At 72.4% G+C, this 54,834-nt stretch carries 60 protein-coding genes (2 of these 60 running past the window's edge); 39 read left to right on the top strand and 21 right to left on the bottom strand.

The window, feature by feature from the left end; genetic code table 11:
- Nucleotides 1-171, top strand: partial view of a phytoene desaturase family protein gene (locus CLT74_RS11970; protein ID WP_099846593.1) — the end only. 1,443 nt of this gene lie to the left of the window's left edge; only the last 171 of its 1,614 coding nucleotides appear in the window; its start codon lies off the left edge, out of view; it ends in the stop codon at nucleotides 169-171.
- A gap of 18 nt (nucleotides 172-189) precedes the next feature.
- On the opposite strand, the gene CLT74_RS11965 is transcribed toward CLT74_RS11970, so the two are convergent.
- Nucleotides 190-957, bottom strand: coding sequence for a polyprenol monophosphomannose synthase (locus CLT74_RS11965; protein ID WP_099846592.1), 768 nt, complete (start codon nucleotides 955-957; stop codon nucleotides 190-192).
- 94 nt (nucleotides 958-1,051) lie between these two features.
- Nucleotides 1,052-1,498 (bottom strand): SRPBCC family protein, encoded by a 447-nt coding sequence (locus tag CLT74_RS11960; protein WP_099846591.1) that lies wholly within the window; start codon nucleotides 1,496-1,498, stop codon nucleotides 1,052-1,054.
- A gap of 171 nt (nucleotides 1,499-1,669) precedes the next feature.
- Between CLT74_RS11960 and CLT74_RS11955 the strand changes: the two genes are divergently transcribed.
- Genes CLT74_RS11955 through CLT74_RS11920 form a run of 8 tightly spaced genes read left to right on the top strand, consistent with a single transcriptional unit; the run spans nucleotide 1,670 to nucleotide 10,318 of the window.
- Nucleotides 1,670-3,442 carry an HAD-IIIA family hydrolase gene (locus CLT74_RS11955; RefSeq protein WP_099846590.1) on the top strand — a complete coding sequence of 591 codons (1,773 nt, stop codon included), beginning with the start codon at nucleotides 1,670-1,672 and terminating at the stop codon, nucleotides 3,440-3,442.
- Nucleotides 3,439-4,410: a glycosyltransferase gene (locus tag CLT74_RS11950; RefSeq protein ID WP_099846589.1), complete on the top strand. Its 972-nt coding sequence runs from the start codon at nucleotides 3,439-3,441 to the stop codon at nucleotides 4,408-4,410. The genes CLT74_RS11955 and CLT74_RS11950 overlap by 4 nt, the downstream gene beginning before the upstream one ends.
- A complete protein-coding gene (locus CLT74_RS11945; protein WP_099846588.1) occupies nucleotides 4,401-5,618 on the top strand; it encodes a glycosyltransferase in 1,218 nt (405 codons plus the stop codon). Before CLT74_RS11950 ends, CLT74_RS11945 begins: the two co-directional genes overlap by 10 nt.
- Nucleotides 5,618-6,271 carry an SIS domain-containing protein gene (locus tag CLT74_RS11940; protein ID WP_099846587.1) on the top strand — a complete coding sequence of 218 codons (654 nt, stop codon included), beginning with the start codon at nucleotides 5,618-5,620 and terminating at the stop codon, nucleotides 6,269-6,271. Before CLT74_RS11945 ends, CLT74_RS11940 begins: the two co-directional genes overlap by 1 nt.
- A gap of 10 nt (nucleotides 6,272-6,281) precedes the next feature.
- Entirely contained in the window at nucleotides 6,282-7,709 is a 1,428-nt protein-coding gene (locus tag CLT74_RS11935) for a PfkB family carbohydrate kinase (RefSeq protein ID WP_099846586.1), read from the top strand.
- The gene (locus tag CLT74_RS11930; protein WP_099846585.1) at nucleotides 7,706-8,401 is read left to right on the top strand and encodes an SDR family oxidoreductase; all 696 of its coding nucleotides are present in this window, start codon (nucleotides 7,706-7,708) and stop codon (nucleotides 8,399-8,401) included. Before CLT74_RS11935 ends, CLT74_RS11930 begins: the two co-directional genes overlap by 4 nt.
- Complete coding sequence (locus tag CLT74_RS11925) at nucleotides 8,398-9,351, top strand: glycosyltransferase family 9 protein (protein WP_099846584.1); 954 nt, start codon at nucleotides 8,398-8,400, stop codon at nucleotides 9,349-9,351. Before CLT74_RS11930 ends, CLT74_RS11925 begins: the two co-directional genes overlap by 4 nt.
- Nucleotides 9,335-10,318 carry a DNA topoisomerase IB gene (locus CLT74_RS11920; RefSeq protein ID WP_099846583.1) on the top strand — a complete coding sequence of 328 codons (984 nt, stop codon included), beginning with the start codon at nucleotides 9,335-9,337 and terminating at the stop codon, nucleotides 10,316-10,318. The genes CLT74_RS11925 and CLT74_RS11920 overlap by 17 nt, the downstream gene beginning before the upstream one ends.
- Nucleotides 10,319-10,325: 7 nt before the next feature.
- On the opposite strand, the gene CLT74_RS11915 is transcribed toward CLT74_RS11920, so the two are convergent.
- The gene (locus tag CLT74_RS11915; RefSeq protein ID WP_486582264.1) at nucleotides 10,326-11,096 is read right to left on the bottom strand and encodes a TetR/AcrR family transcriptional regulator; all 771 of its coding nucleotides are present in this window, start codon (nucleotides 11,094-11,096) and stop codon (nucleotides 10,326-10,328) included.
- Nucleotides 11,097-11,186: 90 nt separating this feature from the next.
- On the opposite strand from CLT74_RS11915, the gene CLT74_RS11910 reads away from it, so the two are divergent.
- Both CLT74_RS11910 and CLT74_RS11905 read left to right on the top strand, forming a co-directional pair.
- A complete protein-coding gene (locus CLT74_RS11910) occupies nucleotides 11,187-12,152 on the top strand; it encodes an ATP-binding cassette domain-containing protein (protein ID WP_199172170.1) in 966 nt (321 codons plus the stop codon).
- Nucleotides 12,145-12,909, top strand: a complete 765-nt coding sequence (locus CLT74_RS11905; protein ID WP_486582263.1) for an ABC transporter permease — start codon at nucleotides 12,145-12,147, stop codon at nucleotides 12,907-12,909. Before CLT74_RS11910 ends, CLT74_RS11905 begins: the two co-directional genes overlap by 8 nt.
- Before the next feature lie 98 nt (nucleotides 12,910-13,007).
- Here the strand turns inward: CLT74_RS11905 and CLT74_RS11900 are convergent, their stop codons facing one another.
- From CLT74_RS11900 to CLT74_RS31300, 4 genes are all read right to left on the bottom strand, one after another.
- Entirely contained in the window at nucleotides 13,008-13,511 is a 504-nt protein-coding gene (locus CLT74_RS11900; protein WP_099851824.1) for a hypothetical protein, read from the bottom strand.
- 145 nt (nucleotides 13,512-13,656) lie between these two features.
- Entirely contained in the window at nucleotides 13,657-15,288 is a 1,632-nt protein-coding gene (locus CLT74_RS11895; protein WP_099851822.1) for a RecQ family ATP-dependent DNA helicase, read from the bottom strand.
- Between the two features lie 47 nt (nucleotides 15,289-15,335).
- Complete coding sequence (locus CLT74_RS11890) at nucleotides 15,336-16,286, bottom strand: TIGR03557 family F420-dependent LLM class oxidoreductase (protein WP_099846582.1); 951 nt, start codon at nucleotides 16,284-16,286, stop codon at nucleotides 15,336-15,338.
- A 74-nt stretch (nucleotides 16,287-16,360) separates the two neighbouring features.
- Nucleotides 16,361-16,483, bottom strand: coding sequence for a hypothetical protein (locus CLT74_RS31300; protein WP_269738869.1), 123 nt, complete (start codon nucleotides 16,481-16,483; stop codon nucleotides 16,361-16,363).
- 215 nt (nucleotides 16,484-16,698) lie between these two features.
- Here CLT74_RS31300 and CLT74_RS11885 point away from each other — a divergent pair, with 215 nt between their 5' ends.
- Complete coding sequence (locus tag CLT74_RS11885) at nucleotides 16,699-18,213, top strand: glycoside hydrolase family 3 N-terminal domain-containing protein (protein ID WP_099846581.1); 1,515 nt, start codon at nucleotides 16,699-16,701, stop codon at nucleotides 18,211-18,213.
- Here CLT74_RS11885 and CLT74_RS11880 read toward each other — a convergent pair.
- A complete protein-coding gene (locus tag CLT74_RS11880) occupies nucleotides 18,197-18,478 on the bottom strand; it encodes a GNAT family N-acetyltransferase (protein ID WP_239093432.1) in 282 nt (93 codons plus the stop codon). The genes CLT74_RS11885 and CLT74_RS11880 overlap by 17 nt on opposite strands.
- A gap of 96 nt (nucleotides 18,479-18,574) precedes the next feature.
- Between CLT74_RS11880 and CLT74_RS11875 the strand changes: the two genes are divergently transcribed.
- The 7 genes from CLT74_RS11875 to CLT74_RS11845 all read left to right on the top strand — a co-directional run bounded on the left by CLT74_RS11875 (nucleotide 18,575) and on the right by CLT74_RS11845 (nucleotide 22,919).
- Complete coding sequence (locus CLT74_RS11875; RefSeq protein ID WP_099846579.1) at nucleotides 18,575-18,931, top strand: hypothetical protein; 357 nt, start codon at nucleotides 18,575-18,577, stop codon at nucleotides 18,929-18,931.
- A gap of 59 nt (nucleotides 18,932-18,990) precedes the next feature.
- On the top strand, nucleotides 18,991-19,812 hold the full coding sequence (locus tag CLT74_RS11870) for a DUF1206 domain-containing protein (RefSeq protein ID WP_099846578.1): 822 nt from the start codon (nucleotides 18,991-18,993) through the stop codon (nucleotides 19,810-19,812).
- 137 nt (nucleotides 19,813-19,949) lie between these two features.
- Nucleotides 19,950-21,164: a mechanosensitive ion channel domain-containing protein gene (locus CLT74_RS11865; protein ID WP_099846577.1), complete on the top strand. Its 1,215-nt coding sequence runs from the start codon at nucleotides 19,950-19,952 to the stop codon at nucleotides 21,162-21,164.
- A 232-nt stretch (nucleotides 21,165-21,396) separates the two neighbouring features.
- Nucleotides 21,397-21,849: a phage holin family protein gene (locus CLT74_RS11860; RefSeq protein ID WP_099846576.1), complete on the top strand. Its 453-nt coding sequence runs from the start codon at nucleotides 21,397-21,399 to the stop codon at nucleotides 21,847-21,849.
- Nucleotides 21,846-22,160, top strand: a complete 315-nt coding sequence (locus CLT74_RS11855; RefSeq protein WP_099846575.1) for a DUF3618 domain-containing protein — start codon at nucleotides 21,846-21,848, stop codon at nucleotides 22,158-22,160. Before CLT74_RS11860 ends, CLT74_RS11855 begins: the two co-directional genes overlap by 4 nt.
- The gene (locus tag CLT74_RS11850) at nucleotides 22,157-22,429 is read left to right on the top strand and encodes a DUF4235 domain-containing protein (protein ID WP_099846574.1); all 273 of its coding nucleotides are present in this window, start codon (nucleotides 22,157-22,159) and stop codon (nucleotides 22,427-22,429) included. Before CLT74_RS11855 ends, CLT74_RS11850 begins: the two co-directional genes overlap by 4 nt.
- Before the next feature lie 286 nt (nucleotides 22,430-22,715).
- Nucleotides 22,716-22,919 (top strand): cold-shock protein, encoded by a 204-nt coding sequence (locus tag CLT74_RS11845; RefSeq protein ID WP_011905669.1) that lies wholly within the window; start codon nucleotides 22,716-22,718, stop codon nucleotides 22,917-22,919.
- Nucleotides 22,920-23,025: 106 nt separating this feature from the next.
- Here the strand turns inward: CLT74_RS11845 and CLT74_RS11840 are convergent, their stop codons facing one another.
- Together CLT74_RS11840 and CLT74_RS11835 are read right to left on the bottom strand one after the other, a co-directional pair.
- Entirely contained in the window at nucleotides 23,026-23,220 is a 195-nt protein-coding gene (locus CLT74_RS11840; RefSeq protein WP_099846573.1) for a hypothetical protein, read from the bottom strand.
- A gap of 74 nt (nucleotides 23,221-23,294) precedes the next feature.
- Entirely contained in the window at nucleotides 23,295-24,278 is a 984-nt protein-coding gene (locus CLT74_RS11835) for an aldo/keto reductase (RefSeq protein ID WP_099846572.1), read from the bottom strand.
- 92 nt (nucleotides 24,279-24,370) lie between these two features.
- On the opposite strand from CLT74_RS11835, the gene CLT74_RS11830 reads away from it, so the two are divergent.
- Nucleotides 24,371-25,162 (top strand): trans-aconitate 2-methyltransferase, encoded by a 792-nt coding sequence (locus CLT74_RS11830; protein WP_099846571.1) that lies wholly within the window; start codon nucleotides 24,371-24,373, stop codon nucleotides 25,160-25,162.
- On the top strand, nucleotides 25,159-26,184 hold the full coding sequence (locus CLT74_RS11825; RefSeq protein ID WP_099846570.1) for an adenosine deaminase: 1,026 nt from the start codon (nucleotides 25,159-25,161) through the stop codon (nucleotides 26,182-26,184). The genes CLT74_RS11830 and CLT74_RS11825 overlap by 4 nt, the downstream gene beginning before the upstream one ends.
- A 252-nt stretch (nucleotides 26,185-26,436) precedes the next feature.
- Here the strand turns inward: CLT74_RS11825 and CLT74_RS11820 are convergent, their stop codons facing one another.
- Together CLT74_RS11820 and CLT74_RS11815 are read right to left on the bottom strand one after the other, a co-directional pair.
- Complete coding sequence (locus CLT74_RS11820; protein ID WP_486582262.1) at nucleotides 26,437-27,855, bottom strand: HAMP domain-containing sensor histidine kinase; 1,419 nt, start codon at nucleotides 27,853-27,855, stop codon at nucleotides 26,437-26,439.
- A gap of 17 nt (nucleotides 27,856-27,872) precedes the next feature.
- Nucleotides 27,873-28,562 (bottom strand): response regulator transcription factor, encoded by a 690-nt coding sequence (locus tag CLT74_RS11815; protein WP_099846569.1) that lies wholly within the window; start codon nucleotides 28,560-28,562, stop codon nucleotides 27,873-27,875.
- A gap of 74 nt (nucleotides 28,563-28,636) precedes the next feature.
- On the opposite strand from CLT74_RS11815, the gene CLT74_RS11810 reads away from it, so the two are divergent.
- Nucleotides 28,637-29,551: an ADP-ribosylglycohydrolase family protein gene (locus CLT74_RS11810; RefSeq protein WP_099846568.1), complete on the top strand. Its 915-nt coding sequence runs from the start codon at nucleotides 28,637-28,639 to the stop codon at nucleotides 29,549-29,551.
- A gap of 13 nt (nucleotides 29,552-29,564) precedes the next feature.
- Here CLT74_RS11810 and CLT74_RS11805 read toward each other — a convergent pair whose 3' ends face one another.
- Entirely contained in the window at nucleotides 29,565-30,431 is an 867-nt protein-coding gene (locus tag CLT74_RS11805) for a DUF1775 domain-containing protein (protein ID WP_486582261.1), read from the bottom strand.
- A gap of 197 nt (nucleotides 30,432-30,628) precedes the next feature.
- On the opposite strand from CLT74_RS11805, the gene thrS reads away from it, so the two are divergent.
- From thrS to CLT74_RS11790, 3 genes are all read left to right on the top strand, one after another.
- A complete protein-coding gene (gene thrS, locus CLT74_RS11800; RefSeq protein WP_099846567.1) occupies nucleotides 30,629-32,635 on the top strand; it encodes a threonine--tRNA ligase in 2,007 nt (668 codons plus the stop codon).
- A gap of 65 nt (nucleotides 32,636-32,700) precedes the next feature.
- Nucleotides 32,701-33,213, top strand: coding sequence for an HIT family protein (locus CLT74_RS11795; RefSeq protein WP_199172365.1), 513 nt, complete (start codon nucleotides 32,701-32,703; stop codon nucleotides 33,211-33,213).
- 241 nt (nucleotides 33,214-33,454) lie between these two features.
- Nucleotides 33,455-34,510, top strand: a complete 1,056-nt coding sequence (locus CLT74_RS11790) for an aldo/keto reductase (protein ID WP_199172364.1) — start codon at nucleotides 33,455-33,457, stop codon at nucleotides 34,508-34,510.
- A 4-nt stretch (nucleotides 34,511-34,514) separates the two neighbouring features.
- On the opposite strand, the gene CLT74_RS11785 is transcribed toward CLT74_RS11790, so the two are convergent.
- Nucleotides 34,515-36,668, bottom strand: a complete 2,154-nt coding sequence (locus tag CLT74_RS11785; protein ID WP_099846565.1) for an elongation factor G-like protein EF-G2 — start codon at nucleotides 36,666-36,668, stop codon at nucleotides 34,515-34,517.
- 401 nt (nucleotides 36,669-37,069) lie between these two features.
- Here CLT74_RS11785 and pgsA point away from each other — a divergent pair, with 401 nt between their 5' ends.
- From pgsA to pdxT, 6 genes are all read left to right on the top strand, one after another.
- Nucleotides 37,070-37,702, top strand: coding sequence for a phosphatidylinositol phosphate synthase (pgsA, locus tag CLT74_RS11780; protein WP_099846564.1), 633 nt, complete (start codon nucleotides 37,070-37,072; stop codon nucleotides 37,700-37,702).
- Nucleotides 37,703-37,727: 25 nt separating this feature from the next.
- On the top strand, nucleotides 37,728-38,606 hold the full coding sequence (locus tag CLT74_RS11775) for a phosphatidylinositol mannoside acyltransferase (protein WP_099851812.1): 879 nt from the start codon (nucleotides 37,728-37,730) through the stop codon (nucleotides 38,604-38,606).
- A gap of 13 nt (nucleotides 38,607-38,619) precedes the next feature.
- Complete coding sequence (locus tag CLT74_RS11770) at nucleotides 38,620-39,780, top strand: glycosyltransferase family 4 protein (protein WP_099846563.1); 1,161 nt, start codon at nucleotides 38,620-38,622, stop codon at nucleotides 39,778-39,780.
- A gap of 26 nt (nucleotides 39,781-39,806) precedes the next feature.
- Nucleotides 39,807-40,313 carry a hypothetical protein gene (locus tag CLT74_RS11765; RefSeq protein ID WP_099846562.1) on the top strand — a complete coding sequence of 169 codons (507 nt, stop codon included), beginning with the start codon at nucleotides 39,807-39,809 and terminating at the stop codon, nucleotides 40,311-40,313.
- A 144-nt stretch (nucleotides 40,314-40,457) separates the two neighbouring features.
- Nucleotides 40,458-41,375, top strand: coding sequence for a pyridoxal 5'-phosphate synthase lyase subunit PdxS (pdxS, locus tag CLT74_RS11760; protein WP_099846561.1), 918 nt, complete (start codon nucleotides 40,458-40,460; stop codon nucleotides 41,373-41,375).
- A gap of 7 nt (nucleotides 41,376-41,382) precedes the next feature.
- Nucleotides 41,383-41,988 carry a pyridoxal 5'-phosphate synthase glutaminase subunit PdxT gene (pdxT, locus tag CLT74_RS11755; RefSeq protein WP_099846560.1) on the top strand — a complete coding sequence of 202 codons (606 nt, stop codon included), beginning with the start codon at nucleotides 41,383-41,385 and terminating at the stop codon, nucleotides 41,986-41,988.
- A gap of 161 nt (nucleotides 41,989-42,149) precedes the next feature.
- On the opposite strand, the gene CLT74_RS11750 is transcribed toward pdxT, so the two are convergent.
- Nucleotides 42,150-42,998 carry a helix-turn-helix transcriptional regulator gene (locus tag CLT74_RS11750; RefSeq protein WP_486582721.1) on the bottom strand — a complete coding sequence of 283 codons (849 nt, stop codon included), beginning with the start codon at nucleotides 42,996-42,998 and terminating at the stop codon, nucleotides 42,150-42,152.
- Nucleotides 42,999-43,101: 103 nt separating this feature from the next.
- On the opposite strand from CLT74_RS11750, the gene CLT74_RS11745 reads away from it, so the two are divergent.
- The 6 genes from CLT74_RS11745 to CLT74_RS11720 all read left to right on the top strand — a co-directional run bounded on the left by CLT74_RS11745 (nucleotide 43,102) and on the right by CLT74_RS11720 (nucleotide 47,587).
- Nucleotides 43,102-43,731, top strand: coding sequence for an NAD(P)H-dependent oxidoreductase (locus tag CLT74_RS11745; RefSeq protein ID WP_099846558.1), 630 nt, complete (start codon nucleotides 43,102-43,104; stop codon nucleotides 43,729-43,731).
- Nucleotides 43,728-44,030, top strand: a complete 303-nt coding sequence (locus CLT74_RS11740; RefSeq protein ID WP_143697141.1) for a hypothetical protein — start codon at nucleotides 43,728-43,730, stop codon at nucleotides 44,028-44,030. The genes CLT74_RS11745 and CLT74_RS11740 overlap by 4 nt, the downstream gene beginning before the upstream one ends.
- A 219-nt stretch (nucleotides 44,031-44,249) precedes the next feature.
- On the top strand, nucleotides 44,250-44,999 hold the full coding sequence (locus CLT74_RS11735) for a YebC/PmpR family DNA-binding transcriptional regulator (RefSeq protein ID WP_099846556.1): 750 nt from the start codon (nucleotides 44,250-44,252) through the stop codon (nucleotides 44,997-44,999).
- 389 nt (nucleotides 45,000-45,388) lie between these two features.
- On the top strand, nucleotides 45,389-45,595 hold the full coding sequence (locus CLT74_RS11730; RefSeq protein ID WP_099846555.1) for a hypothetical protein: 207 nt from the start codon (nucleotides 45,389-45,391) through the stop codon (nucleotides 45,593-45,595).
- Between the two features lie 109 nt (nucleotides 45,596-45,704).
- Entirely contained in the window at nucleotides 45,705-46,319 is a 615-nt protein-coding gene (locus tag CLT74_RS11725; RefSeq protein WP_099846554.1) for a helix-turn-helix domain-containing protein, read from the top strand.
- Complete coding sequence (locus tag CLT74_RS11720) at nucleotides 46,316-47,587, top strand: MFS transporter (RefSeq protein ID WP_099846553.1); 1,272 nt, start codon at nucleotides 46,316-46,318, stop codon at nucleotides 47,585-47,587. Before CLT74_RS11725 ends, CLT74_RS11720 begins: the two co-directional genes overlap by 4 nt.
- Before the next feature lie 39 nt (nucleotides 47,588-47,626).
- Here the strand turns inward: CLT74_RS11720 and CLT74_RS11715 are convergent, their stop codons facing one another.
- A complete protein-coding gene (locus tag CLT74_RS11715; protein WP_486582260.1) occupies nucleotides 47,627-48,265 on the bottom strand; it encodes a nuclear transport factor 2 family protein in 639 nt (212 codons plus the stop codon).
- A 332-nt stretch (nucleotides 48,266-48,597) separates the two neighbouring features.
- On the opposite strand from CLT74_RS11715, the gene CLT74_RS11710 reads away from it, so the two are divergent.
- Both CLT74_RS11710 and CLT74_RS11705 read left to right on the top strand, forming a co-directional pair.
- On the top strand, nucleotides 48,598-49,167 hold the full coding sequence (locus CLT74_RS11710) for a hypothetical protein (RefSeq protein WP_099846551.1): 570 nt from the start codon (nucleotides 48,598-48,600) through the stop codon (nucleotides 49,165-49,167).
- A 52-nt stretch (nucleotides 49,168-49,219) separates the two neighbouring features.
- Nucleotides 49,220-49,792, top strand: a complete 573-nt coding sequence (locus CLT74_RS11705; RefSeq protein WP_486582259.1) for a ribonuclease FAU-1 family protein — start codon at nucleotides 49,220-49,222, stop codon at nucleotides 49,790-49,792.
- Here CLT74_RS11705 and CLT74_RS11700 read toward each other — a convergent pair.
- The 5 genes from CLT74_RS11700 to CLT74_RS11680 form a co-directional block, all read right to left on the bottom strand.
- On the bottom strand, nucleotides 49,789-50,850 hold the full coding sequence (locus CLT74_RS11700) for an ABC transporter permease (protein WP_099846550.1): 1,062 nt from the start codon (nucleotides 50,848-50,850) through the stop codon (nucleotides 49,789-49,791). The genes CLT74_RS11705 and CLT74_RS11700 overlap by 4 nt on opposite strands.
- Nucleotides 50,847-51,740, bottom strand: coding sequence for an ATP-binding cassette domain-containing protein (locus CLT74_RS11695; protein WP_099846549.1), 894 nt, complete (start codon nucleotides 51,738-51,740; stop codon nucleotides 50,847-50,849). The genes CLT74_RS11700 and CLT74_RS11695 overlap by 4 nt, the downstream gene beginning before the upstream one ends.
- 81 nt (nucleotides 51,741-51,821) lie before the next feature.
- The gene (locus CLT74_RS11690) at nucleotides 51,822-52,502 is read right to left on the bottom strand and encodes a response regulator transcription factor (protein ID WP_099846548.1); all 681 of its coding nucleotides are present in this window, start codon (nucleotides 52,500-52,502) and stop codon (nucleotides 51,822-51,824) included.
- Nucleotides 52,499-53,830 (bottom strand): sensor histidine kinase, encoded by a 1,332-nt coding sequence (locus CLT74_RS11685; protein ID WP_486582257.1) that lies wholly within the window; start codon nucleotides 53,828-53,830, stop codon nucleotides 52,499-52,501. The genes CLT74_RS11690 and CLT74_RS11685 overlap by 4 nt, the downstream gene beginning before the upstream one ends.
- Before the next feature lie 416 nt (nucleotides 53,831-54,246).
- Nucleotides 54,247-54,834, bottom strand: partial view of a M48 family metallopeptidase gene (locus CLT74_RS11680; RefSeq protein WP_099846546.1) — the final stretch only. 1,401 nt of this gene lie beyond the right edge of the window; 588 of the gene's 1,989 nt are visible here — the last part of the coding sequence; its start codon lies beyond the right edge, outside the window; the stop codon is at nucleotides 54,247-54,249.

The raw sequence follows: 54,834 nt of genomic DNA, 5'->3' as shown, positions 1-54,834 counted from the left end.
ACCCCGGTGGACCGGCTCTTCCTGGCCAGCTCGTCGGCACACCCCGGCGGCGGGGTGCACGGGGCACCGGGCGCGAACGCGGCCCGCGCCGCCCTCGCCCGCGACCGGGCCCTCACCGGTGGGTTGTATCAACGGGCGATCGCCACCGCACACCGGGCCGTCTATCCGTGACCCGGCCGGATCGACGGGTCAGGGCGCGATGTTGCGGTGCCGGGTACGGAGCTTGAACGGCATCAGGGCACTTTCGATTTTGGTGGCGGTGGTCATCTTCGAGGCGCCGTCGCGCCGCTCCTCGAAGCGGATCGGCACCTCCAGGATGGTGTGCCCCAGCTTGGTGGCCAGGTAGTGCATCTCGACCTGGAAGCTGTAGCCGTTGGACTGCACCCGCTCCAGCCCGATGTCGCGCAGCGCGTCGGCCCGCCAGATCTTGAAACCGGCGGTGAGGTCCCGGATCCGTACCCGCAGCAGCGTGTGCACGTACAGGTTCGCCCAGCCGCTGAGCGCCCGCCGGTACAACGGCCAGTTCTCGTCCAGCTCGCCGCCCGGCACGTAGCGTGATCCGATGACCACGCCGGCCTGAGTGGAGAGCAGCGCGCCGAGCATGCCCGGCAACGCCTCCGGCGGGTGGGACAGGTCGGCGTCCATCTGCGCCACGTACTCGGCGCCGCCGTCGAGGGCCCGGCTGATCCCGTCCACGTACGCCCGGCCGAGACCCTCCTTGCCCGGCCGGTGCACGACCTCCACCCGTTCCGGATGCTCTATGGCGAGCTTGTCCGCGACCTCGCCGGTGCCGTCGGGCGAGTTGTCGTCGGCGACCAGCACCTTCAGGCCTGGTAGTGGCAGCGCGAGGAGGCGTTCGACCAGGACCGGCAGGTTGCCCGCCTCGTTGTAGGTCGGGACCACGACGGTCAGGCGCACGTCCCGCCACGGCGAGGGCAACTGGACGGGTTCGATCATGGGGGACATCCTCGGTCTGCGGACAGGGTTCCCCGAGAGCGTAGCTACTTGTCCCTTCCGGGGTGAAATGGCTCCCCCGGCGCGGTGCCCGCGATCAGTCCGGTGCCTTCTGCCGGCGGGCGATGTCGGAGAGCCGGTCCAGGGTCTCCTCGTTGCGCAGGTGCAGCACCAGATCGTTGATTTTGGTGCGGATCCAGCGCAGTGGACCGGCGGCGAAGTCCTCGGCGAGCAGCACCCGGGTCGTGTCCGGGTCGACCGGCTCCAGGGTGAAGACCACGACCGCCTCCCCGGCCGGCCAGAGTTGCACCCGGAGCACCAGCCTGCGTTCCGGTTCGCAGGCCAGCACTGTCGAGCAGTCCTCCAGGGAGAATGGCCAGGGGCCGGCGCGGTGGTACAGCCGGGTGCCCACCCCGGGCCAGTCGTCGTCCACGTTGCGCATGTGGGCGGTACCCACCACCCAGTCGCTGTAGGTCCATCCGTCCGCCAGCACCGCCCACACCTGCCGGGCCGGAGCCTCGATCACCTTCTCCACAACCGCCACCGCCCCTCGGTACCCGGCCCACGGCCTCGGCTAACGAGGTGGCCGGGTTAGCTTCTCGGCGACCGCGGGTAAGGCCACCGCGGGCGGCCGTGCGGGTACCGCCGGTGCGCGGTGTCGTCGGCCGCGTCGCCGGTGACGTTTACTCACCGGGGCGCAGGGAACCCGCCGCCCGTGCGACAGGACCATGGGGAGCCGGATCAGCGCAGGTCAGCCGGGGTGCTGGCCGATCCCGGCCGGGCCGTGTCCGGCCCGATCCTGTTCGACGCGGTGCTGCTGGACCGCGACGGCACCCTTGTCGAGGACGTGCCGTACAACGCGGATCCGGACAAGGTGCGTCCGATGCCGGGGGCCCGTGCGGCGCTGGATCGGCTGCGCGCGGCCGGGCTGAAGCTCGCCGTGGTGACAAACCAGTCCGGGTTGGCCCGGGGACTGTTCACCGAGCGGCAACTGCACCGGGTGAACCGCCGGATCGAGGCCCTGCTCGGGCCCTTCGACTCCTGGCAGGTGTGCCTGCACGACGACGGGGACGGCTGCGCGTGCCGCAAGCCGCGACCGGGACTCGTGCACGCCGCCGCCCGGGCGCTGGGCACCGTACCCGCCCGTTGCGCCCTGATCGGAGACATCGGCCGCGACGTCACGGCGGCGCTGGCCGCCGGTGCGGCAGGAATCCTGGTCCCGACGCCGGTGACCCGCGCCGAGGAGGTCGCGGCCGCCCCCTGGGTGGCCGCCGACCTGCCCGCCGCGGTCGCGGAGATCCTTCGACGGCAGGCGGCACTGAGCCCGGCGAAGCCGATGTCGGGGACGGGGAGCCGGGCCGCCACCACGGGTGTCCGGCGGCCGGCACCGGGGCGCCCGGGTACCGGCCGCACCGTCCTTGTGGTGCGGTCGGACTCGGCCGGCGACGTGCTGGTGACCGGACCGGGCATCCGGGCGGTCGCCGCCGGGGCCGAGCGGGTGGTGCTGCTCTGCGGGCCCCGTGGGCGGGCCGCCGCCGGCCTGCTGCCCGGCGTCGACGAGATCATCGAGCACCGGTTGCCCTGGATCGACCCGGACCCCGCGCCTGTGCATCCGTCGGACATGGCCGCCCTGGTCACCCGGCTGTCGGCGGTGGCCGCCGACGAGGCGGTCATCTTCACCTCGTTCCACCAGTCGCCGCTGCCGCTGGCTCTGCTGCTGCGGATGGCCGGGGTCGCCCGGATCGCGGCGATAAGCGACGACTACCCCGGCAGCCTGCTGGACGTGCGGCACCGGGTGCCGGCCGGTGTGCCGGAGGCGGAGCGGGCCCTCTCGCTGGCCGCCGCCGCCGGCTACGTGCTCGAAGACGGCGACGAACCGCACCTACGGCTGCGTCCGGTCCCGCCGCCACCGCGCGAGGCCGGCGAACCGGGTTACGTGGTGCTGCATCCCGGGTCGGCGGCGCCGGCCCGGGGTTGCCCGCCCGAACTGGCCGAGCGGATCGCCGACAAGTTGAGCGCCGCCGGGTACCGGGTGGTGGTCACCGGCGGGCCACCCGAGCGGGACCTCACCGCACGGGTCGCCGGACGGCACTGCCGGGACCTCGGTGGCCGGACCGGGCTGGCCGCGCTGGCCGGGGTGGTGGCCGCCGCCGGCGCGGTGGTGGTCGGCAACACCGGACCGGCGCACCTGGCCGCCGCGTACGGCGTGCCGGTGGTCAGCCTCTTCGCCCCCACTGTCCCCTTCGGCCAGTGGGGGCCGTGGCGGGTGCCGACGGTACGCCTCGGCGACGCCACCGCCGCCTGCCGCGACACCCGGGCCGCCCGGTGCCCGGTGCCGGGGCATCCCTGCCTCAGCGGCGTCGAGCCGGGTGCCGTCCTGGACGCGTTGCGGCTGCTGGGCGTACCGCCGGACCGGGCGCCCACCGGTTCGACCGGGTCGCGGCCGGTGCCCGAGGTGGCCGGCATCGGCGCTGGGGGCACCCGATGAACATCCTGCTCTGGCACGTGCACGGCTCCTGGACCACCTCGTTCGTGCACGGCAAGCACCGGTACCTGATACCAGCCACCCCGGACCGGGGGCCGTACGGGCTGGGCCGCGCCCGCACGTACACCTGGCCGGAGAGCGCCGCGGAGGTGAGCCCGGAGCAGTTGCCCGGCGCCGAGGTCGACCTGGTGATCCTGCAACGTCCCGAGGAACTCGACCTGGCCGAGGAGTGGCTCGGTCGTCGGCCCGGCCGGGACCTGCCGGCGATCTACGTGGAGCACAACACGCCGAAGGACGGCCAGGTCCCCAACAGCCGTCACCCGATGGCCGACCGGGACGACCTGCTCATCGCCCACGTGACGGCCTTCAACGAACTGTTCTGGGACACCGGTGCCACCCGCACCACAGTCGTCGACCACGGCATCGTGCCGCCGACCGTGGAGTACACAGGCGAACTCGACAGGCTCGCCGTCGTGATCAACGAGCCGGTCCGCCGCTGGCGGGTCACCGGCACCGACCTGCTGCCCCGGTTCGCCGAGATCGCCCCGCTCGACGTCTTCGGCATGAAGGTGGCCGGGCTGGCCGAGCACCTCGGTCTGCCGGCCGATCGACTCACCAGCCACGACGACGTGCCGCAGCACCGGATGCACGCCGAGTTGGCGCGCCGACGGGCGTACCTGCACCTGTGTCGGTGGACGTCGCTGGGGCTGAGCCTGATCGAGGCGATGACGATGGGCATGCCGGTGGTGGCGCTGGCCAGCACCGAAGCGGTGATGGCGGTGCCGCCCGGCGCCGGTGCCCTCGCCACCCGGGTCGACACGCTGCTGGAGGCCGCCAACCGGTTCGTCACCGAACCGCAGCGGGCGCGGCGGGCGGGCGCCGAGGCCCGGGTCGCCGCTCGCGAACGTTACGGCCTCGACCGATTCCTCACCGACTGGGACCGGCTGCTGGAGGAGGAAGTATGCGGATAGCGATGATCTCGGAGCACGCCAGCCCGCTCGCCATCCTGGGCGGCGAGGACGCCGGTGGCCAGAACACGCACGTCGCGGAACTCTCCGCCGCGCTCGCCGCCGCCGGTCACGACGTGCGGGTCTACACCCGCCGCGACGCGGTGGACCTGCCGGTGACGGTACGCAGTCCGGACGGCTACGACGTGGTGCACGTCCCGGCCGGGCCGGCCGAACCGGTGGCGAAGGACGCGCTGCTGCCGCACATGCGCCAGTTCGGCGCCTGGCTCATCGACAGGTGGCGGGGCGGGGACTGGGCCCCCGACGTGATCCACGCGCACTTCTGGATGAGCGGGCTGGCCGCGCTGGAGGCCGGCCGCCGGACCGGGGTGCCGGTGGTGCAGACGTACCACGCGCTGGGCACCGTGAAGCGTCGACACCAGGGCGTTCAGGACACCAGCCCGGCCCGGCGGATCAGCTACGAGCGCCAACTCGGCCGCTCGGTGGACCGGGTGGTCGCGCAGTGCCGCGACGAGGTCGGCGAGCTGGTCCGGATGGGCGTGCCCCGGTCGGCGATGACTGTCATCCCGTCCGGGGTCAACCTGGCCACGTTCGCCCCGCTGGGGCCGGCCACCGAGCGCGAGCCCGGCCGGGCGCGGATCCTCACCGTGGGTCGGCTGGTGGAACGTAAGGGCTTCCAGACTGTGGTCCGGGCGATGGCACACGTACCCGAGGCCGAGTGTGTGGTGGTCGGTGGCCCGCCGGCCGGCCTGCTGGAGACCGACCCGTACGCCCGGCGGCTGCGGGCCCTGGCCGGCAGTTGCGGCGTCGCCGACCGGGTCCGCCTGGTCGGCGCGGTGCCCCGGGAGGAGATGGGCCGCTGGTACCGCTCGGCGGACATCCTGGTCGCCGCGCCCTGGTACGAGCCGTTCGGGCTGACCCCGCTGGAGGCGATGGCGTGCGGGGTGCCCGTGGTGGCCACCGCTGTCGGCGGTCTGCGGGACACGGTGGTCGACGGCGTGACCGGGGACCTGGTGCCGGCCCGGGACCCGCGGGCGCTGGGGGAGGCGCTGCGCGCGCTGCTCGACGACCGGATCCGCCGGTTCGCGTACGCGGGCGCGGCCCGGGCCCGGGCCCGCCGGCACTACTCGTGGGCGGTCACCGCCCAGCGCCTCGCCGAGGTGTACGACGAGGTGGCCGCGGTACACCGACCGACCCGGGTGGTGGCCTGATGAGTCTGCTCGACGCGCACCTGGCACACCTGACCGCGGCGCTGCCGCCGTTCCGGCGCTGCGAGCCGCTGCTCGCCCGGTGGGGCGCGACGCTGGCCCGGCGGCTCACCGACGGCGGTCGGCTGCTCGTCGCCGGCAACGGCGGCAGCGCCGCCGAGGCGCAGCACCTGACCGCCGAACTGGTCGGCAAGCTGCGTGACGACCGCCAGCCGCTGTCCGCGATCGCGCTGCACGCCGAGACGTCGGCGTTGACCGCGATCGGCAACGACTACGGCTACCAGGAGGTCTTCGCCCGGCAGGTCCGCGCGCACGGCCGACCCGACGACGTGCTGCTGTTGCTGTCCACGAGCGGCGGCAGCGGCAATCTGATCGCCGCCGCGCGGGCCGGGCGGGAGGCGGGACTGCGCTGCTGGGCGTTCACCGGGCCGGCGCCCAACCCGCTCGCCGAGGCGTGTCACGAGGTGCTCGCGGTGGATTCGCCGGACCCGCAGGTGGTCCAGGAACTGCACCTGGTCTCCAGCCACCTGCTCTGCGAGTACGTCGAGCAGGCGATGGCCGAGCAGCCGAAGCCGACGGCACCGGCGGCAGGTGCGGTGCGGGCCGGCGTCGAGGTGGTGCTGGACGGCGGAGCCGTCCGGCCGGTGCAGGCGTGAGGAGGCAAGCGTGACGGGACCCGTGGTGGTGGTCGGCGACACCCTGCTCGACCGGGACGTCGAGGGTGTGGTCAACCGGCTCTGTCCGGACTCGCCGGTGCCCGTGCTCGACGAGATCGCGCACGTGGATCGGCCCGGAGGCGCCGGGCTCTCCGCCGTCTTCGCCGCCGCACAGGGTGCCGAGGTGGTGCTGGTGACCGCGCTGGCCGACGATGCGGGTGGAGCCCGGCTGAGCGTGCTGCTCGCCGCCGCCGGGGTGCAGGTGTATCCGCTGCGGCTGCACGGCGCGACCCCGGAGAAGATCCGGCTGCGGTCCGGGGGCCGGGTGCTGCTGCGCCACGACCGGGGCGGCGGGATGGGGGAGTTGGGCGACCCGGGCGACGCGGTGCTGCGCGTCCTGGACCGGGCCTCGGTGGTGCTGGTCAGCGACTACGGCCGCGCGGTGGCGCGGCAACCGGCGCTGCGGGCGGCCCTGGCCTCGATCCGCGCCCCGTTGGTGTGGGATCCGCACCCGCGTGGGCCCGCCGCCGTACCGGGGGCGAACCTGGTCACCCCGAACGAGGCGGAGGTGCGGGAGCTGACGGAGGCGCCGGTCGGTGCCACCCGGCTGGCCACCGCCGCCGAGGGGGCGCAGCGACTGCGGCAGCGGTGGCGGGCGGGCGCTGTCGCGGTGACGCTCGGCGCCGACGGGGCACTGCTCAGCCACGCCGGGTCGACCCCGCTGATGGTGCCCGCTCCGGTCGCCGCCGAGGGGGACACCTGTGGCGCGGGCGATCGGTTCGCGGTCGCCGCCGGCCTGGCCCTGGCCCGTGGGGCGTTGGTCTCCGAGGCGGTACAGGAGGCGGTGGCGGACGCTTCGGCCTACGTGGCGGACGGTGGGGTGGCCACGGCCCTGCCGGCGCCGGTGCGGCGTGCCCCGCAGGCGGTGCACGCCGCGGTGGCCGGCGACCGGGTCGGGGTGGCCGCGTCCGCCGCCGTGGTCGCCCAGGTCCGTGCCGCCGGCGGCACTGTCGTCGCGACCGGTGGCTGCTTCGACCTGCTGCACGCCGGCCACGTGGCGACGTTGCAGGCCGCCCGGCAGCTCGGCGACTGCCTGATCGTGTGCCTCAACTCCGACTCCAGTGTGACCGGACTCAAGGGACCGGGCCGGCCGGTGATGCGTCAGACCGACCGCAGTCGGCTGCTGGCCGCGTTGAGCTGCGTGGACGCCGTGATGATCTTCGACGAGCCGACACCGGCGGCGGCGCTGTCCTGGCTGCGTCCGGACATCTGGGTCAAGGGCGGGGACTACGGCACCGGCGGTGGCGGTGACGCTCTCCCGGAGGCGGAACTCCTGCGCCGGTGGGGTGGACACACAGTGGTGGTGCCCTACCTGGACGGACGCTCCACCACCGAGATGATCGCCGCGACGGCCAGCCGGACGGAGGTTGTCCGGTGACCGCGCCGAATGCCGGCCGGACCGTGCTGGTCACCGGCGGCTCCAGCGGACTGGGCGCGGCAGTGGTGGCGGCGGTGGCCGCCGCCGGTGGTCGGCCACTGGTGCTGGACCGGCAGGCGCCGGCGGACGGGGTGCCCTGGGTGGAGTGCGATCTGGCCGACACCCGGCGTGCCGAGGCGGCCACCCGCGAACTGGCCGAGCGGGTGGGTGGGCTGGACGGGGTGGTCACCGCCGCCGGCATCGACGTGCCGGGCCGGCTCGCCGACGTGCCGGGTGAGACCTGGGACCGGATCGTCGCGGTCGACCTGCTGGCCACCGCCGCGGTGATCCGGGCGGCGCTGCCGTTCCTGACGGCGTCCCGGGGCACCGTCGTGACGGTGGCCTCCACGCTGGGCGTCAAGGCGGTGAGCGACGCGACGGCGTACTGCGCGGCGAAGTTCGGGGTGGTCGGCTTCACCCGGGCGCTCGCCGCCGAACTCGCCGGCACGGTAGGCGTCACGCTGCTCATCCCGGGCGGGATGCGGACGGCCTTCTTCGACGAACGCGACCCGCAGTACCGGCCGGGGGCGGACGCGATCCTCAACGATCCGGCCGACACCGCAGCCGCCGTCATGTTCGCCCTGTCGCAGCCGGCCGGCTGCGCGATCCGCGAGATGGTGGTCTGCGCCGATCAGGAGACGTCGTACCCGTGATCCTGGTGCTGCGTGCCCTCGGCGTCGGTGACCTCGCCACGGCGGTCCCGGCGTTGCGGGCGCTGCGCGCGGCCCACCCGGACCAGCGGTTGGTGCTCGCCGCACCGGCCTGGCTCGGGCCACTCGTCGAGCTGATCGGCGGGGTGGACCGGCTGCTGCCCACCGACGGCCTGGACCAGCTCGATCGACCGGCCGGGCGGGTGGAGCTGGCGGTCAACCTGCACGGCCGGGGTCCGCTGTCGCACCGGCTGCTGGCCGCCGTCCACCCCGGCCGGCTGCTCGCCTTCGCCAACGCCGAGGCGTCGCACGTCGACGGACCGGACTGGGACGACCACGAGCACGAGGTGTCGCGCTGGTGCCGGCTGCTGCGGGCGTACGGGGTACCGGCCGACCCGACCGACCTGGATCTGCGCCGACCGGGCCCGGTGGCGGCGGGCAGCGGTGCCACGGTGCTGCATCCGGGTTCGAAGGAGCCGGCGAAGCGGTGGCCGGCCGACCGGTTCGTGGCGCTGGCCCGGGAGCTGACCGGGCGGGGACACCGGGTGGTGTTGACCGGCAGCGCGTCGGAGCGGGCCGTGGTCACCCGCATCGCGTACCAGGCCGGGTTGCCCGCCGCCGCGGTGCTGGCCGGTCGGACGGACCTGGCGCAGCTCGCCGCTCTGATCGCCGGAGCGCGCCTGGTGGTCAGCGGGGACACCGGCGTGGCGCACCTGGCCACCGGCTACCGCACCCCGTCGGTGGTGCTGTTCGGCCCGGTTCCGCCCGCCCGGTGGGGGCCACCGCCGGAGCGTCGACGGCACCTGGCGCTCTGGGCCGGCGCGCGCGCATGGCCGGACTGGGACGGGGTAGGTGACCATCCCACAATGGTCGCCATCGGTGTGGACGAGGTGCTGGCCGCCGTCGACGAGGTGGAGCAGGCGGTGCGGGTGGACCGTGCGGTTGCGGCGTAGCGATCCGGGCCGGCCGGGGTACCGGCGGCAGCGGCGGGGCAGGGGCTGGTCGTTCCTGGACCCGCGCGGCGAGCCGGTGCGCGACCCCGACGAGTTGGCCCGGCTGCGGGAACTTGTCATCCCACCGGCCTGGCGGCAGGTGTGGATCTCGCCGTACCCCAACGGGCACATCCAGGCCATCGGCGTCGACGCGGCCGGCCGGAAGCAGTACCTCTACCACCCGCTGTGGCGGCAGCGGCAGGACGAGGCGAAGTTCGACCACGTGCTGGAGGTGGCGGGCCGGTTGCCGCTGTTGCGCGAGCGGGTCGACCACGACCTGGCGGTGCGGGGGCTGCGTCGCGAGCGGGTGCTGGCCACGGTGACCCGGCTGCTCGACATGGGCACCTTCCGGGTCGGCAGCGACCAGTACGCGGCGGGCGAGGATCCGACCTTCGGGGTGGCCACCCTGCGCCCCGAGCACGCCCGGCTCCGCAGGGGTTGCGTGCTGTTCGAGTTCCCCGCCAAGGGCGGCATCGAGCAGGTACGGCTGATCTCCGACCCGCAGTTGTGCCGGGTGCTGGCCGACCTGCGTCGGCGGCGGCGGGCGGCGGACCGGTTGTTCGGCTACTGGGACGGGCGGCAGTGGCGGGACGTACGGGCCGACGAGGTGAACGACTACCTACGGGAGGCCAGCGGTGGCGAGATGACCGCCAAGGACTTCCGCACCTGGCACGCGACGGTACGGGCGGCGACGGAGTTGGCCACGTTCACCTCCGCCGGTTCGGTGACCGCCCGTCGCCGGGCGGTGGCGGCGGTGATGAGGCAGGTGGCGGAGTTGCTGGGAAACACGCCGACGGTGGCTCGCGCGTCGTACGTGGATCCGAGGGTGGTGGACCTGTTCCACGACGGCGTGGTCGTCCCGGTGGCCGAGGGAACCTCGCCGGAGCAGGCCGAGCGGGCGGTGCTGACCCTGCTGGGGCGGAGCTGACCGGGCCTCATCCCGCGTCGGGGCGGGGCCTGCCGACGGCACGGGTTTCGATCATCGCCGCCACCCCGTCGAGGATCCGGCCCAGCCCGAACCGCCATTCCAGGTCGACGTCGTCGTCGTACTCTTCACCCTCGGCCAGCAGCTCGTGGATCGCCGGGTACGGGCCGGGCGCGGTGAGCGTGGCGAGGTGCTGCCAGTAGCGCAGGCCCACCTGCTCCGGCGTCTGTCCGGTCCGGGCGGCGGCCTCGGCGATGTCGGCGGTGAGCGTGGCCCAGCTGCGGGCGTACCCGCTGACCAGCATGATCGTGGAGATCCGTTCGGTGGCCCGTAGCCCGGTGCCGCGCAGCGCGGCGAGCCCGTACTCCATCCAGCGCACCTGGTTGGGGTTGATCGGGGGGCCGCTGATCGGCACGTGCCGCATCCACGGCTGTCGGCGCAGCGCGGCGACGTTTCCCTCGCCCCAGCGGGCCAGCGCCGGTCGCCAGCCCTCGTCGATGCCGCGCGGGCGTGGTGGCGGGCCGTACGCGGTGTCCACCATCAGGTCGAGCAGGTCGTGTTTGGTCGGCACGTACCGGTACAGCGACATCGTCGCCACGCCGAGGTCGCCGGCCACCCGGCTCATCGACACCGCCGGCAGTCCTTCGGCCTGGGCGATCTGGATCCCGGTGGCGACCACCTGATCCAGGCTGAGACTGCGCTTCGGACCACGGCTCGGGCGGTCGCGCAGCCCCCAGGCGAGCGCGACGTTCTCGGGCAGCTCGACGTCGGGTCCGTTCACTCCACCTCCCAGGCACGTTGACCGCCAGCATAACCTCTGCGTATGGTGCACGCATATAAGCGTATGGCCTACGCAGATTTGGAGGGTTTCATGGTGCACGGACCGCCAGCTGTCGAGCTTGTCGATCTGCGCAAGTCCTTCGGGGACCACGTCGTGCTCGACGGGTTGTCCCTGCGGGTGCCCACGGGTGGGGTGCACGCCCTGTTGGGCCAGAACGGGGCCGGGAAGACCACCACGGTGCGGATCCTGGCGACGCTGACCCGGCCGGATTCGGGTACCGCCCGGGTCGCCGGCCACGACGTGGTGCGGGAGCGGCGGCGGGTACGCCGGACGATAAGCCTCGCCGGCCAGCACGCGGCGCTCGACGACGGGCAGACCGGCGTGGAGAACCTGACAATGTTGGCCCGGCTCGCCGGATTGGGCGCGCCCGCGGCCCGCGCCCGCGCCGCGGCGCTGCTGGACCGCTTCGACCTGGTCGACGCCGCCGGGCGACAGGTGGTGACGTACTCCGGTGGGATGCGACGCCGCCTCGACCTGGCGGCCAGCCTGGTCGGCGCACCGTCAGTGATCTTCCTGGACGAGCCCACCACCGGCCTGGACCCGCGCAGCCGGCAGGCGCTGTGGGAGGTGATCGGCGAGCTGGCCGGCGCCGGGGTGACGGTGCTGCTCACCACGCAGTATCTGGAGGAGGCCGACCGCCTGGCCGACCAGATCATGGTGCTGCACGGCGGCGGGCTGGTCGCCGAGGGGACGGCGGCCGACCTCAAGCGGCGCTTCGGCGCCCAGCGGTTGGAGCTGACCTGGCGCGACGCCGCCGGTCTCGCCGAGGCCGAGCGGCGGTTGGGGGCCCGGGTCACCCACCGCGAGCCGGCTCGGCTGGCGCTGTCGGTGGCCACCGACGGCAGCGCGCCACAGGTCCGCAGCCTGCTCGACGAGGTCGATCCGGACCGGCACGGGGTGGTCCGGTTCACCGTACGGGAGGCGACCCTCGATGACGTCTTCTTCGCCCTCACCGACCGTCCGGCGAGCACCGAGCGGGAGGTGGCCGGTGTCTGAGCTGACCCTCCGGCCGAGGCACGCCGCCGTGATGGTCGGCCGTTGCGTGCGGCTGTCCCGCCGCAACGTCGACGCGCTGCTCACCTCGCTGCTGCTGCCGGTGATCCTGATGCTGCTCTTCGTCTACCTCTTCGGCGGGGCGATCGACACCGGTTCGGCGTACGTGACCTACGTGGTGCCCGGTGTGCTGCTGCTCTGCGCCGGCTTCGGCGCGGCCGGCACGGCGGTCAGCGTCACCACCGACCTGACCAACGGCATGATCGAACGGCTACGCACGATGGATGTCGGCGCCACCTCGATCCTGGCCGGGCACGTGGTGGCCAGCGTGGCCCGCAACACGGTGTCCACGGTGCTGGTGCTCGGGGTGGCGGTGGCCATCGGGTTCCGGCCGGCCGTCGCGCCGCTGCGCTGGCTGGCCGCTGCCGGGGTGCTGCTGCTGTTCCTGCTGGCGGTGTCGTGGCTGTCGGCGGCGTTCGGCCTGCTGGCCCGGACCCCGGAGGCGGCCAACGGCTACACCTTCCTGGTGATGTTCCTGCCCTATCCGAGCAGCGCCTTCGTGCCGGTCGAGACCATGCCCAGCTGGCTACGGGGCTTCGCCGAGCATCAACCGGTCACCCCGGTCATCGAGTCGCTGCGCGGACTCCTGCTGAACACCCCGGTCGGCACCGCACCCACCCGCGCAGCGGCCTGGTGCATCGCCCTGCTCGCCCTGGCGGTGCTCCTCTCCGCCCTCCTCTTCCCCCGCCGGGTCGCCTGACGCCCCCTTCCCACCGTGTCGACCGAGAGGTTGGCGGCGGTTTTCGAGATCGAAACCGCCGCCAACCTCATGATCAACGGGGCAGGTGGGGGTAGGGGTCAGTCGTTGAGGATCTGGGAGAGGCGGTCGCGGAAGCGGCGCTCGGAGGGGCTGACCTCGGTGCCGCCGAGGCCGAGCACACCGCCGGTGCTGGCCGCGCCGACCACCTGCTCGGCGATCTCCACCAGCCAGTGCCGGTACGCGCCCGCCTCGCCCTCGTCGACCTTCGCCGCCAGCAGCGCCGACGCCTCCTTCGCCCGGCCCAGCACGTCCTCGGCGTAGCCGCGCGGGTCCGCCGGGGAGATGACCGGCATCTCCTCACCGGCCTCCGGGTCGCCGACCCGGGTGACGATCTCGCCGGCCACGGCGGCCACCAGCGGGCTGGCCGACTCCCGCCCGCCGGAGATGGTCTCCAGGCCGGCGGCGCCCTCGGCCATCGTCGCCTTGGTGCCGTCGGACTCGGCGGCGCTCGCCGCGGTGAGCACCGACTGTGGCAGGCCGACAAGCAGCCCCCACTCCTCGTCGGAAAAACCGAAACCGGTGTACGCCGGCTCTTCGATCACGACCCGCCCCTCCCGCTCGTCGTTCACGTCCTCGTCAACCGCGCCGCCAGCGGCGACCGGTCGGTCTGGTCCAGCAGCCGTCGGCGCCGGGCCGGTCCAGTCACCGACGGCCCGGTCTGGTCCAGTCGCCGGCGGCCGGCTCAGGTTAATCCAGGGTCAGCAGACCCTGTTCGGACACCACGCTCACCGACAGCGTCTTGTACCCGACCTCGTCGAACAGGACCGTCATCCGGCCCTCCTCGTAGCTGAGCACCAGGCCGGAACCCCACTCGGCGTGCCGCACCTGGCTGTGTACGGGGAACGGGCCGACCGAGCCGTCGTCGGGCACGCTGGTGCCGGCGTGGCAGTTGTCGCAGTGCCCGCAGATCTCGGTCATCTGCTCGCCGAAGTAGGCGAGCAACGTCTGACCCCGGCAGGCGCTGGTCTCGGCGAAGGCGCGCATCATGTCGGTACGCGACCGGGTCAGGCTCTGCTGCCGTTCCGCCTCGGCCACCGCAGCCGCCGCGGCGTCGACCGGAGTGGGGGCGTAACGGGGGGCGCTGACCCGTTGCCCCGCCGTCTGCTGAGCCGCGCCCACCTGCTCCAGCAGGGCGAGGTACTGCCCGAGCTTGCGGGGGCCGAGCCCGGTCACCTCGCGTAGTTTCTTCCGGGTGGTCGGTTCCTTGCGCAGCAACGCGGCCAGATCGCGCAGCTCGGTGGCGTCGGGCAGGCCACCGCTGAAGTAGCGTTGCAGCCCGACGTCCTCGGCCTGCCACAGCAGCAGGACCCGGGCCGCCTCGCCGTCGCGCCCGGCACGGCCGATCTCCTGGAAGTAGCTGTCCGGCGAGTCGGGCAGTGCCATGTGCACCACCCAGGCGATGTTGGGCTTGTCGATGCCCATGCCGAAGGCCGAGGTCGCCACCATGATCGGCACCTGGTCGGCGAGGAACGCCTCGTGCAGCCGGACACGGGCGTTGGCCGCCATCCCGCCGTGGTAGTACTGCGCGGGATAGCCAGCGTCGGTCAGCCGGGCGGACAGTTCCTCGGCGGCGCGACGGGTGGGCACGTAGATGATGCCGGGCCGCTTGTCGTCGCGCAGCAGGGCGATCAGCCGCCGCCACCGGTAGTCCTCGGTGGGGCAGTGCGCCACCTCCAGGAAGAGGTTGGGCCGGTCCAGGCCGGAGACCACGATCTCGGGCTTACGCAGCCGCAGCCGGTCGACGATGTCGTCGCGTACCGGCGGGGAGGCGGTGGCGGTCAACGCCACCACCGGCGGTCGGCCGATGCCCTCGATGAGCTGCCCGAGGGCCAGGTAGTCCGGGCGGAAGTCGTGGCCCCAGGCGGAGATGCAGTGCGCCTCGTCGATCGCGACGAGCGCCGGTTTCAACGCGCGCACCTCGGCCAGCCGCTCCGGGTTGGCCAGTTGCTCCGGGGTGATGAAAAGGAACTCGGCCCGTCCGTCGCGGATCTCCGCGATCGCCTCGGCCTGCTGGGCCGCCGTCTCGTCCGAGCTGATCCGGACCGCGCGCAGTTCCGATCGCTGTCGCTCGTTGAGCGCGGCGATCTGGTCCTGCTGGAGCGCCAGGAGCGGGGAGATCACCACGGTCGGGCCGGGGATCAGGCTGGCCGGGATCTGGTAGATCGCCGACTTGCCGGCGCCGGTGGGCAGCACCACCAGGGCGTCGCGGCGGCGCATCACGGCCCGCATCGCGGCCAACTGGTTGGGCCGCAGGGCGGTCCAACCGAACAGGCTGCGCGCGGCTCGGCGCAACGACATCGAGTGCGTGGTCAGCTTCATCGAAGGCCGCAGGTACCCGGCCGGCTCCGCGCCGAAACCCGCGTTGATCAACGCACCCGGGGCAGCACCTCGCGCTGGTACAGGTCGAGCAGTCCCGCCCAGTTCGGCCCGGTGTTGGCGACGTACACCTCGTCGAAACCGGCAGTGGCATACGCGTCGATCTTCGCCAGGTGGGCGTCGGCGTCGTTGCCGCAGACGAACGCCTCGCGCATCGCCTCCGGATCGACAAGGGTGGCGGCCTGCTCGAAGTGGCGGGGCGAAGGCAGGACCTGGAGCAGCTCGCCAGGGATCGCCTCGGTCGGCCAGCGCTCGTACGCCAGCCGCATGCCCTCCTCCACCGTCGGCGCGTACGCGGCCTTGAAACCGGCCTGGCAGGGCTTGTCGCCGCCACCGTTGTCCCGGAACCGGCGCACCAACTCGCCATCGGGCATGGTGTTGACGAACCCGTCGCCGATCCGAGCGGCCAGGTCCACCGCCTTCGGCCCGAACGCGGAGACGTAGATCGGCGGGGGCGTCTCGGGCAGCGTGTAGATCCGGGCGTGCTCCACCCGGTAGTGCCGGCCGTGGTGGTTGACGAAGCCGCCGCGCCACAGCTCGCGCATCACCTCGACCGCCTCCTCCAGCATCTCCAGCCGGACGCCGGCCTGCGGCCAGTGGTCGCCGAGGATGTGCTCGTTGAGCGCCTCGCCGGAGCCCACCCCGAGGACGAACCGGCCGGAGTGCAGCACCGCGCTTGTCGCCGCCGCCTGGGCGAGCACCGCCGGGTGGATGCGGACGGTCGGGCAGGTGACGGCGGTGGTGACCGGTAGCCGGCAGACCTGGCTCAGCGCACCGATCATCGACCAGACGAACGGGCTCTGCCCCTGGGCGTCGGTCCACGGGTGGTAGTGATCGGAGATCCACAGCGCCTCGAAACCGGCCCGCTCGGCGGCCCGTGCCTGGTCGAGCAGTTCGGCAGGCGCGTACTCCTCGGTGGACAGGAAGTATCCGATCTTCATTTTTCCCCCTCGGCCCGCTGGTGCGTATGGGGCAGGCGGTACCCCGGCGGGCGCCTGCCACACCCCGGCGGGGCTCAGCGACGGAACATCGCGCGGATGGCGATGAGCAGCAGCAGTCCGCCGACCACCAGGCCGAGCAGGCGTACGCCGGGGATGTCGGCCGGGCTCGTCGCGTCGGCCAGCAGCACGGGGTCCATACCCGCACTGTCGCGGCGTAGCGCTCCCAAGGCAACTGTAAGGTTTATTGACTATTGCGTGGCGCGGTGTGACCATGTCTGCACCGCCGGCTGGCGGGGGAGTCCACGGCGGAACACGCGGGGGTACAGCGCCGAATGAGTGAGCGGCAGCGAGCGAATCATCAACTCAGCGCGGCGGTGCCTCATGGCGGCACGCAGCGAAGCGGAGTGCCGGCATGAGTGAGCGAGTCGAGCGCAACGGAAACCTGGCAGCCCTGGCAGCCGCGGTCCTGCAGCCCGGTTTCGTCGGTACCACCCCGCCCGCCTGGGTCTGCCGCTGGCTCGGCGACGGGCTCGGCTCGGTGGTGCTGTTCAGTCGTAACGTCGTCGACCCCGGGCAGGTCGCCGCGCTGACCGCCGCGCTGCGCGCGGAGCGCCCGGACGTGATCGTCGCCATCGACGAGGAGGCGGGTGACGTCACCCGCATCGAGTCCGGCCGGGGCAGTTCCCGCCCGGGCAACCTGGCACTCGGCGCGGTCGACGACCCGGCCCTCACCGAGGAGGTGGCCCGCGACCTGGGCGAGGAACTCGCCGCCGCCGGGGTCACCCTGAACTACGCGCCGGACGTCGACGTCAACTCCAACCCGGACAACCCGGTGATCGGGGTCCGTTCGTTCGGCGCGGAGCCGTCGCTTGTCGCCCGGCACACCACCGCCTGGGTACGCGGTTTGCAGGCCGGTGGCGTCGCCGCCTGCGCGAAGCACTTCCCGGGGCACGGCGACACCCGCGTCGACTCCCATCACGATCTGCCCCGGATCGACGCCGACCGGGCCCGGCTGCACACCGTCGAGCTGGCCCCGTTCCGGGCCGCGGTGGCGGCGGGCGTCCAGGCGGTGATGACCGGGCACCTGCTGGTGCCGGCCCTGGATCCCGACCTGCCCGCCACCCTGAGCGGCCGAATCCTGGGCGGCCTGCTGCGCGAGGAGATGGGCTTCGACGGCGTGGTGGTGACCGACGCGGTGGAGATGGGCGCGGTGGCCGACCGCTACGGGTTCGCCGGTGCGGCGGTGCGTGCCCTGGCGGCGGGGGCGGACGCGATCTGCGTGGGCGGCGAGCACGCCGACGAGGAGACCGCCCGCCACCTGCGCGACGCCATCGTGGACGCGGTCGTCGCCGGTGAACTGCCCGAGGAGCGGCTGGCCGAGGCGGCCAAGCGGGTCGGCCAACTCGCCGCCTGGACGGTGGCGGCACGGACCGCCCGCGCCGCAGGCCCGGCCGGCGGCTCGGCCGTCGGGCTGGTCGCGGCGCGACGTGCCGTCCGGATCACACCACGCGGCGACTCGGCCACCACGCTGCCACTGGCCGGTCCGGCGCACGTGGTGGAGTTTCAGCCGCCGCACAACATCGCGATCGGGTCGGAGACCCCCTGGGGGGTGGCGGCACCCCTCACCGCCCTGGTGCCGGGCACCACGAGCGTCCGGTACGTCGAGAACGCGGTGCCGCCCGACCCGGCCGCCGACGCGACCGGCCGGCCGCTGGTGCTCGTGGTACGCGACCTGCACCGGCACGCCTGGATGCGGGACGCGGTGGACCGGGCGCTGACCGCCCGCCCCGACGCGGTGGTCGTCGAACTCGGGGTACCCGCCCTGGTCACCGGCGCGGTTCACATCGCCACCCATGGCGCCACCCGGGCCGCCGGGCGGGCCGCGGCCGAGCTGCTCGGTGGCGGGGCGGTCAGCCCTGGCTGGTGACCAGGTCGGCGTACTCCGGGTGGCGTTCGATGAAGGCGGCCATGAACGGGCAGCGGGGCACCACCCGCTGACCCTGCGCGCGGACCTGGTCCAGGGTGCCGCGCATCAGCGCCGCACCGACGCCCATGTTCTGGAAGCCCGGGTCCACCTCGGTGTGCGTGAAGATCAGCACCGCATCCCGGGGCAGGTACGCGGTGAAGCCGGCGAGCGCGTCGTCGACCAGGATCTCGTAGCGGTGTTTGGCGGGGTTGTCCTCGACAAGCATGCTCACCCCTGCATTGTCCATCGGCCGGCGACCGAGCCGGTCCGTTCGCCGACGTCTCGTACGCTTGACCGCGTGACGAACCGATCCCCCGCCCGCATGACCCCGCTCACCTCCGCCCGTAGCACCCCCACCCGGCTGGCCGGACTGCTGGCCGGCCTCGCGCTCGGCGTGGCCCTGCTGGCCGGTTGCAGCTCGGAAGGGGCCAGCACCAACTGTGGGCTGGACGCCTGCACTGTCACCTTCGACCGGGGCGTGGACGCCCGGGCCAACATCCTCGGTGTCGAGGCCCGGTTGGTCGAGGCGCAGGACGACGTGGTCACCATCGAGGTCGGCGGCGAGCAACTGTCGCTCACCGTCGGTCAGCAGGCCGCCGACGTCGGCGGCCTGGCGGTCACCCTGGACAGCGTCACCGACACCGAGGTGAAGGTCCGCATCGCGCGTAACGGCGGCTGACGGCAACCGGGCGGCGGCCAGCACGTTTGGAAATCTTCGCGTTCGGAGATTGAGGCGCCATGTCTCTTACCCGGAACGCCGAAGCCACCGCCGCCCGTACGGCCGACAGCCGGTGGCTGGAACTCCTCGCCCGGGCCGGTTTCATCGGCTACGGGATCGTGCACCTGCTGTTCGGCTGGCTGGCGCTGCAGATCGCGTTCGGCAACTCGTCCGACGACGGCGACCAGTCCGGCGCGCTGCGTACTCTCGCCGCGCAACCCATGGGCAAGTTCCTGGTCATCGCCATCGCCGTGGGCATGCTCGCCATGGCGATCTGGCAGGCTCTCGAGGCGGCGGTCGGGCACCGCACCGAGCGGGGCAACGACCGGCTCAAGGAGCGGGTCATCTCCGCCGCCCGTACCGTCATCTACCTCTGGTTGGCCTGGACCGCCTGGAAGGTCTTCTCCAACGCCAACTCCGACAGCGCCTCCCAGCAGGAGGACCTGACCGCCCGGATGATGGAGTCCAGCGGGGGCCGCTGGCTTGTCGGTCTCGCCGGCCTGGTGCTCATGGGCATCGGCGTCGGCATGGCGATCTACGGCATCAAGAAGAAGTTCATGAAGCGGCTGAAGACCGGCGAGATGAACGCCAAGACCACCCAGCTCGCCCGCCGGCTCGGCATGGCCGGTTACGCCTCCCGGGGCGCCGCCTTCGCGGTGACCGGCCTGCTCGTGGTGCTGGCCGCGGTGAACTACGACCCGGAGAAGGCCCGGGGCCTGGACGCCGCGCTGCGGACCCTGCGCGACCAGTCGTTCGGCCCGATCCTGCTCGCCCTCATCGCGCTGGGCATCGCCGCCTTCGGCGTCTACTGCTTCCTCCAGTCCCGCTACCGCAAGGTATGACCTTCTCCTCCGTGGCCGCCCCGACGGTGGCCGGTGACGGCGATCCAAGGCACCATTGCCCCTTTGCCGGATCTTGATCGCCCGTTCGCCGGATGCCGCCATCGGGGCGGCCGTCGGGTCGGAAGGAGAAGCAACACGTGCACAGCTACCTCGTGACGGTCGTCGCCGCGCTCGCCGCGGCGGCGATCGCTCTCGCCGTGGTCGAGGTGGTGCATCGCCTCACCCGCCGGTGGGGTCGCCGATCACTGCTGTTGACCGAGTTGACCGAGCACGCGCACCGCTCGTTCCAGGTCGCCGCCACAGTGCTCGCCGTGCAGTTCGCCGTCCGGTTCACCACCGGGTACGCGGTCGGCACCGGCTGGCGTCAGGCACTGCTGCACCTGCTGGTGCTCGCCGTCATCGCCGCCGGCGCCTGGCTGGTCGCCTCGCTGCTGGTGGTGGTGGAGGACACCGCGCTCGCCCGCTTCCGGGTGGACGTGCCGGACAACCGGCACGCGCGGCGGGTGCGGACCCAGGTGGTGATGCTGCGCCGGTTGACGATCGTGGTGATCGTCGTACTCACCGTCGGCGTGATGCTGATGACCTTCCCCGCCGTGCGGGGCATCGGTGCCGGCGTGCTGACAAGCGCCGGTCTGGTCGGTGTCGTCGCCGCCCTGGCCGCGCAGAGCCTGCTGGGCAATCTCTTCGCCGGCCTGCAACTCGCCTTCAGCGACGCGGTACGCCTGGACGACGTGGTGGTGGTCGAGGGGGAGTGGGGCCGGATCGAGGAGCTGACGCTCAGCTACGTGGTGGTCCAGATCTGGGACGACCGGCGGCTGATCCTGCCCACCTCCTACTTCACCAGCACTCCGTTCCAGAACTGGACCCGCACCGAGGCGGCGGTCCTCGGCACTGCCGAGTTCGAGGTCGACTGGTCGATCCCGGTGCAGGCCATGCGGGAGGAACTGCGTCGGCTGGTGGAGAGCACCGAACTGTGGGACGGCCGGGTCTGTGTCCTCCAGGTCACCGACGCGACCGGCGGCATGATCAAGGTTCGCGCGCTGGTGAGCGCCGGCAACGCGGGCGCGCTGTGGGACCTGCGCTGCCGGGTGCGCGAACATCTGGTCGCGTGGGTACGCGATAACCAGCCCACCGCGATGCCCCGACTGCGTACCGAGGTCGGCGACGGTGCGAGCGACCTGGCGTGGCAGTGGGTCCAGCCGCGGCACTCGACGCGCCGTCGGGCTGAGGCCGAGGTCCCCGACGATGCCCGGCTCTTCGGCGGCAGCGACGACGGCCAGGCCCGCAACGAAGCCTTCGTCGGCCCCGACGAGACCGTCGAGATCCGGGAGCCCGCCGAACCTCGCCGCTGACCGGCGTCCCGCGCCGACCGCCGTTCCCGCCGGATATCCGACGTCGCCCGCGACTGGCCGGCCCGGTGGGGAGCCAACTGCCGGTCCACCTCGTTATCCAATCGGATGTCGAGGTTTGGCGCGGCGTTTGGCGGGGACGTGCTGCCCGACGCTTCTGCCCCCTTTTCCGGGAACAGGATTGACGAGCGGCGACTCCGGGCATACAGCGCGGTGATGACGAGAGGGGGACAGCATGGCTGACGTGGCGAACGCCCGTACGTCCCACAACGGGCGTACGTCCCACAACGGGACCGAGCCGTCCACCGCCGAACTGGTCCAGCGGGCGACGGAACAGGTTTCGCGCCTGGTTCGGGACGAACTCGCGCTGGCCCGTGCCGAGTTGACCGAGAAGGGCAAGCAGGCCGGCATCGGCGTCGGCCTGTTCGCCGGTGCCGGCGCCCTTGCCTTCTTCGGCCTGGGCGCACTGGTGACCGTCGCGATCCTCCTGCTGGCCCTGGTGCTGCCGGCGTGGGCGGCCGCCCTGATCGTGGCGGTGGCCCTGTTCCTGGTCGCCGGAGTGCTCGCACTTGTCGGTAAGCGCCGGGTCAGCCGTGCGGTGCCACCGGTGCCCGAGGCGACCGTGCGCAGTCTGCGGGCCGACGTCGACGTGGTCAGCGCTGCGGTGAAGGACAGGGGACGGGCATGACAGGCAACGGTACGGGTGACACGGAGGCGCTGCGCGAGGACATCCGGCGCACCCGCGTCGAACTGGGCGAGACGATGGAGGCGCTCGCCGCCAAGGCCGACGTGAAGAAGCGGCTCAGGTCCTCGGCGGACCAGGCCCGGGAACGGGTACGCGAACAGGCCGCGCTCACCGTCGCGCGGGTCCGCGCCCAGTCCGGTCTCACCCATCAACAGGGACAGACCCGACAGGGGCCGGCTCCGTTCATCGCGCTCGCGGCCGGTGCGGTCGCCGCCGCCGTGGTGTTGATGATCATTAGAGGGAGGCGTGGGTGAGCAAGGGAATCGGCAGGGCCGCCTACAAGCCGGTCGGCGTGCTGATGGGCTTCGCCGCAGGTGCGATCGCGGGCGCGGTCTTCCGCCAGGTGTGGAAGATGACCGCAGGCGACGGCGAGGCGCCCAACCCGACCGACGAGGACCGCCGCTGGGGCGAGGTTCTCGCGGCGGCCGCCTTGCAGGGCGCCATCTTCTCGGTCGTCCGCGCCGCCGTGGACCGGGGCGGTGCGGTGGGTGTTCGCCGGATCACCGGCCGTTGGCCGGACTGAAGGTCTGTGTCAAGGCCCTCTCACCATCTGCCGGTGCGGGGGCCTTTCGCCTTATCGACAGCCACACCTGACGGATCTCACGCATCCGTCAGGTCACATGTCGGAGAAATTTCGTCGGTTAGGCGGTGCAGAGTTTTTGCGTACGTGGTTAAGCTGTCCCACGTTGTTGAGAGATCGCGTGGGTTGAGAGAAGTCTCCTTCACGGGGGCCGCCTCAGGCACCGCTGCTCGAAACGGCCAACCGGCCGCACGGTGTGCTCGGCCGCCAGTTTTAGAAGGAGATACACATGGCGCAGGGAACCGTGAAGTGGTTCAACGCTGACAAGGGCTTCGGCTTCATCACCGTCGATGGCGGGGGTGCTGACGTGTTCGTCCACTTCTCGGCAATCCAGACCAGCGGCTACCGCACGCTGGAGGAGAACCAGCGGGTGGAGTTCGAGATCGCCCAGGGCCAGAAGGGTCCGCAGGCCGAGCAGGTCCGCCCCCTCTGAGGCACCGGTCGGCGACCGCCGGCCAGTGGCGAGGCAGTCCCCGAATCAGTGCGAAGCCCCGCGTCCCGACGGACGCGGGGCTTTCCGCATCGTTGGCGCGGTGACGTCAGCGGCGGCTGCGGGCGCGTACGCCGAGCCAGAGCAGCGCCAACCCGACAAGCACCAGCACCGGGCCGAGCACCGCCCAGATCCGTTGGCCGGTCATCACACTGCCCTCGACGTAACCCAGGCCCTGCACCGTCCACACCACACCCACCACCACGGCCAGCAGGCCGAGCGTGAGCCGGAGCCAACCGCTCATCGCCGTCTCCCTCTCTTGTGGTCCGTCTCCGGCCGGCCCGCCGGGAAACGGTCCGCCTCCGGGCGGCCCGCCGCTCACCATCGGTGGTGCACCTGGGGCCGGATCAGGTCGTCGTAGATCGCTGCCACCTCGGCCAGTTCCTGGGTGGACAGCTGTGGCTGGCCGGCCACGGCGGCGTTGCCGAGGGCCTGGGCGGCGTCGCGGGCACCGGGGATGACGACCGTGACCCCTGGCTGGTCGAGCACCCAGCGCAGCGCGAACTGGGCCATCGTGCGGTCCTCACCGACAAGCGGGGCGATCCTGCGCACGGCGGCCAGGCCGGTGGTGAAGTCCACCCCGGAGAAGGTCTCGCCGACGTCGAACGCCTCGCCGTGCCGGTTGTAGGTGCGGTGATCGTCGGCGGCGAACGTGGTGTGCTCGTCGTACCGGCCGGAGAGCAGGCCGCTGGCCAGCGGGACGCGGGCGATGATGCCGACCCCGGCGGCCGAGGCGGCCGGCAGGACGCGTTCCAGCGGCTTGTGCCGCAGCGCGTTGAGGATGATCTGCACGCTGGCCACGCCGGGCCGGGCGATCGCGGTGAGCGCCTCGTCGCAGGTCTCCACGCTGACGCCGTACGCCGCGATCCGCTTCTCGGCGACAAGCGTGTCGAGGGCGTCGAAGACCTCGTCGGTGCCGAAGACGGCCGTCGGCGGGCAGTGCAGCTGCACCAGGTCCAGCGTGTCCACGCCGAGGTTCGTCCGGGACCGGTCGGTCCACTGTCGGAAGTTGTCCAGGGTGTACGCCTGGGGCGTCTGCGCGACCCGCCGGCCCATCTTGGTCGCCACGGTCAGCCCGGCGTCGGGGTGCGCCGCCAGGAAACGCCCGATCAGCTGTTCGCTGCGCCCGTCGCCGTACACGTCGGCGGTGTCCAGGAAGGTGACCCCGGCGTCGACCGCGGCGCTGAGCACCGCCATCGCGTCGTCCTCGGTCACCGTGCCCCAGTCGGCGCCGAGTTGCCAGGCGCCGAGCCCGACCACGCCGACCTGGCGATCCATCCGGGGGAAGGTGCGTTGCTCCATACGGAGAGCCTAGTGACCCCTGCTTGTCGCGGCGATGGCCGGGCCGTACGCTCAACAAGACGGACGTACGGTTTTCAGCCAGGGGGGCGATCATGTGGGATCCGGCGGCGTACCTGCGCTACGGCGACGAACGGTCCCGACCCTTCCACGACCTGCTGGCCCGGGTGGGCGCCGACCACCCCCGGCAGGTGGTCGACCTCGGCTGCGGCCCCGGCACGCTGACCGCCGTCCTCGCCGCCCGCTGGCCGGACAGTCGGGTCGTCGGTCTGGACTCCTCGGCTGAGATGATCGCGCGGGCCAGCCGGCTCGGCGTCCCGGTCAGCTTCGGCGAAGCTGACGTCCGTGACTGGCGTCCCGACCGGGACACCGACGTGGTGATCAGCAACGCGGTGCTCCAGTGGGTGCCCGGCCACCGGGAACTACTCGTCCGTTGGGCCGCCGAGCTGCCGGCCGGCGCCTGGCTGGCGGTGCAGGTGCCGGGAAACTTCGACGCGCCCTCCCACCGGGCGCTGCGGGAGGTCGCCGGTCGCCCGCCGTGGCGGGAGGTGCTGACGCCGCTGCTGCGGGAGACGCCGGTCGCCGACCCGATCGACTACACCGTGTCGCTGGTCGCCGCCGGTTGCGCCGTCGACGCCTGGGAGACTACCTACGTGCACCTGCTGGCGGCCGGTCCCGACGCGGACCATCCCGTGCTGACCTGGCTGGAGGGCACCGCGCTGCGCCCGGTCCGGGCCGCGCTGGACCCGGCCGGCTGGTCCGCCTTCCGCTCCGCGCTGGCGGTACGCCTCACCGAGGCGTACCCGGTGCGCCACGGCCAGGTGTACTTCCCGTTCCGACGGATCTTCCTCGTCGCCCGTACCGGTTTCGCCCAGGAGAACTCGTGACCGACCTGCGTACCTTCATCGCCGGACTGCCCAAGGTGGAGCTGCACGTGCACCACGTCGGCTCCGCCTCGCCCCGCATCGTGGCCGAGCTGGCCGCCCGGCACGAGGGACGCAGCCCCGTCCCGGCGGACCCGCAACTGCTGGCCGACTACTTCGTCTTCCGCGACTTCGCCCACTTCATCGAGCTGTACCTCAGCGTGGTGGACCTGATCAGGGATCCCGACGACGTCTGGATCCTCACCCACGAGGTGGCCCGGGAACTGGCCCGCCAGCAGGTCCGCTACGCCGAGCTGACCGTGACGCCCTACTCCCACGTGCGGCGCGGCATCCCGGCACCGGCGTTCTGCGAGGCGATCGAGGACGCCCGCAAGCGGGCCGCCGCCGACTTCGGCATCGAGCTGCGCTGGTGTTTCGACATTCCGGGCGAGGCGGGGCTGCCGGCGGCCGAGGAGACACTGCGGATCGCGCTCGACGAACGCCCCGACGGGCTGATCAGCTTCGGCCTCGGCGGTCCGGAGATCGGCGTACCGAGGCCGCAGTTCAAGCCCTACTTCGACGAGGCGCGCGCGGCCGGTCTGCGGTCGGTGCCGCACGCCGGGGAGACCACCGGCCCGCAGACCATCTGGGACGCGCTGCACGAGCTGGGTGCCGAACGCATCGGCCACGGCATCTCCGCCGCGCAGGACCCGCGCCTGCTCAGCTACCTGGCCGAGCGGCGGATCGCGTTGGAGGTCTGCCCCACGTCGAACGTGCGCACCCGGGCGGTCGCCGACATCGACGAGCACCCGCTGCGCCGGCTTGTCGACGCCGGGGTGCTGGTGACCATCAACTCCGACGACCCGCCGATGTTCGGCACCACCCTGGACGACGAGTACGCGGTGGCCGCCCGGCTGCTCGACGTCGGTCCGGACGGGGCTGCCGAGCTGGCCCGCAACGCGGTGTCCGCGTCGTTCCTCGACGAGACCGGCAAGCGGCGAATCATCGCGGAGATCGACGGCTATCTCGCCGCCCGGCGCGGCTGACGCCCGCAGCGCCGGGCGGGCCGGCCAGGTGGCGCGCGGCGGGAGGAGGTGTGGGGGGACCGTGTCTCCCGCCGCGCGCACTGCCCCACCGACCGAGTGCGCTGGGAGCGATAGGCCGGTGGAACTGCTGGGTTCGCAGCGATCCTGTCAGTCGGACCGGTCGGGTGGAACGGGGTTAATTCGGATCTAAGAAAGACTTGTGGCGTCGCACAGCCCCGAGCCGCCGCCCGCGACCCGGCCCTTCGGGCGCCCTCAGCCGTCCGTCGGACGCTGCCGGGGCCAGCGGCGTCCACTCGCCTTCTGCTCCCGGCCCTCCCGGGCCATCCGGCCCACCAGACCGAACCGGCTGACCTGGCGCGGCGTCGCCTCCGGGTCGGCCAGCAGCATCACCACGCTCGCCCCGCCCAGCTGGGCCCGGTCGATGCTGACCGAGCCGTTGGCCTGCAACGCCACCCGTTTGGCGATGTCCAACCCCAGCCCGGTGGAACCCTGGTCGCTGGTGCCGCGGCGTAGGGCCCGGTCCGGGTTGGCGATGCCGGGACCGGCGTCGTCGATCCGGATGGCCACGTACCCGTCGCGGCGCGACACCGCCACCTCGAACGCGGTGCCCTGCGGGGTGTAGCGGAAGACGTTGCCGATCACGGCGTCCAGGGCGGCGGCCAACTCGGCCCGGGGCACCGGCGCGGGAATCCGCAGCTGGGCGCCGGAGACCCGGTGCGGGCGGTTCTGGTCACCGGCGAGGGCGGCCCAGAACACCATCCGGTCCCGGACCACCTCGCTCACGTCGCACGTCGCCGGGGGCGCGGCCTCGGTCGCCACGGCCTTGCGGGTGGTCTTGATCAGCACGTCGATCTCACCTTCCAGGGTGACGATCGCCTGCCGGATCCGCCGGATGCCGCGCCGGTAGTCCAGCTCGGCCTGGCTGAACGAGCCCACGCTCGTGTCGTCGGACTCCAGCGCCTCGGCGTCCAGCCGCAGCACGGTCAGCGGGGTACGCAGCCGGTGGGACAGGTCCGCCACCAGTTCCCGCTCCTCGGTGCGCGCCGCCACCAACCGCTCCGCCATCCGGTTGAACGCGTGGCCGGCCTCGACCAGCTCGCGTGGGCCGTGCGGCTCGACGCGTACGCCCAGGTCGCCGTCGCCGATCGCGAGCGCCGCCTTGACCAGACCCCGGCTCGCGTCGGCCGCTCGGGCGGCGAACCGGTCCACCACGAGCATCGCCGCGCCGACGAGCGCGACCGCCACCCCGGCCAGCAGCAGCCACCGGCTGCCGCCACCCGCGTCGAGCACCGCGTCCGGGACGAAGATCTCCACCACGGCGGTCTGCTCGCCGAGCACCACCGGGTCCAGCCGCAGCACCCCGCCGTCGACGTCGACGACAAGGGAGCGGCCCTGCTCCCGGGCCTGGTCCAGCTGCGCCGCGTCGGCCCGTCCGGCGGAGGAGTCCACGTCGAGCCCGTGCACGACCGGCCGGGTGACCGGGTCGCCACCACTGGCCTCGATCGCCCGGGTCACCACCTCGGCGTCGGTGCTGATCGCGAGAGCACCTGTCACCAGCGCGCTGCGGCGGGCCGCGTCGGCGATCGCCTCCTCCCGGGCCTGCCCGCCGAGCGTCAACCCGAGCGGCACCAGGAAGGCCAACGCCAGCAGGGTGCCCACGCCGGCCGTCAACAGGGCCAGCGTCCTTCTCAGTCCGGCGCCACCAGCCGGAAGCCCACCCCCCGCACGGTGCGCAGGTAGCGTGGCTTCGCCGCGGACTCGCCCATTTTGCGGCGTAGCCAGTACAGGTGAACGTCGATTGTCTGATCCTCGCCGACCGATGGCTGCCGCCATACCTCCTCCAAGAGCTCCCGCCGGGACACTACCCGGCCCGGACGGGCGGCGAGATACGCCAGCAGGTCGAATTCCTTGCGGGTCAGCGCCAGCGCCGCGCCGTCGAGGTGGGCGCTGCGCTCGCCGACGTCAACCTTCAGCCCGCCCACGGTGTGCACGGCCGGCTGGGCGGAGCGGCTGGCCCGGCCCGCGCGGCGCAGCACGGTGGTGATCCGGGCGTCCAGGTGTGCGCCGGTGAACGGCTTGATCATGTAGTCGTCGGCACCGGCCCGCAGCAGCTTGACCACCGACTGCTCGTCGTCGCGGGCGGTGGCGATGATGATCGGCACGTCGGTGATGCCCCGGAGCATCCGCAACGCGTCCGAGCCGTCCAGATCCGGCAGCCCGAGATCGAGCACGACCAGGTCCGGTGTCTCCGCGGCCACCCGACGCAGCGCGTCCAGGGCGGTGCCCACCGCGTGGACGGCGTGACCCCGGTCGGTGAGGGAACGAAGCATCGCGCCGCGTACGACGTGATCGTCTTCGACCAGGAGGACGGTGGCCACCCAAGCACGGTACTCGGGGCGGCAAGCACGGCGTCATTGCGCCCACCCCGGGCACCAGCCAAGCTGGTGCGACCATGACGTTCACCATCTATCCGGACACCCGCCTGGCACTGGCCCGGGACAGCCTCGCCGGCCTGTCGGTTGGCGACGCCCTCGGCTCCCAGTTCTTCGTACCGGGGCGCCCAACCAGGTCCTGGCAGGCGGAGCTGCCCGCCGGCCCCTGGGTGTGGAGCGACGACACCGAGATGGCCTGCTCGGTGGTCACCACGCTCGCCGAGCACGGCGAGATCGACCAGGACGGCCTGGCCCTCTCCTTCGCCACCCACTACGACCCGGTCCGCCGCTACGGAGCCGGCGCGGTGGGGATGCTCGAACTGATCCGCGCCGGCACGCCCTGGCCCGTGGTCGCCGCGTCCGCGTTCGACGGGCAGGGCTCCTGCGGGAACGGGGCGGCGATGCGGGTCGCCCCGCTGGGCGCGTACTTCGCCGACTCGACAAGCCGGGTGGTCGCCCAGGCCCAGGCATCGGCCGAGGTGACCCACGCCCACCCGGAGGGGATCGCCGGTGCGGTGGCGGTGGCGGTGGCCGCCGCCCGAGCCGTGCGGGCCCGGCTGGACGGCGACCGGCCGGACCCGGCGCGCCTGCTCGCCAGCGTCGCCGCCGCCGTGGACCCGGCGACCGAGGTGCACCGGGGCGTACGCCGGGCGGCCGGACTGCTCGGCCGTCCGCTGCCGGAGGTGGTCGACGCGCTCGGCAACGGCTCCCGGGTCACCGCGCAGGACACCGTCGCCTTCACCTGCTGGGTGGCCGCCACCCACCTGGACGACTACCCGGCCGCCATCCGGGCCTGCGTCGAGGCGGGCGGCGACGTGGACACCACAGCCGCCATCGTCGGTGGGATCGTCGCGGCGTACACCGGGGTCGCCACCGACGGTGGAGTGCCCGCCGCCTGGCTGGCCGCCCGGGAGCCGCTACCCGACTGGGCTTAGGCCGACACCGGGCCTAGCGCCGGGCGCCCGCCTCGACCGCGTCGGAGCTGGCATCCTGCGCCGCCCCGGCGGCGGGCTCGCCCGCGTCGGAGCTTGCCGTCGCCGGATCCGGCTCCTCGTCGAGCACCGACCTGTCGATCTCCTCGGTGGGGGTGCGGCGTCGGCGGCTGATCAGCCAACCCACCACCGCGCCGCCGCCGAGGCCGGCGACCAGCCCGGCGGCGAGCAGGCTGTTGGCGTTCGGGCCGCCGTCCGAGGTGGCGGTGGTCGGCGGGGCCTCGGCGGGGGCTGCGCCGCCGGGAGCGGCACCGTGCCCACCGTGGGCACCCGGGTACGCGGGGTCGCCCGGCAGCAACGTCAGCGTCGGCAACTGCCGCTGGCCGGGGCCGCTGCCCCAGCGCACCTGGAGACCGTCGGCGTACGTCTGCACCAGCTCGAAGGTCAGCCGATCGACCTGCGGCAACGGTGCCATCGAGAACACCAGCCGAGCCGGGCCCGCACCGGCCTCGCCCTTCGCCCGCGACCAGATCAGCGAGGCGGTCACCACGTCGGTGGCCGGGCCGTGCATGCCCGCCACCGGCCGGTCCAACTTCCGGGTGGTGATCGTCGGTGCCCAGCCCGGCACCGACAGCGGGTACACCTCGGCGATCGGCGGGTCCTCGGGGATTCTGATCTCGACCTTCTCGGTACGCACCCCGGGCCGCTCGTCGGGCACCACGAATTCGAGCTTCACCGCGTTGCCCTGCTGGGCCTCGGTCGGGGTGAAGGTCACCCCGTCCGCCGCCCACGCCGTGGCGGGCCAGAGCAGCACCACGGCCGTGGCCAGGGCGGCCACCAGCGCGCCCCGGCGTCGACGGCTGCCGCCGTGCGTCATCGCCATCTGGGTTCCCATCCGTGTCCACGCGGCCGGAACCGGCTCCGGCCACACCTGGTAGTTCGGATCCCGGGCCGAAAAGGTTCAACGTCCGGCGGCAAATCGGCTGCCGTCGGTGTCGACGACGGTGGCCACCGGGAGCCCGATAGCATCAGTGAGCCGGTATCGGCACCATCCGTCACATCTGCTGCGAGGAGTCATCCGTGTCCGCACCCCGTACCCCTGCCGTGGCCGACCCCGTCGTCGTCGCCGCCGGGACGACGGCGGCCGACGCGGTGGCCGCGGCCGGGCTGCCCACCAACGGCCCCCGGGCGATAGTGGTGGTCCGCGACCCGCACGGCGTGCTGCGCGACCTGGACTGGCGGCCGGCCGAGGAGACGGCGGTCGAGCCGGTCCCGCTGGACTCCCCGGACGGGCTGAACGTGCTGCGCCACTCCACCGCCCACGTGCTGGCCCAGGCGGTGCAGGACATCTTCCCCGAGGCGAAGCTCGGCATCGGTCCGCCGATCGACAACGGCTTCTACTACGACTTCGCGGTGGACAAGCCGTTCCAGCCCGACGACCTGGCCAAGCTCGAGAAGCGGATGCAGGAGATCATCAAGTCGGGGCAGCGGTTCCGACGTCGCCGCTTCGACAGCCTGGACGAGGCGAAGACCGAGCTGGCGGCCGAGCCGTTCAAGCTGGAGCTGATCGACGTCAAGGGCGAGGGGCTGGACTCCTCCGAGGTGATGGAGGTCGGCGGCGGTGAGCTGACCATCTACGACAACCTCACCGCCGACGAGGACAAGGTCTGCTGGTCGGACCTTTGCCGGGGGCCGCACCTGCCGAACACCCGGCTGATCGGCGCGTTCAAGCTGATGCGCTCGGCCGCCGCGTACTGGCGGGGGTCGGAGAAGAACCCGCAGTTGCAGCGGGTGTACGGCACCGCCTGGCCGACCCGGGACGGGTTGAAGGCGTACCTGAAGCTGCTGGAGGAGGCCGCCCGCCGCGACCACCGCAAGCTCGGCGCGGACCTCGACCTGTTCAGCTTCCCCGACGAGATCGGCTCGGGCCTCGCGGTCTTCCACCCCAAGGGCGGCATCATCCGCCGGGAACTGGAGGACTACTCGCGTCGCCGGCACGAGGAGGCGGGGTACGAGTTCGTCAACAGCCCGCACATCACCAAGGCGCAGCTCTTCCAGACCTCGGGCCACCTGCCGTACTACGCCGACACGATGTTCCCGCCCATGCAGTTGGAGGGGGCGGAGTACTACCTCAAGGCGATGAACTGCCCGATGCACAACCTGATCTTCCGGTCGCGCGGACGGTCCTACCGCGAACTGCCGCTGCGGCTGTTCGAGTTCGGCACCGTCTACCGGTACGAGAAGTCGGGTGTGGTGCACGGTCTGACCCGGGTACGCGGGCTGACCCAGGACGACTCGCACATCTACTGCACCCGGGAGCAGATGCCCGGCGAGCTGACCACCCTGCTGTCGTTCGTGCTGGACCTGCTGCGCGACTACGGCCTCGACGACTTCTACCTGGAGCTGTCCACCCGCGACGACTCCCCGAAGTTCATCGGCTCGGACGCCGACTGGGCGGAGGCCACCGAGGCGCTGCGTACCGCCGCCGAGACCTCCGGCCTGGAACTGGTACCCGACCCGGGCGGCGCGGCCTTCTACGGCCCCAAGGTCTCGGTACAGGCCAAGGACGCCATCGGCCGGACCTGGCAGATGTCCACCATCCAGGTCGACTTCAACCAGCCGGAGCGGTTCGGCCTGGAGTACCAGGCCGCGGACGGCACCCGGCAACGGCCGGTCATGATCCACCGAGCGCTCTTCGGTTCGATCGAACGGTTCTTCGGGGTGCTCACCGAGCACTACGCGGGGGCGTTCCCGGCCTGGCTGGCCCCGGTGCAGGTGGTCGGCATCCCGATCCGCGACGACCACGCCGACTATCTGCACGGCTTCGTCGCCGCGCTGCGCGCCGAGGGCGTCCGCGCCCAGGTCGACGCCGGTGACGAGCGGATGCAGAAGAAGATCCGCACCGCCCAGCAGCAGAAGATCCCGTTCATGGTGATCGCCGGCGACGACGACGTGGCCGCCGGCACCGTCTCGTTCCGCTACCGGGACGGCTCCCAGCGCAACGGCGTACCACTGGCCGAGGCGGTCACCCACGTCCTCGACGTGGTCACCTCCCGGACCAACACCGGTCCCTCCGCCACGATGTGACGGCCGGGCGGGGCCGTAGGATCGCCGGTGTGACTGGGGCGGAGGAGCACACCGACGACGGGAGCATGGCTGACGGGCTGGACCGGCTCTGGACACCCCACCGGATGACGTACATATCCGGCGAGGACCGACCCGAGGGCGGTTACGAGCGCCCCTCGGGCTGCCCGTTCTGCCTGGCCCCGGCCCGTCCGCCGGGGGAGAGCCTGGTGGTGGCCCGCGGTGGGCACGTGTTCGTGGTGCTCAACCTGTACCCGTACAACCCGGGGCACCTGCTCGTCTGTCCGTACCGGCACGTGGCCGACTACACCGACCTGGACGGGCCGGAGACCGCCGAGCTGGCCTCGTTCACCCAGACCGCCATGCGGGTGGTCCGCGAGGTCAGCAGCGCCCACGGGTTCAACCTGGGGATGAACCAGGGCGGGGTGGCCGGCGCCGGCATCGCCGCCCACCTGCACCAGCACGTGGTGCCCCGCTGGGGTGGTGACGCCAACTTCATGCCGGTGATCGGGCGCACCAAGGTCCTGCCGCAGTTGCTTGGCGACACCCGCGACCTGCTCGCCCGCGCCTGGCCCGCCTGACGACCCACGCGGCGGTCACGCAGTGAAGTCGACGCGTGTCGGTGAGCAGACCAACAGGCGCGCGGTGGGCATGTGATTTTCCGGCCCCACCGCAGGTCGTCCCGGACGCGGCGCGGCAGCTGGCGAAAGCCCGCCGGATCCGCCGCCGGCCGGGTGATCCGCGCGACACCCGGTGCCCGTACGGATGATCGTGCTGGATCTCCGTCAACGTCTGTCCGAAAGATGGCACGATGCGCCGGTGGTGGAGTCGACGCGGACACTGGGCCGCAGCGGCATCAAGGTCAGCGCCCTTGGCATGGGCTGCTGGGCGATCGCCGGCCCGTGGGCCGAGGGGCGCATCCCGCTGGGTTGGGGGGCTGTCGACGACGAGGAATCGGTGCGGACCGTCCGCCGGGCACTCGACCTCGGGGTGACGTTCTTCGACACCGCCGACAGCCACGGCGCGGGACACGGTGAACGAGTCCTCGGTCGGGCCCTGGCCGGCCGCCGCGACGAGGCGGTCATCGCCACCAAGTGGGGTTACACGTTCGACGAGCGGACCCGGCAGGCCATCGGGCCGGACGCCTCTCCGGCCTACCTGCGCCGGGCGGTGTGGGACTCGCTGCGGCGGCTCGGCACCGACCGGATCGACCTCTACCAGCTGCACCTCGCCGACCTGCCGGTGCCCCGGGCGCAGGAGCTGATCGGCGCGTTGGAGGACCTGGTCGCGGACGGCGTGATCCGGGCGTACGGCTGGAGCACCGACCGGGCCGACCGGGCGGCGGCCTTCGGGCACGACGCCCCGCACGCCGCCGCCGTGCAGCACAGTCTGTCGGTGCTGCGTGACGCGCCCGAACTGCTCACCGTCTGCGAGAAGTACGACCTGGCCAGCGTCAACCGGGGTCCGCTCGGTATGGGGCTGCTCACCGGCAAGTACCGCCCGGAGTCGGTCCTGCCGCGCGACGACGTGCGGGGGGTGACCTCGGGCTGGTTGGAGTGGTTCCGGGGCGGTCGGCCGGCACCGGAGTGGCTGCGCCGGGTGCAGGCGGTCCGGGCCACGTTGACCGCCGACGGGCGCACCCTGGCCCAGGGGGCACTGGGTTGGATCTGGGCGCGCAGCGACCGGGCGATCCCGATTCCGGGCTGCCGCACCGTCGCCCAGGTCGAGGAGAACGCCGCCGCGCTCGCTCTCGGCCCGCTCGCCCCCGACCACTTCGCCGAGGTAGAGCGCACGCTCGCCGCCCTGCGTACCGCGGCGCTGCGCGAGGCCGACCGCCCCTACTGGCCCAGCCCGATGCTCCCCACCGCCCGCCCCTGACCGGTCAGCCGTGCTCCTTGCGGATCTGGTCGGCCAGGTGGGCGGGCATCGGGTCGTAGCGGACGAAGTGGCGGCGGAAGGTGCCGGCGCCCGAGGTCATCGCCCGCAGCTCCACCGCGTAGCGCAGCAACTCCGTGGCGGGTACCTCGGCGCGTACCAGGGTGCGTCCGTCGGAATCCGGATCCGGTTCGGTGCCGAGCACCCGGCCACGCCGCCCGGACAGGTCGCCCATCACGGTGCCCACACTGCCGTCGGGTACCCGCACCGTCACCTCGTCGATCGGCTCCAGCAGCGCGGGCTGCCCCCGTTCGGCGGCGTCGCGCAGGGCCAGCGCCCCGGCGGTCTGGAACGCCGCGTCGGAGGAGTCGACGCTGTGTGCCTTGCCGTCGACGAGGGTCACCCGCAGGTCCACCACCTGATGGCCGGCGACCAGGCCGCGCTCCATCTGGGCGCGGACGCCCTTCTCCACCGACGGGATGTAGTTGTGCGGCACCGCGCCGCCGACCACCCGGTCGACGAACTCGAAGCCGCCGCCGCGCGGCAGCGGCTCCACCTCGATGTCGCAGACGGCGTACTGTCCGTGCCCGCCGGACTGCTTGACATGCCGGCCGTGCCCCCGGGCCGGCGCGGTCAACGTCTCCCGCAGCGCCACCCGCACCGGCTCGGTGTCCAGCTCCACCCCGCCCGAACGCAGCCGGTCGAGGACCACGTCGGCGTGCGCCTCGCCCATGCACCACAGCACCAGTTGGTGGGTCTCCGGGTTGCGCTCCAGCCGCATCGTCGGGTCGCCGGCCACCAGCCGGCCGAGGTTGCGGGCCAGGGCGTCCTCGTCGGAACGGGACTTCGCCACGATCGCCACCGGCAGCAGCGGCTCCGGCATCTCCCACGGGGCGATCAGCAGCGGGTTCTCCTTGGCGGAGATGGTGTCGCCGGTCTCCGCGCTGCCGGACTTGGTGATCGCGCAGATGTCACCGGCCACCGCCACGCCCACCTCCCGCAGAGTGGCACCGAGCGGGCTGTAGAGGTGGGCGATCCGCTCGTCGGCGTCGTGGTCGGGGTGGCCACGCTCGGCCAGACCGTGCCCGGAGACGTGCACCGTCTGCTCGGGGCGCAGCGTGCCGGAGAAGACCCGGACCACGCAGACCCGCCCGACATGCCTGTCGATCGTGGTCCGCACCACCTCGGCCACCAGCGGACCATCCGGGTCGCAGGTCAGCGGCGGCCGGGGCGAGCCGTCCACCCCGGTCACCGCGGGCAGCGCGTGCTCCGGCGGGGCGGGGAAGCCGGCGGTGAGCACCTCCAGCAGCGCGTCCATGCCGACGCCGGTCGCCGCGCAGACCGGTACCACCGGGTAGAAGTGACCCCGGGCGACCGCCTTCTCCAGGTCCTCCACCAGGATGCCGGCGTCGATCTCCTCGCCTTCGAGGTACCGGTCCATCAGGGTCTCGTCCTCGCTCTCCGCGATGATCCCCTCGATCAACTCGTTGCGGGACTCGACGATGGCCGGCAGGTGCTCCGGGTCCGGCTCACGTACCTGCGCCGGCAGCCCACCCGTGTAGTCGAAGACCCGCCGCGTGATCAACCCGAGCAGACCGACTGTCGATTCGCCGTCGTCACCGAGCATCGGCAGGTAGAGCGGAAGCACGTTGTCGCCGAAGACCCGCTGGCACAGCGCAACCGCCTCGTCGAAGTCGGCGCGGGGATGGTCCAGTCGGGCCACCGCCACCGCCCGGGGCATGTCGACGGCCGCGCACTCCTCCCACAGCGCCGCGGTGGCCGCGTCCATCCCGTCGACGGCGGAGACCACGAAGAGGGCGGCGTCGGCGGCCCGCAACCCGGCGCGCAGCTCGCCGACGAAGTCGGCGTAGCCGGGCGTGTCGAGCAGGTTCACCTTGACCCCGTCGTGCACCAGCGGCGCGCAGGCCAGGGCGACCGACCGTTGCTGGCGTACGGCGGCCGGATCGTGATCGCAGACGGTGGTGCCGTCGGTCACCGAGCCGGCCCGGGCGATCGTGCCGGACGCGGCGAGCAACGCCTCGACAAGTGTCGTCTTGCCCGCCCCGGAATGCCCGACGAGCACCACGTTGCGGATCCTGGCGGGATCGGTCACCACCGGTACGCCGCCGGTGGCTCCCTTGTCCTGACTCCTCTGCGCCATCGGGCGCACCTCCCTCAGCCGGTGGTGTGGTGGCGACCGCCGCACGCGACGGGGATGCGGCCCGGGCGGGGTGCTGCGGCGATATCCTCCGGTGGTTCGCTGGGAACCGGGCAGTCAACAGCCGGTGGGGTGAGCCGGGTCACCCTCCTGGTCCGATCTCACACCCGATGGCGGGCCGGCACAACCCTCTCCGGGCGGGCCGCCGGCTGAGCCCGCCGAGTCGGGCGACGGCGGGCCGGCCGACCCGCTGGGCGGGCGCGCCAGGTCGACGGGGACGTGGCTCCGGGCCCGGCCGACAGGGCGCGCCGCGCCGGTCGGCAGTGCGCGCCGCGCCGGCTGAGCGTGGCTGGTCAGACGGGCGGTGTCGCTGGTCGAGCGCCGACCGTTATCGTGGGACCGCCATGGCGAAGATCTTCCAAGTGTCGGCCCGCGCGGGGATGACCCGCGTCGTCGAGCCGATCGCCCGTAGCCTGCTGCGCGCGGGCGTGTCCCCCAACTCGGTCACCGTCGCGGGCACCCTCGGGGTGCTCGTCGGTGCGCTCGGCTTCGGCGCCCGTGGCCATCTGGTCGCCGGTGCGCTGATCGTGACGGTCTTCGCGCTCACCGACCTGCTCGACGGGACGATGGCCAGGATGAGCGGCGGCTCGACCCGGTTCGGTGCCTTCCTCGACTCCAGCATGGACCGGGTGGCCGACAGCGCGGTCTTCGGCGCGGTCGCCTTCTACCTGGCCACCGAGGGTGACCGCGCGGGGCTGGCCGCCGCGCTGATCTGCCTGGCCGCGGGCGGGCTGGTGTCGTACGTCAAGGCCCGCGCCGAAGGGCTCGGGATGACCTGCAACGTGGGCATCGCCGAGCGTACGGAGCGACTGCTGATCGTCGGTGTCGGCGGCCTGCTCGCCGAACTGGTCCACCCGGTGGCGCTGCCGATCGCGCTCTGGCTGCTCGCGGCGGTCTCCCTGTTCACCGTCGGCCAGCGGATGCGGCACGTGTACCGGCAGGCCCAGCAGGTCGACGTGCCGGGCGGCCACGGGTGAGCGGCACAGCCGGGCGGTGCACCCGGTGAACCTCACCGAGTTCGGATTCGTCGCCGGCTGGCGGCTGGTCCGTGTGCTGCCCCGGCCGGTCGCCGCCGCCGCGTTCACCGCCGGGGCTGACCGGGCCCACCGCCGCCGTGGCGCGGGTGCCACCCGGCTACGCGCCAACCTCCGCCGGGTGGTCGGGCCCGAGCTGCCCGAGGCCGAACTCGACGACCTGGTCCGGCGGGGCCTGCGCTCGTACGCCCGCTACTGGATGGAGGCGTTCCGGCTGCCCGCGTTGAGCCGCGAGCAGCTGCTCGCCGGGTTCCGGCTGGACCGCGCCGAGGTGCTCGCCGCGGACGTCGCCGCCGGGCGCGGTGCGGTGGTGGCGCTGCCGCACGCCGGTAACTGGGACGCGGCCGGGGCCTGGGTCGCCGCCAACGGTTGGCCGCTGTCCACCGTCGCCGAGCGGCTCAAGCCGGAGGGCGTCTTCGAGCGCTTCGTCGCCTTCCGGCAGGGCCTCGGCATGGAGATCCTGCCCACGAACGGTGGTGCCCGCCCGGCGATCGACGTGCTGACCGACCGGCTGGCCGCCGGGGCGGTGGTACCGCTGCTGGCCGACCGGGATCTCTCCGCCCGGGGCGTGGAGGTGGACTTCTTCGGCGGCCGGACCCGGATGCCGGCCGGCCCGGCGCTGCTGGCGCTGCGTACCGGCGCGCCGCTGTATGTGGCGTCGATGTGGTACGAACCGGATGCGGCGTGCGCCTCGCTGGTGGGCCCGCTGCCGGTGCCGGGGCCCGAGGCGGGCACCCTCGACGTGCGGGTCCGATCGCTGACCCAGCTGATCGCCGACGGTCTCGCGGCGGGCATCGCCCGGCATCCGGAAGACTGGCACATGCTGCAACGGATGTGGCTGGACTGAGGGGACGGGCGCAATGCGGATCGGCATCGTCTGCCCGTACTCCTTCGACGTACCCGGCGGAGTGCAGAACCATGTCATGGACCTGGCCGAGGCGCTGATCGGGCTCGGGCACGAGGTGAGCGTCCTCGCCCCGGCGGACGAGGACTCGCCGCTGCCGCCGTACGTGGTGTCGGCCGGCCGGTCGGTGCCGCTGCCGTACAACGGCTCGGTGGCCAGGATCGCGTTCGGGCCGGTCTCCACCGCCCGGGTACGCCGCTGGATCACCCGGGGCGACTTCGACGTGCTGCACGTGCACGAACCGCTCGCGCTGAGCCTGTCCATGGTCGCCGTGCTCTCCGCCCGGGGGCCGGTGGTGGCCACCTTCCACACCGCGATGACCCGGTCCCGGATGCTCGCCGCCGCCCAGGGGGTGCTCCAGATCGTCCTGGAGCGGATCACCGCGCGGATCGCGGTGAGCGCCCTGGCCCGCAAGGTGCAGGTCGAGCACCTGGACGGCGGGGCGGTGGAGATCCCCAACGGGGTGGCGGTGGCCAAGTTCGCCGGGGTCGATCCGCTGCCCGGCTGGCCGGGGGAGTGTGGGCCGGGCACCGGCGGCACCCTCGGCTTCCTGGGCCGCTTCACCGAGCCCCGCAAGGGGTTCCCGATCCTGCGCGACGCCTTCGTCGAGCTGGCCCGGCAACGTCCCGGCCTGCGGATGCTGGTCGCCGGCCCCGGCGACCCGGACGACCTGTTCAACAGGTTCCCGCCCGACCTGCGGGACCGGGTCACCTTCCTCGGCCTGGTCTCCGAGGAGGAGAAGGCGCGGATGCTGCGCAGCGTGCACCTGTACGTCGCGCCGAACACCGGCGGCGAGTCCTTCGGCATGATCCTCACCGAGGCGCTCGCCGCCAGCACCGCGGTCGTGGCCAGTGACCTGGACGCCTTCCGCCGGGTCCTCGACGGCGGCCGGGCCGGCCGGCTGTTCCCGACCGGCGACGCGGTGACGTTGCGCGCCACACTGTCGGGGTTGCTGGACGACCCGGCTCAGCGGGCGGAGCTGACCGCCTGCGGTGATCAGGTGGTGGCGAATTTCGACTGGCCCGTGGTTGCCCGTCGGGTACTGGAGGTATACGCAGCGGCGATCGAGGCGACCGACGGTCGGGTGATCGACCAGGAGTGGGTGGAGTTGACCTGATCGGCAGGGACGGGAGCAGCACTACGATGCCGGGCATGTGGTGGGTGGTGGGCGCGACGGTGGTCGTCGCCCTGGTGGCGGTGTACCTGACCTGGACCGCCGGCCGGGTCGAGCGGCTCCAGGACCGCGCCCAGCTCGCCGCCCGCGCCCTGGACGCCCACCTGCTGCGCCGGGCCGCCGCCGCGGCGGTGCTCGCCGAGCGCCGCTTCGGCGTCGAGCTGTACGCGGCGGCGCGCATCGCCCTCGACGCCGAGCCGGAGGAGCGGGAGGCGGCCGAGAACGACCTGACCCGGCAGCTACGGTCGGTTCAGCTCGATCCCACCGACGCCGACTGCGAGGCGGTCATCGCCGCCAGTCGACGGCTCGCCCTGGCCCGCCAGGTGCACACCGACCTGGTCCGCGACGCCCGGTCCGCGCGCAGCCGACCACTGGTGCGGCTGTTGCGGATGGGACGCCGGCACACCTGGCCGCGCTACTTCGACATCGACGACCCGACCCTCACCGTTCCCGCCGCCGACGTCCCCAGCCGCTGACCCTCGTCACGGAGCCACCCGGCGGTCCGGGGTGACGGCGGACACAGAGCAGGCCACCACGGGTCTGATTGGCTGTCGGAGCGGCGTTCACCCTTGCGTAGCATCTGCGCTGCCACCTCCCGAGGACGCCTGAGGAGCGACGACGTGTCCGAGACGACTTCCCCGAACACCGGTGCCACCCCGGTCGTCGGCACCGCGCGGGTCAAGCGCGGCATGGCCGAGATGCTCAAGGGTGGTGTGATCATGGATGTGGTCACCGCCGAGCAGGCCAAGATCGCTGAGGACGCCGGCGCGGTGGCGGTGATGGCGCTGGAGCGGGTACCCGCGGACATCCGCGCCCAGGGCGGGGTGTCCCGGATGAGCGACCCCGACATGATCGACGGCATCATCAACGCGGTCTCCATCCCGGTGATGGCCAAGGCCCGCATCGGCCACTTCGTCGAGGCGCAGATCCTCCAGTCCCTCGGGGTCGACTACGTCGACGAGTCCGAGGTGCTCACCCCGGCCGACTACGCCAACCACATCGACAAGTGGGCGTTCACCGTTCCCTTCGTCTGCGGTGCGACGAACCTGGGCGAGGCGCTGCGCCGGATCACCGAGGGCGCCGCCATGATCCGCTCCAAGGGTGAGGCCGGCACCGGCGACGTCTCCAACGCCACCACCCACATGCGGAAGATCCGCCAGGAGATCCGCCGCCTCCAGTCGCTGCCGGCCGACGAGCTGTTCGTCGCGGCCAAGGAGTTGCAGGCACCGTACGAGCTGGTCAAGGAGATCGCCGAGACCGGCAAGCTGCCGGTGGTGCTCTTCACCGCCGGTGGCATCGCCACCCCGGCCGACGCGGCGATGATGATGCAGCTCGGCGCCGAGGGCGTCTTTGTCGGCTCCGGCATCTTCAAGTCCGGCAACCCGGCCCAGCGGGCCGCCGCGATCGTCAAGGCGACCACCTTCCATGACGACCCGGACGTCCTGGCCAAGGTGTCCCGGGGCCTCGGCGAGGCAATGGTCGGCATCAACGTCGACGACATCCCGCAGCCGCACCGCCTCGCCGAGCGCGGCTGGTGACCCGACGGTGACGGCACCCGTCATCGGTGTCCTCGCCCTGCAGGGCGACGTCCGCGAGCACGTCACCGCGCTGACCGCGGCGGGCGCCCGGGCCCACACCGTACGCCGGCCGGCGGAACTGGACGCGGTCGACGGCCTGGTCATCCCGGGCGGGGAGTCGACCACGATCAGCAAGCTCGTCGACATCTTCGAGCTGCGCGGACCGATCGACAAGCGGATCGCCGACGGGATGCCGGTCTACGGCTCCTGCGCCGGGATGATCATGTTGGCCACCGAGGTGCTCGACGGCCGGCCGGACCAGCGCGGCTTCGACGGCATCGCGATGACCGTCCGCCGCAACGCGTTCGGCCGACAGGTCGACTCGTTCGAGGCGCCGGTGGAGATCACCGGCATTGCGGGTGGGCCGCTGCACGCGGTCTTCATCCGCGCACCCTGGGTCGAGCGGGTCGGCGAGGGCGTCGAGGTGCTGGGCACGGTCACCACCGGCCCGGCCACCGGCCGGATCGTCGCGGTACGCCAGCACAACCTGCTGGCCACCTCGTTCCACCCGGAACTCACCGGCGACCCCCGCGTGCACGCCTACTTCGTCGACCTGACCCGCGCCGCCCGCTGACCCTGCCCCACCCGCCGGGCCACGTGAGGCAGCAACTTCGGGGATGTTGCTGCCTCGAAGCGAGTTGAGGCAGCAACATCCCCGAAACTGCTCGGATCTTCGCGGCGGCGGCGGCGGAGGAGGAGCGGGCGGTGGGTGGGTGGGTGGGTGGGTCTCAGCCCTCAGCTGGCGACCGAGCGGAGGCCGCCGGGGCGGCGGCCCAGCAGGCGGTCCAACGCCGTGGCGCTGTCCGCGTCGGCGGGCTGCTGCACCACCAGTCGCTGCTGGTCGTCGGGGAGTTCCAGCGTCTCGTACGACAACCGCAGCGCCCCCACCTCCGGATGCCGCAGCCAGCGGACCCCGCTGGACTGCACGGCGACCGGACGGCGTTGCCACCGGGACCGGAACGGCTCCCCGACGGTCCGGCCGAGCCGTTCGGCGAAGGCATCGGCGGCCGGGTCGCCCCCGCGTAGCCGGTGCAGGTCGGCGACCTGCTGGTCGGCGAGGTCGGCCCAGTCCGGGAAGTGTTCAGGTGCGCGTTCGTCGGCGAAGAGAAACCACACGAGGTTGGGCCGCTCGTCGTCGAGCAGCCCCAGCGGGCGGGCCAGCCGGTCGAACGGCTCGTTCCAGGCCAGCACGTCGCCGAGCCGGTTGAGCAGGTACGCCGGCCGGTCCCGCAGCGCCTCCAGCAGCGTCCGGACCTGTGGGCGTACGGTCCGCGACACGACCGGCCGGCCACCCGCGCAGAGTTCCCGGCGGTGCTCGACGGACGCGAGTTGCTGAAGGTGCCGACGGTCGGCGTCGTCGAGGCGCAGCGCCTCGGCCAGCGCGGCGAGGATGCCCGGCGACGGGTGGGTGTCCCGGCCCTGTTCGAGCCGCGTCAGGTACTCCACGCTGACCTGGGCCAGGGTGGCCAACTCCGCACGCCGCAGGCCGGGCGTGCGCCGCCGGCCGTTCGTGGGCAACCCCACCTGCTCGGGCCGCAGCGCCTCCCGGCGGCTGCGGAGGAACGCGCCCAACTCGCCGTCCATCACCCACCCAGTCTGCCGCGACGGTCGCCCCGCAGCATGTCCCCGCCAGGGCTACCCTCACGCCGGCCTCCCCGCGCGCTGCCGGCGGCGGTGAGATCGGGTCATGAACAGTACGCACGAGAATCAACAGATCACTGTGGGCTTGGTGGTGGGCAGTAGCCGCCCGGGACGACGCGGCCCGGCGGTGGCGGGATGGGTAACCGAGACGATGGCCGGGCATCCGGCGGCGCGCGCAAGTGAGCTGACCGTCGAACTTGTCGATCTGGCCGAGCAGGGGCTGCCGCTGCTGGACGAGCCGGTGCCGGCGCGGTTCGGCGACTACCGTCACGAGCACACGCGTCGCTGGTCGTCGGTGGTGGCGGCCTGCGACGCCTTCGTCTTCGTCACCCCGGAGTACAACAGCTCGGTCCCGGCGGTGCTCAAGAACGCCATCGACTATCTGGACGCCGAGTGGCGCGGCAAGCCGGCCGGCGTGCTCACCTACGGTGTGCGCGGGGGCGGTCTGGCGGCCGAGCACCTGCGGCCGATCCTGAGCGAGGTGGGCATGAAGGTCCTACCGAACCACGTCGAGTTGCAGCTCTTCACCGACTTCCAGTGGCCCGCCGAGAGCGCCACCGACCCGACCGCGAACGCCCGGATCGCACCCGCGCCGGAACGTGCCGCCGAGGTGGCGCTCATGGTGACCGACCTGGTGGACGCTGTCCGCAGCACAATCCCGGTGCCGGTGCGATGAGCGTGGACACCCTCCTGATCAGCTACCGGGTCCGCGCCGACCGCCTCGACGAGCATCTGGCCCTGCTCGACGCGGTGTACCGGGACCTGGCCCGGCTCCGCCCGCCCGGGTTCCGCTATCAGACCCTGCGGCTCGATGACGGGCTCAGCTTCGTCGACGTCGTCATCGGCCCGGATCTGCCCGGACCGCTGCCGTCGCTGGAGTCGTTCGGCCGCTTCCGGGCCGAGCTGGATGAGCGCTGCGAGCAGCGCAGCACGGCCGAGTTCACAGTGCGGGGGTCGTACGGCATGGGGGAGTGAGTTCGTCCGCTTTGTGTCGATCGGGGGAGAGCGGGCCGATGGCCGACGTGCGGCGGGTGACGACCACCCGCCGCACGTCGGTAGGATTGTCGAGATTCGGCAGGGCCATCTGGCCGCCACTGCTTCCACCAGAGCTGACCGGCACCACCGTGTGCGCCGGTGCGGAGCGGGGCGCTCGGTGCGGTCGATGCAGACGGCGGGTAGCAACGGAGGTAACAGATGTCCGGCCACTCAAAGTGGGCGACGACCAAGCACAAGAAGGCGGTCATCGACGCCAAGCGCGGCAAGATGTTCGCCAAGCTGATCAAGAACGTGGAGGTCGCGGCGCGTACCGGCGGCGGTGATCCGGCCGGCAACCCGACGCTCTACGACGCGATCCAGAAGGCCAAGAAGAACTCGGTCCCCAACGACAACATCGACCGGGCCGTCAAGCGCGGCTCCGGCCTGGAGGCCGGCGGCGCCGACTACCAGACGATCATGTACGAGGGGTACGGCCCGAACGGTGTCGCGCTGCTCATCGAGTGCCTGACCGACAACCGCAACCGCGCCGCCACCGAGGTACGCACCGCGCTGACCCGCAACGGCGGCTCGTTCGCCGACGCCGGCTCCGTGTCGTACATGTTCTCCCGCAAGGGCGTGGTGATCGTGCCCAAGGCCGGCACCACCGAGGACGACGTGATGATGGCCGTCCTCGACGCGGGCGCCGAGGAGGTCAACGACCTCGACGAGGCGTTCGAGGTGGTCTCCGAGCCCGGTGACCTGCTCGCCGTGCGGACCGCCCTGCAGGACGCCGGCATCGAGTACGAGTCGGCCGAGTCCTCCCTGGTGCCAAGCGTCACCGTGCCGCTGGACGAGGAGGGCGCGCGCAAGATCTTCAAGCTGATCGACGTCCTGGAGGACAGCGACGACGTGCAGAACGTCTACGCGAACTTCGACGTCTCCGACGAGGTCATGGCCGCCGTCGGCTGACCCCGACGCGCCCGGTGGACGTTCCTGGACACCGCACTAGACTGCCGTAATGGCTGGAAGGTCTCTACAGATCGTCAGGGGCATCGGGACATCCGGTGTCGCCGTGGGAGCAGTTGTGCTTCTTCTGGGCCTTGCCACTAAGGCGCTCGATCGGGAAGTCGTCTTCGCCGCGGCAGTGCTCGTGATCGGGGGCCTGCTGTTGCGGGCTGCGTTCTGGGGAGACAGCGGCCGGGGGCGGGCTCCGAGCCGTGCTGGGTGACAGGCCCGCAGCGACGAGATCATGGCCGCCGTCGGCTGACCCAGCCACGAGGGGTAGCCGGCGTCGACCGGCCTGGGTCGTGCCTTCCGTGGCCCGGGGTTATCGATGGGCGGGACTCTATGATGCGCCGGTGGACAAGAGATCGGCGGAGACTGTCGGCGCACTGGGCACGCTTGGGGCACTGGGCGGAGCGTTCGCCTTCATCTTTGGCTTCGCCGACGTGGGCTCTGGCGACAAACTCCTCGCTGCCGGAGGACTCCTGGTGCTCAGTGGCCTGCTGCTGCGGATAGAGGCCGCGATCTGGCGGAGTAGCGGGCCGGCGGCTGGCGGCGACTGAACGATCGGCGCGCACCGCGTCTTCTCGACGGGCTTGACGGTGTGTGAGCGGGCCCGAACCGGCCGGACGGCAGTTGCTAGAGATGTCTTTCTAAAGCATTCTCTACTGTATGGCTGACGAGACACCTCGGCGCGCGCTCAAGGTCACCGACCCGCGTGCCCTGCGGGCGTACGCCCACCCGCTGCGGATGCGCCTGATCGGGCTGCTGCGCGGCGAAGGGCCGATGACCGCGACGCAGGCGGCGGCCCGGCTCGACGACAACGTGCCGAACTGCTCGTTCCACCTGCGGCAGCTCGCCAAGTACGGGTTCGCCGAACGGGTGCCCGGTGCGGACGCTCGGGAACGACCCTGGCGGGCCACCACGCAGTACACGTCCTGGGACGACGACTCCGACGACCCGGCCATGCGGGAGGCCACGGACCAGATCAACAGTGTGATGGTCGCCCTGTATCTGCAACGGGCGCAGGACTACCTCGCGATCCGCGCCGACGAGCCGGCCGAGTGGCGGGCTGCCGCCGGCTTCGGCGACGCGCTGCTGCACGTCACCGCCACGGAGCTGCGCGAGGTCACCGAACAGATCGACGCGCTGCTGGCCCGGTACGACGAACGGCTCGCCGACCCGACGAAACGGCCGCCCGGGTCCCGCCCGGTCACGATCGTCCAGATGGCGCTACCGCGCGGCGTCGTACCCCCGCCAGAGACCGCGTCCGGAGACGGGTCGTGACCGGGTCCCTCGTCCTGGCCGACCCGGCACCGCCGCGCCGGCCGCGCATCCCACGGCTGCTTCGGCAGGCGGCCTTTCGTCGCTACTGGTCCGCGCAGACCGTCTCGCTCTTCGGCGACCAGATCACCGTCCTCGCCGTGCCGCTACTGGCCGTGCTCGCCTTCGGTGCCGGACCCGCCGAGATGGGCTACCTGACCGCCGCCGCGCTGCTGCCGAACCTGTTCTTCTCCATGCCGGCCGGGGCCTGGGTGGACCGGTACCCCCGCCGGCGCCAGGTAATGATCATCGCCGACGTCGGTCGGGCGGGCCTGCTGCTGGCCGTGCCGCTGCTGTGGTGGGCGGGCGTGCTGAACCTGCCGCTGCTCTGTGCCGTCACCTTCCTGATCGGCGTCCTCTCGATGTTCTTCGAGGTGGCGCACGTCAGCCTGTTCGCCACCCTGGTCCGGCGACAGGAATACGTCGACGCCAACAGTCTGATCAACGGCAGCAGGGCCATGGCCGACGTGGCCGGCCCGAGCATCGGTGGCGTGCTCGTGCAGGTGCTGACCGCCCCGGTCGCACTCTTCTCCGGGGTGCTCACCTACCTCACCTCGGCGGTCTTCCTGGCCCGGATCACGGTCACCGAGCATCCCGTGGAGAGCGGGCCCGGCCGAGGCATGGCCGCCGGCGTGCGCTATGTGGTCCGCTCGGCGATCCTCCGGGCGACGCTGCTCGGCACCACCACGCTCAACCTGTTCAACTACATGTTCGCCGCGCTCTTCGTGCTGTACGTGACCACCGAGCTGGGCGTCTCCCCGGGACTGCTGGGCCTGCTCATCGGGGCCGGCTCGTTCGGTGGACTGCTCGGCGCGGCAGTCACCGGCCCGGTCAGCCGCCGGATCGGCATCGGCCCCGCGGTGCTCGTCGGCTTCGTCGCCTTCCCGGCCCCACTGATCCTGGTGCCGTTGGCCACCGGACCGCAGCCGCAGGTGCTCGCGCTGCTGTTCGCCGCCGAGTTCGTCTCCGCGCTGGGCGTCATGGTCCTCGACATCGCCGTCGGATCGGTGCAGATCGCGGCCACACCTGTGTCGATGCTCGCGGTGGTCTCCGGTTTCCGCCGCACCGTCAACTACGGCATCCGGCCCATCGGTGCCGTGCTCGGCGGGACCCTCGGCGCCGCCATCGGGGTACGGCCCGCCCTCTGGATCGCCAGCCTCGGCGCCCTGCTCGGGGTGCTCTGGGTCGTCTTCTCCCCGCTGCGCACCATGCGTACGCTGCCCGAGAGCTGACGCCAGCGGCGCGGGCCTGTCGACGCCCGCCCCGCCAGGTCAGGGGAAGAGCGAGGCCGGAGGGAGGAACCTGCCCTCGGTGCTGTGCGAGTAGTCGCGGGACTCGGTGACCAGACCGCCGGCGTCGAAGCGGACCACCGTGCAGCCGGAGATGGTGACCGGCTCGTCGTACGGGTAGGTGACCGCCCAGTACTCGATGGTGGCCGTGTCGCCGTCGACCCGTGGTTCGCCGAACCAGACCTCCGCCGGCCGGGTCTCCTCACCGAAACACTGCTCGACGTACGACCGGAGCCCGGCACGGCCCCGGTACGGGCGGAACATCGACGCCCAGTGGTCGCCGTCCTCCGCCTGCCGGTCGACGATCCTCGCCACGTCCCTGGCGGGCCAGCCCTGCGCCCAGGCGTCCGCCCACAGTCGGGCCGCATCCCGTACGTCGATGATCGTGCTCCTCGTGTCTGGGGATGCTGGATGTCTACCGTCAGCCGGTGACATTCGCGGACGCCTCGTCCCGCTGAGCCGAGGGGCGGCCCAGCCCAGGAAGCGCTCGAACAACTCAGCAGGCGTCGGCGGCCCACCACCGGCCAGCCACAGCAGATCCCCGGTGGCGTCGAACAACTGACCGGCCAGGTAGATCGAGAGGCCGACCCGGTCCGGGCCGTACTCGTGACGTAGCAGCATCCGGGCGGTCGGGCACGGCCAGGCGGCGGTACACGCCGTACAGGACCAGTCGGGCCGCCGAGGCAGGTGCCGATGCACCCGATGCAACCGACTCAGCGGTTGGCTGCCGCGCGAGAGATGAAGTTGGGACATACCCCAGGCGGATGTGGAGGCGTGGATCCGGACGCATCGGCCCGAGCTGGCGGGGGAGTGACCGGGCGTCGGAGCCGGTAGCCGGAGGCGTCGTCCGTCCCCTCGTCGGCTCCCGCCGGCCGTGGCACGCGGGGCAGCCGCAACCGCCCACTGTGGATATGCTCGCCGCTGATTTTCGAGCCGATCGAAACGGGGCGAACATGAGCAGTGTCGACAACCGGCAGGACGTACCGGAGAAGGTGGCCAGCCTGGCGGCGGAGCGCGGGCTGGGCGCGCTCATCGACAAGCGCAGCAGCGGCAACCCGATCAGCTCCGCCCTCAGGATCGTCGCCGTCGGCGCGGTGGCGATCCTGGTGTCGGTCGCCCTCTTCGCGCTCGCGTCCTCCTGGCGACCGCTCGTCTGGCTGGCGATCCCGCCGCTGGCGCTCGGGATCTGCGCTGTCGGCTGGTTCGTCATGATGTTGGTCCGGGGCTTCGAGGCCGGCTACCTCTACCCTGGCGGGATGGTGTACGTCCGCAACGGCGACGCCCGGGCCACCACCTGGGCCGAGGTGGCCGAGGTGGAGGTCCAGGTCTTCGGTGGTGGCACCCTCTTCGCCGGCAAGACCGCGGCGTACCTGGTGAAGCCGACCGGCCAGGCGCCGATGCGGGTCAACTCGACAGACGTCGGGCTCAAGGACGGCGAGCAGGATCAGGTCGGCGCACTGATCCTGCGGTTCGCCAGCGAGGCCGGGCGGCCGATCACCCAGCAGCTCGTCGGCAGGAAGTAGAGAGGCACCCGCGCCCGTGACCACGGCTGGCCGGTTCGCACCGGGTGACCTGGTGGTTCGGCGGGAGGTCCTGCGCGGCGAGGTGTGGTTCGGCTGCCCGACGATCTGCGTCGAGGATTCACCCGACCTGCTCGCGCTCTACCTGCCGACCGGCGCCGAGTTCGGCTTTCCCGAGCGGGGTGAGTTCCCGTGCGGCCGGCACCCGTGGCAGGTCGCCGGGCACACCGCCTGGACCGGTCACGGCAAGCTGATGCTCCAGCGGCCCGGCGAGGCGCACTCGGTCGACGTGTTCTGGTCCGGCCCGGAGCGCGCCTTCGCCGGCTGGTACTTCAACCTCCAGGACCCGTTCCGGCGTACGCCGATCGGGGTGGACACCCTCGACCACGAGCTGGACCTGTGGTGGGCGGCGGACGCCGACCGGTACGTCTTCAAGGATGTGGAGATTTTCGCGCAGCGGCTGGTGGAGGGGCGCTACCCGGGCCAGGGTGAGGCGATCCGCGCCGAGGGTGACCGGATCGCCGCCCGGCTCGACGCCGGTGAGCGCTGGTGGGACGAGTCCTGGTCGACCTGGCGACCCGACCCGACCTGGCCCGTCCCCCACCTCCCCACCAACTGGGCGTCTTAGCCCAGCGTCTCGCGTTCGCGCCAGGCGGTGCGGATCGAGGTGCGGCCGTTGGTACGCAGCAGCGAGCCCTCGTACACCCGGGCCCCGGCGAGCAGGAACCCCACCGCCGTGACCAGGAGCAGCACCAGTGAGATGACAAGTTCCCAGCCGGCGGCGTCGCCGTTGAACAGCCGCAGCGGCATCGCCGTCGGCGAGGAGAACGGCAGGTAGGACAGCACCCGCATGGCTGTGACGTTGTCGTTGAGGAAGATCACTGCGAAGAACGGCAGCATCACCGCGAGCTGTACCGGCATCGACACACCACCGATGTCCTCCAGCCGGTTGACGAGCGCGCCGGCCGCCGCCCACATCGACGCGATCAGCAAGAAGCCGAGCAGGAAGAACGGCACGAACCAGCCGATCGCCGGACCGAGCAGCGACAGCAACGCGCCGTTGTCACCGAACGCCATGCCGGCCACCGCGACCACCGCCACCAGGGCGATCTGACCGAGCGCGAGGATCGTCCCGGCGAGCATCTTCCCCGCCAGCAGGGCGCGGACCGGCACCGCGGCGACGAGGATCTCCACGATCCGGGTCTGCTTCTCCTCGATGATGCTCTGCGCGATCTGCACCCCGAAGGTCTGCGAGGTGAGGAAGAAGATGAAGGCGAAGGCGAACGGCACCAGGAAGGCCACCACCGGGTCCACCGCGTCCGGGTTCAGCAGCCGGACCGGTGGTTCGGTGCTCAACGCCGAGACGACGTCGCCCGGGGCGTCGTTCATGGCGAGCACGGCCGGGCCGGCGACGACCGCGGCGTCCGCGTCGCCGTCGCGCACCGCCTGCTCGGCAGCGGCGTCGTCGGGTACGGCGAGCACCTCCAACCCCGCCGCCCGCAACGGGCCGGCCACCGCCTCGGTGACGGCCACCGTGGACGGCCCGCCGGACAGCAGCGGCGGCAGGATCGTCGCCGCCGCCGCGATCAGCAGGAAGACGACGGTGCTGATCAGGAAGGTACGGTCGCGCAGCTTGACCCGGATCTCCCGGGCGGCGACCAGGCGGGTGGCCTGCGTGACGTTCACTTGGCGACCTCTCGGAAGATCTCGGCGAGGGAGGGGGTGACCGGGCGGAACGCGCGGACCGGGCCGCGCTCCAGCGCCGCGCGCAGCACCGGTTGTTCGTCGGCGTCGGCGGCCAGGTCGAAGACGGCTCGCGCGCCGTCGAGGTCCACCAGGCTCACCCCGGGCTGGTCGCGCAGCCAGCCGGCGTCGGTCTCCACCACCAGCTCATACCGGGCCGTGGTGTACGCCGAGCGCAACTGCTCCCGGCTGCCGGCGGCGCGGATGGAGCCGTCCGCGATGATCACCAGGTCGTCGCAGAGCCGTTCGACCACGTCCAACTGGTGGCTGGAGAAGAGGACCGGCGCCCCGGCGGCGGCCCGCTCCCGCAGGACGCCGACGACCGTGTCCACGGCCAGCGGATCCAGACCGGAGAAGGGCTCGTCGAGCACCAGCACCTCGGGGTCGTGCACCAGCGCGGCGGCGATCTGGGCGCGTTGCTGGTTGCCCAGGGACAGCGTGTCCAGCAGGTCGTTGCCCCGCTGGGCGAGACCGACCCGCTCCAGCAGGTCGTCGGTGGCGCGGCGAGCGGCCTCGGCGGTGAGCCCGTGCAACTGGCCCAGGTAGGTCACCTGCTCCCGGACACTCATCTTCGGGTACAGGCCGCGTTCCTCCGGCATGTAGCCGAAGCGGCGGCGTACCTCCCGGCTCAGCGGCTCACCCTGCCAGGTCACCTGGCCGGCGTCCGCGGCGAGGACACCGAGGATGATCCGCATGGTGGTCGTCTTGCCGGCACCGTTGCCGCCGACGAAGCCGGTCATCCGGCCGGCGACGACGTCGAAGGATACGTTCCGGAGTACCTGACGGTCGCCGAAGCTGCGGTCGACGCCGTCGAGACGGAGCACGTTTGTCACGGTGTCGACGTTAGATTGTCGATCATGGCTCGCCGTCCGCCCGGGGGCGGAGATCCGGGCTCCGCCTCGCGGGGGAGACGCTCACCCGCCAGGCCGGACCACCCCGTGCTCGTACGCGAAGACCACGGCCTGTACCCGGTCACGCAGGCCCAGCTTGGCCAGTACCCGGCTGACGTGTGATTTCACAGTCGCCTCGCCCAGGTAGAGGCTGGCGGCGATCTCGGCGTTGCTGGCGCCCCCGGCGACGAGCACCAGGACCTCGCGTTCCCGGGGGGTGAGGCTGCCCAGCGCCGCCTGCGACGCCACGTCACCACCGGGTTGGCCGCCCGGACGGGCGAAGGTGGCGATCACCCGCCGGGTGAGTTCCGGCGCGAGCAGGCCGTCGCCCCGGGCCACCACCCGGATCGCCTCGACGAGCGCCTCCGGTGTGCCGTTCTTGAGCAGGAATCCGCTCGCCCCGGCGCGCAGCGCGGCGAACAGGTAGTCGTCGCGGTCGAACGTGGTGAGCATCAGCACGGCCGGCCCACCCGGCTCGTCGTCGTCGGCGCTGACCAGCCGGGTTGCCTCCAACCCGTCCATACCGGGCATCTCCACGTCCATCAGGACCACGTCCGGACGCAGCGCCCGGGTCATGCCGACGGCCCGCTCCCCGTCGGCGGCCTCGCCCACCACCTCGATGTCGTCCTCGATCTCCAGGATGACCCGGAAGCCGGTACGCACGAGGTGGTGATCGTCGACGAGGAGCACCCGGATCGGGTTCACGCCGGACTGCCCGCGCGGAGCGGGAAGCGGACCCGGACCCGCCAACCGCCGCCGGTACGCGGACCCACCTCCAACTCACCTCCGTGGGTCGCGACCCGTTCCCGCATCCCGATCAGTCCCAGTCCGTCGGCGTTCGCCGAGCGGGTGGCCCGGCCGTCGTCGGTCACCTCGACCTCCATCTCGTGTGCCAGATAACGGACCCGGACGTCTAGCAGGCTCGCCCCGGTGGCGTGCTTCAACACGTTCGTCACCGCCTCCTGCACCACCCGGTACGCGGCCTGGGAGACCGATTCCGGCAGCGGTTGCGGATCGCCGTACACCCCAAGGGTGGCGCGTAGCCCGGCCTCACCGGCCCGGTCCACCACCGCGGCGATCTGGTCGACCCCGGCCGGCTGCCGGGTGTCGTCCGGGTCGCCGTCATTGGCGCGCAGCACACCGAGCATCCGGCGCAACTCGTCGACCGCCTGGCGGGCGGTCTCCTCGATGGAGGTGAGCGCGGTACGCGCCTTCGCCGGATCCTTGTCGAAGACCCGACGACACGCCGCCGCCTGCACCCCCATCACCGACACGTGGTGAGCGACCACGTCGTGCAGCTCACGGGCGATCCGGACCCGCTCGCCGACCACGGCGTGCTCGCGTACCTCGGCCTGGGACCGGCGTAGCCGTTCCGCCTGCTCGGCCACCTGGTGCTGGCGACGGGCCGCCACCCAGGCGGTCTCGCCGAAGAAGTACGCGAACCCGAAGTACAGCGCGTTGACCAGGATGCCGGTGACGATCGCGGCGAGCACCGGCGGCACCGGGCCGACGGCGTCGTCGAACGTCTCCGCGGTGAGAGCCTGGTAGCTGATCGCGTAGAAGATCCCGAGCCAGGTGAACATCGCGACGATCACGCCGATCCGCAGCCGCCGGGACAGCCGCCGGTCCCGGCCCCAGGCGCCGAGCGTGTAGATGGCGATGAACAGCGCCCAGGAGGAGAGTTGCCACTCGGGGACGGCGCGCGCCTGCGATCCGATGAAGGCGGCCGACACGGCCAGGGTGGTCACGGCGGGCCAGCGGCGTCGCCAGATCAACGGCAGCGGCACCGCGACGGTCCAGAAGAGCTGTTCGATGCCGGACGGCGGCGGTCCCAGCACGAACGCTCCGGTGCTGCGGGCCAGCGTCAGGCTGAACAGGGCGAGGGCCGTCGCGGCCAGCCCGGCGTACAGATCAAGGCGCTGCTGCTCCGGCGTCGGTCCCGGCCGCCGCCACGCGTCCCTGGTCTCGGCCCGCCGCCGATCGTCGGTGGTGCCGGCGGACTGCCGCCACTCGTCGGCGGTCTCGGTGCTCACCCTGGGCAGCATGCCATCCCCGCGCCGGTCGCCCGTCGCCTCAGCTGAGATCGGGCCGTCCGCCCATGCGCCATTCCTCACGGGAAGTGCTTGCCTGCCGCCCCCAACCACTACCCCCGGCCTTCCTTTACTCTGCTTCAACGGACGCAAATGCTCACATCAAGTATCGGCGGGTGCCGCAGGTACGGCCCGGGGCTGGTGCAGCGCCCCTGCTCAGATGCCTGTGCGTGGGTTGAAGCAGAGCAAATCGTGCGAGTGGGTGGAGGCCGGCCCGAGAATGCCGTTACTGATAGTGACAATCACTGTCTGTGTCGGCTCGTGCGGGGGTAGCTGGGCAGAGCACCGCCAGCCGCCGGGCGAGACCGGGCCGGACCCGGCCGGGCGAGGGGTGATCCGGGGGAGCGGCGGAGTGTTCGTCAGCCGGTGGCGGCGCCGGCCATCGGCGGCAGCGGACAGTGCAGCAGACCGCAGATCGTCCGCAGCAACTCGACCTCGGGCACGGTCATCATCCCGTCGTGGCTGATCACCGCGACGGTGGCCGCCACCAGCCGCTCCTTGTCGGCCGGACGTAACCCGTCGAGCACCGGCCAGGCGGTCTCCAGCGCGAGCACACCGTTCTCCGGCGGCGCGTACGGCAGGTTCGTGCCGGGCAGCAGCGTACCGATGCCGGCCTGGAAGGCCCGTTCCGCCTCGGGCCGGTCAGGGTGCCCGACCTGCGCGAGGATGGCCAGCAGGGCGGCTGCCGCAGACCGCGCGTCGGTGAGTTTGCGCCGGTCGGTACGCCACCGGCTGTCCGGCCGCAGCGACTCCTCCAGCTCGGCCAGCAGCAGCCGGGACAGGCAGTACTCGGTCACGTTTATCGCGCCGTCAGCGTTGATCAACGTGAAGACGGCCGTCAGCAGTGACTCCAGTTCGGCGTCCGGACGTTCGCGCAGCGCCGGGAAGGCCAGTTCGGCCAGCGGCAACCGCAGCTCGGCGGGGAGCGCGCCCAGGTCGTCCGCCGC

The sequence above is a fragment of the Verrucosispora sp. CNZ293 genome, assembly GCF_002754655.1.
This window is presented reverse-complemented; position numbering and strand designations above follow the sequence as displayed.

What these genes read in the sequence shown, in the direction of transcription:
- CLT74_RS11715 (WP_486582260.1), bottom strand. Translation starts at nt 48,265, where the DNA reads ATGCTGCTACGTCACGAGTACGGCCCGGACCGGGTCGGCCTCTCGATC.
- CLT74_RS11855 (WP_099846575.1), top strand. Translation starts at nt 21,846, where the DNA reads ATGACAGGCAACGGTACGGGTGACACGGAGGCGCTGCGCGAGGACATC.
- CLT74_RS31300 (WP_269738869.1), bottom strand. Translation starts at nt 16,483, where the DNA reads ATGGACCCCGTGCTGCTGGCCGACGCGACGAGCCCGGCCGACATCCCC.
- CLT74_RS11885 (WP_099846581.1), top strand. Translation starts at nt 16,699, where the DNA reads ATGAGTGAGCGAGTCGAGCGCAACGGAAACCTGGCAGCCCTGGCAGCC.
- CLT74_RS11890 (WP_099846582.1), bottom strand. Translation starts at nt 16,286, where the DNA reads ATGAAGATCGGATACTTCCTGTCCACCGAGGAGTACGCGCCTGCCGAA.
- CLT74_RS11745 (WP_099846558.1), top strand. Translation starts at nt 43,102, where the DNA reads ATGAACAGTACGCACGAGAATCAACAGATCACTGTGGGCTTGGTGGTG.
- CLT74_RS11845 (WP_011905669.1), top strand. Translation starts at nt 22,716, where the DNA reads ATGGCGCAGGGAACCGTGAAGTGGTTCAACGCTGACAAGGGCTTCGGC.
- CLT74_RS11710 (WP_099846551.1), top strand. Translation starts at nt 48,598, where the DNA reads ATGAGCAGTGTCGACAACCGGCAGGACGTACCGGAGAAGGTGGCCAGC.
- CLT74_RS11785 (WP_099846565.1), bottom strand. Translation starts at nt 36,668, where the DNA reads ATGGCGCAGAGGAGTCAGGACAAGGGAGCCACCGGCGGCGTACCGGTG.
- CLT74_RS11870 (WP_099846578.1), top strand. Translation starts at nt 18,991, where the DNA reads ATGTCTCTTACCCGGAACGCCGAAGCCACCGCCGCCCGTACGGCCGAC.
- CLT74_RS11835 (WP_099846572.1), bottom strand. Translation starts at nt 24,278, where the DNA reads ATGGAGCAACGCACCTTCCCCCGGATGGATCGCCAGGTCGGCGTGGTC.
- CLT74_RS11875 (WP_099846579.1), top strand. Translation starts at nt 18,575, where the DNA reads ATGACCCCGCTCACCTCCGCCCGTAGCACCCCCACCCGGCTGGCCGGA.
- CLT74_RS11740 (WP_143697141.1), top strand. Translation starts at nt 43,728, where the DNA reads ATGAGCGTGGACACCCTCCTGATCAGCTACCGGGTCCGCGCCGACCGC.
- CLT74_RS11750 (WP_486582721.1), bottom strand. Translation starts at nt 42,998, where the DNA reads ATGGACGGCGAGTTGGGCGCGTTCCTCCGCAGCCGCCGGGAGGCGCTG.
- CLT74_RS11810 (WP_099846568.1), top strand. Translation starts at nt 28,637, where the DNA reads ATGACGTTCACCATCTATCCGGACACCCGCCTGGCACTGGCCCGGGAC.
- CLT74_RS11735 (WP_099846556.1), top strand. Translation starts at nt 44,250, where the DNA reads ATGTCCGGCCACTCAAAGTGGGCGACGACCAAGCACAAGAAGGCGGTC.
- CLT74_RS11765 (WP_099846562.1), top strand. Translation starts at nt 39,807, where the DNA reads ATGCCGGGCATGTGGTGGGTGGTGGGCGCGACGGTGGTCGTCGCCCTG.
- CLT74_RS11795 (WP_199172365.1), top strand. Translation starts at nt 32,701, where the DNA reads ATGGCTGACGGGCTGGACCGGCTCTGGACACCCCACCGGATGACGTAC.
- CLT74_RS11940 (WP_099846587.1), top strand. Translation starts at nt 5,618, where the DNA reads ATGAGTCTGCTCGACGCGCACCTGGCACACCTGACCGCGGCGCTGCCG.
- CLT74_RS11950 (WP_099846589.1), top strand. Translation starts at nt 3,439, where the DNA reads ATGAACATCCTGCTCTGGCACGTGCACGGCTCCTGGACCACCTCGTTC.
- CLT74_RS11830 (WP_099846571.1), top strand. Translation starts at nt 24,371, where the DNA reads ATGTGGGATCCGGCGGCGTACCTGCGCTACGGCGACGAACGGTCCCGA.
- CLT74_RS11860 (WP_099846576.1), top strand. Translation starts at nt 21,397, where the DNA reads ATGGCTGACGTGGCGAACGCCCGTACGTCCCACAACGGGCGTACGTCC.
- CLT74_RS11910 (WP_199172170.1), top strand. Translation starts at nt 11,187, where the DNA reads ATGGTGCACGGACCGCCAGCTGTCGAGCTTGTCGATCTGCGCAAGTCC.
- CLT74_RS11895 (WP_099851822.1), bottom strand. Translation starts at nt 15,288, where the DNA reads ATGAAGCTGACCACGCACTCGATGTCGTTGCGCCGAGCCGCGCGCAGC.
- CLT74_RS11770 (WP_099846563.1), top strand. Translation starts at nt 38,620, where the DNA reads ATGCGGATCGGCATCGTCTGCCCGTACTCCTTCGACGTACCCGGCGGA.
- CLT74_RS11840 (WP_099846573.1), bottom strand. Translation starts at nt 23,220, where the DNA reads ATGAGCGGTTGGCTCCGGCTCACGCTCGGCCTGCTGGCCGTGGTGGTG.
- CLT74_RS11725 (WP_099846554.1), top strand. Translation starts at nt 45,705, where the DNA reads ATGGCTGACGAGACACCTCGGCGCGCGCTCAAGGTCACCGACCCGCGT.
- CLT74_RS11805 (WP_486582261.1), bottom strand. Translation starts at nt 30,431, where the DNA reads ATGGCGATGACGCACGGCGGCAGCCGTCGACGCCGGGGCGCGCTGGTG.
- CLT74_RS11945 (WP_099846588.1), top strand. Translation starts at nt 4,401, where the DNA reads ATGCGGATAGCGATGATCTCGGAGCACGCCAGCCCGCTCGCCATCCTG.
- CLT74_RS11880 (WP_239093432.1), bottom strand. Translation starts at nt 18,478, where the DNA reads ATGCTTGTCGAGGACAACCCCGCCAAACACCGCTACGAGATCCTGGTC.
- CLT74_RS11965 (WP_099846592.1), bottom strand. Translation starts at nt 957, where the DNA reads ATGATCGAACCCGTCCAGTTGCCCTCGCCGTGGCGGGACGTGCGCCTG.
- pgsA (WP_099846564.1), top strand. Translation starts at nt 37,070, where the DNA reads ATGGCGAAGATCTTCCAAGTGTCGGCCCGCGCGGGGATGACCCGCGTC.